Annotated in this window: 52 protein-coding genes, 1 tRNA gene and 2 pseudogenes (2 of these 55 running past the window's edge); 34 read left to right on the forward strand and 21 right to left on the reverse strand. The window is 63.8% G+C overall.

Annotated elements, in window-relative coordinates:
- The 3 genes from NHH73_28850 to gloA form a co-directional block, all read left to right on the forward strand.
- On the forward strand, window positions 1-814 hold the 3' portion of the coding sequence (locus NHH73_28850; GenBank protein ID USX26516.1) for a sorbosone dehydrogenase family protein. The gene continues 521 nt to the left of window position 1, outside the view; 814 of the gene's 1,335 nt are visible here — the last part of the coding sequence; its start codon lies off the left edge, out of view; the stop codon is at window positions 812-814.
- Window positions 815-909: 95 nt separating this feature from the next.
- A complete protein-coding gene (locus tag NHH73_28855; GenBank protein ID USX26517.1) occupies window positions 910-1,341 on the forward strand; it encodes an OsmC family protein in 432 nt (143 codons plus the stop codon).
- Between the two features lie 71 nt (window positions 1,342-1,412).
- Entirely contained in the window at window positions 1,413-1,820 is a 408-nt protein-coding gene (gene gloA / locus NHH73_28860; protein USX26518.1) for a lactoylglutathione lyase, read from the forward strand.
- 13 nt (window positions 1,821-1,833) lie between these two features.
- Here gloA and NHH73_28865 read toward each other — a convergent pair whose 3' ends face one another.
- The 9 genes from NHH73_28865 to NHH73_28905 all read right to left on the reverse strand — a co-directional run bounded on the left by NHH73_28865 (window position 1,834) and on the right by NHH73_28905 (window position 12,746).
- Window positions 1,834-3,177 carry a TolC family outer membrane protein gene (locus tag NHH73_28865; protein USX26519.1) on the reverse strand — a complete coding sequence of 448 codons (1,344 nt, stop codon included), beginning with the start codon at window positions 3,175-3,177 and terminating at the stop codon, window positions 1,834-1,836.
- A gap of 85 nt (window positions 3,178-3,262) precedes the next feature.
- The gene (locus NHH73_28870) at window positions 3,263-3,586 is read right to left on the reverse strand and encodes a rhodanese-like domain-containing protein (GenBank protein ID USX26520.1); all 324 of its coding nucleotides are present in this window, start codon (window positions 3,584-3,586) and stop codon (window positions 3,263-3,265) included.
- A gap of 14 nt (window positions 3,587-3,600) precedes the next feature.
- Window positions 3,601-4,254, reverse strand: coding sequence for a protein-L-isoaspartate O-methyltransferase (locus NHH73_28875; protein ID USX26521.1), 654 nt, complete (start codon window positions 4,252-4,254; stop codon window positions 3,601-3,603).
- Between the two features lie 168 nt (window positions 4,255-4,422).
- Window positions 4,423-5,067: a TetR/AcrR family transcriptional regulator gene (locus NHH73_28880; protein USX26522.1), complete on the reverse strand. Its 645-nt coding sequence runs from the start codon at window positions 5,065-5,067 to the stop codon at window positions 4,423-4,425.
- 60 nt (window positions 5,068-5,127) lie between these two features.
- Window positions 5,128-5,532 (reverse strand): RidA family protein, encoded by a 405-nt coding sequence (locus NHH73_28885; protein USX26523.1) that lies wholly within the window; start codon window positions 5,530-5,532, stop codon window positions 5,128-5,130.
- 43 nt (window positions 5,533-5,575) lie between these two features.
- Complete coding sequence (locus NHH73_28890) at window positions 5,576-6,979, reverse strand: serine hydrolase (protein ID USX26524.1); 1,404 nt, start codon at window positions 6,977-6,979, stop codon at window positions 5,576-5,578.
- An 88-nt stretch (window positions 6,980-7,067) separates the two neighbouring features.
- Window positions 7,068-8,009: a helix-turn-helix domain-containing protein gene (locus NHH73_28895; protein ID USX26525.1), complete on the reverse strand. Its 942-nt coding sequence runs from the start codon at window positions 8,007-8,009 to the stop codon at window positions 7,068-7,070.
- 224 nt (window positions 8,010-8,233) lie between these two features.
- Entirely contained in the window at window positions 8,234-10,717 is a 2,484-nt protein-coding gene (locus NHH73_28900; protein ID USX26526.1) for a glycoside hydrolase family 95 protein, read from the reverse strand.
- A 61-nt stretch (window positions 10,718-10,778) separates the two neighbouring features.
- Window positions 10,779-12,746 carry a beta galactosidase jelly roll domain-containing protein gene (locus NHH73_28905; protein USX26527.1) on the reverse strand — a complete coding sequence of 656 codons (1,968 nt, stop codon included), beginning with the start codon at window positions 12,744-12,746 and terminating at the stop codon, window positions 10,779-10,781.
- Window positions 12,747-13,032: 286 nt separating this feature from the next.
- Between NHH73_28905 and NHH73_28910 the strand changes: the two genes are divergently transcribed.
- Together NHH73_28910 and NHH73_28915 are read left to right on the forward strand one after the other, a co-directional pair.
- Complete coding sequence (locus tag NHH73_28910) at window positions 13,033-13,401, forward strand: helix-turn-helix domain-containing protein (protein USX26528.1); 369 nt, start codon at window positions 13,033-13,035, stop codon at window positions 13,399-13,401.
- 3 nt (window positions 13,402-13,404) lie between these two features.
- Window positions 13,405-14,751, forward strand: a complete 1,347-nt coding sequence (locus NHH73_28915) for a type II toxin-antitoxin system HipA family toxin (GenBank protein ID USX26529.1) — start codon at window positions 13,405-13,407, stop codon at window positions 14,749-14,751.
- Between the two features lie 43 nt (window positions 14,752-14,794).
- On the opposite strand, the gene NHH73_28920 is transcribed toward NHH73_28915, so the two are convergent.
- The gene (locus NHH73_28920) at window positions 14,795-15,451 is read right to left on the reverse strand and encodes a lysozyme inhibitor LprI family protein (protein ID USX26530.1); all 657 of its coding nucleotides are present in this window, start codon (window positions 15,449-15,451) and stop codon (window positions 14,795-14,797) included.
- A 112-nt stretch (window positions 15,452-15,563) separates the two neighbouring features.
- Window positions 15,564-16,436: pseudogene (locus tag NHH73_28925) on the reverse strand (methyl-accepting chemotaxis protein).
- Between the two features lie 172 nt (window positions 16,437-16,608).
- On the opposite strand from NHH73_28925, the gene NHH73_28930 reads away from it, so the two are divergent.
- A complete protein-coding gene (locus NHH73_28930) occupies window positions 16,609-16,941 on the forward strand; it encodes a CzcE family metal-binding protein (GenBank protein ID USX26531.1) in 333 nt (110 codons plus the stop codon).
- 48 nt (window positions 16,942-16,989) lie between these two features.
- On the opposite strand, the gene NHH73_28935 is transcribed toward NHH73_28930, so the two are convergent.
- Complete coding sequence (locus NHH73_28935; GenBank protein USX26532.1) at window positions 16,990-18,390, reverse strand: glycoside hydrolase family 88 protein; 1,401 nt, start codon at window positions 18,388-18,390, stop codon at window positions 16,990-16,992.
- A 115-nt stretch (window positions 18,391-18,505) separates the two neighbouring features.
- The gene (locus NHH73_28940) at window positions 18,506-18,946 is read right to left on the reverse strand and encodes an ester cyclase (protein ID USX26533.1); all 441 of its coding nucleotides are present in this window, start codon (window positions 18,944-18,946) and stop codon (window positions 18,506-18,508) included.
- A 93-nt stretch (window positions 18,947-19,039) separates the two neighbouring features.
- Here NHH73_28940 and NHH73_28945 point away from each other — a divergent pair, with 93 nt between their 5' ends.
- From NHH73_28945 to NHH73_29010, 14 genes and pseudogenes are all read left to right on the forward strand, one after another.
- Window positions 19,040-19,963, forward strand: coding sequence for a LysR family transcriptional regulator (locus NHH73_28945; GenBank protein USX26534.1), 924 nt, complete (start codon window positions 19,040-19,042; stop codon window positions 19,961-19,963).
- 78 nt (window positions 19,964-20,041) lie between these two features.
- A complete protein-coding gene (locus NHH73_28950) occupies window positions 20,042-21,058 on the forward strand; it encodes a zinc carboxypeptidase (GenBank protein USX26535.1) in 1,017 nt (338 codons plus the stop codon).
- Window positions 21,055-21,831 (forward strand): alpha/beta hydrolase, encoded by a 777-nt coding sequence (locus tag NHH73_28955; GenBank protein ID USX26536.1) that lies wholly within the window; start codon window positions 21,055-21,057, stop codon window positions 21,829-21,831. Before NHH73_28950 ends, NHH73_28955 begins: the two co-directional genes overlap by 4 nt.
- A 12-nt stretch (window positions 21,832-21,843) precedes the next feature.
- Entirely contained in the window at window positions 21,844-22,122 is a 279-nt protein-coding gene (locus NHH73_28960; GenBank protein ID USX26537.1) for a YkgJ family cysteine cluster protein, read from the forward strand.
- Window positions 22,123-22,223: 101 nt separating this feature from the next.
- On the forward strand, window positions 22,224-22,502 hold the full coding sequence (locus NHH73_28965; protein ID USX26538.1) for a hypothetical protein: 279 nt from the start codon (window positions 22,224-22,226) through the stop codon (window positions 22,500-22,502).
- Window positions 22,503-22,878: 376 nt separating this feature from the next.
- On the forward strand, window positions 22,879-23,787 hold the full coding sequence (locus NHH73_28970; GenBank protein ID USX26539.1) for a LysR substrate-binding domain-containing protein: 909 nt from the start codon (window positions 22,879-22,881) through the stop codon (window positions 23,785-23,787).
- Between the two features lie 55 nt (window positions 23,788-23,842).
- Window positions 23,843-24,592 (forward strand): transporter substrate-binding domain-containing protein, encoded by a 750-nt coding sequence (locus tag NHH73_28975; GenBank protein USX26540.1) that lies wholly within the window; start codon window positions 23,843-23,845, stop codon window positions 24,590-24,592.
- Between the two features lie 251 nt (window positions 24,593-24,843).
- The gene (locus NHH73_28980) at window positions 24,844-25,683 is read left to right on the forward strand and encodes an undecaprenyl-diphosphate phosphatase (GenBank protein ID USX26541.1); all 840 of its coding nucleotides are present in this window, start codon (window positions 24,844-24,846) and stop codon (window positions 25,681-25,683) included.
- A 25-nt stretch (window positions 25,684-25,708) separates the two neighbouring features.
- Window positions 25,709-27,532 (forward strand): DNA helicase RecQ, encoded by a 1,824-nt coding sequence (gene recQ, locus NHH73_28985; protein USX26542.1) that lies wholly within the window; start codon window positions 25,709-25,711, stop codon window positions 27,530-27,532.
- Window positions 27,533-27,535: 3 nt separating this feature from the next.
- Window positions 27,536-28,057, forward strand: a complete 522-nt coding sequence (locus tag NHH73_28990; protein ID USX26543.1) for a DUF1993 domain-containing protein — start codon at window positions 27,536-27,538, stop codon at window positions 28,055-28,057.
- Between the two features lie 34 nt (window positions 28,058-28,091).
- A pseudogene (locus NHH73_28995) lies at window positions 28,092-28,420 on the forward strand (EamA family transporter).
- A 12-nt stretch (window positions 28,421-28,432) separates the two neighbouring features.
- Entirely contained in the window at window positions 28,433-30,241 is a 1,809-nt protein-coding gene (locus tag NHH73_29000) for an amidohydrolase (GenBank protein ID USX26544.1), read from the forward strand.
- 39 nt (window positions 30,242-30,280) lie between these two features.
- Entirely contained in the window at window positions 30,281-30,790 is a 510-nt protein-coding gene (locus tag NHH73_29005; protein ID USX26545.1) for a hypothetical protein, read from the forward strand.
- On the forward strand, window positions 30,790-31,200 hold the full coding sequence (locus NHH73_29010; protein ID USX26546.1) for a hypothetical protein: 411 nt from the start codon (window positions 30,790-30,792) through the stop codon (window positions 31,198-31,200). Before NHH73_29005 ends, NHH73_29010 begins: the two co-directional genes overlap by 1 nt.
- Here NHH73_29010 and trmB read toward each other — a convergent pair whose 3' ends face one another.
- A complete protein-coding gene (trmB, locus tag NHH73_29015; protein ID USX29743.1) occupies window positions 31,201-31,881 on the reverse strand; it encodes a tRNA (guanosine(46)-N7)-methyltransferase TrmB in 681 nt (226 codons plus the stop codon).
- 235 nt (window positions 31,882-32,116) lie between these two features.
- Here trmB and NHH73_29020 point away from each other — a divergent pair, with 235 nt between their 5' ends.
- The 7 genes from NHH73_29020 to NHH73_29050 all read left to right on the forward strand — a co-directional run bounded on the left by NHH73_29020 (window position 32,117) and on the right by NHH73_29050 (window position 41,000).
- The gene (locus NHH73_29020) at window positions 32,117-33,457 is read left to right on the forward strand and encodes a GH1 family beta-glucosidase (protein USX26547.1); all 1,341 of its coding nucleotides are present in this window, start codon (window positions 32,117-32,119) and stop codon (window positions 33,455-33,457) included.
- Between the two features lie 71 nt (window positions 33,458-33,528).
- Entirely contained in the window at window positions 33,529-34,938 is a 1,410-nt protein-coding gene (locus NHH73_29025; protein USX26548.1) for an MFS transporter, read from the forward strand.
- Between the two features lie 135 nt (window positions 34,939-35,073).
- Window positions 35,074-36,018 carry a polyprenyl synthetase family protein gene (locus tag NHH73_29030; GenBank protein ID USX26549.1) on the forward strand — a complete coding sequence of 315 codons (945 nt, stop codon included), beginning with the start codon at window positions 35,074-35,076 and terminating at the stop codon, window positions 36,016-36,018.
- Window positions 36,019-36,041: 23 nt separating this feature from the next.
- Entirely contained in the window at window positions 36,042-37,373 is a 1,332-nt protein-coding gene (locus NHH73_29035) for a glycosyltransferase (protein USX26550.1), read from the forward strand.
- Window positions 37,370-38,545 carry a lycopene beta-cyclase CrtY gene (gene crtY, locus NHH73_29040; protein ID USX26551.1) on the forward strand — a complete coding sequence of 392 codons (1,176 nt, stop codon included), beginning with the start codon at window positions 37,370-37,372 and terminating at the stop codon, window positions 38,543-38,545. Before NHH73_29035 ends, crtY begins: the two co-directional genes overlap by 4 nt.
- Window positions 38,542-40,032, forward strand: a complete 1,491-nt coding sequence (locus NHH73_29045) for a phytoene desaturase (protein ID USX26552.1) — start codon at window positions 38,542-38,544, stop codon at window positions 40,030-40,032. The genes crtY and NHH73_29045 overlap by 4 nt, the downstream gene beginning before the upstream one ends.
- Window positions 40,029-41,000: a phytoene/squalene synthase family protein gene (locus tag NHH73_29050; protein USX26553.1), complete on the forward strand. Its 972-nt coding sequence runs from the start codon at window positions 40,029-40,031 to the stop codon at window positions 40,998-41,000. The genes NHH73_29045 and NHH73_29050 overlap by 4 nt, the downstream gene beginning before the upstream one ends.
- Here the strand turns inward: NHH73_29050 and NHH73_29055 are convergent.
- Window positions 40,894-41,430: a sterol desaturase family protein gene (locus NHH73_29055; GenBank protein ID USX26554.1), complete on the reverse strand. Its 537-nt coding sequence runs from the start codon at window positions 41,428-41,430 to the stop codon at window positions 40,894-40,896. The two genes, NHH73_29050 and NHH73_29055, sit on opposite strands and share 107 nt — an antisense overlap.
- Window positions 41,431-41,573: 143 nt before the next feature.
- On the opposite strand from NHH73_29055, the gene NHH73_29060 reads away from it, so the two are divergent.
- Window positions 41,574-41,990, forward strand: coding sequence for a DUF2141 domain-containing protein (locus tag NHH73_29060; protein ID USX26555.1), 417 nt, complete (start codon window positions 41,574-41,576; stop codon window positions 41,988-41,990).
- A 102-nt stretch (window positions 41,991-42,092) separates the two neighbouring features.
- On the opposite strand, the gene NHH73_29065 is transcribed toward NHH73_29060, so the two are convergent.
- The gene (locus NHH73_29065; protein ID USX26556.1) at window positions 42,093-44,546 is read right to left on the reverse strand and encodes a TonB-dependent receptor; all 2,454 of its coding nucleotides are present in this window, start codon (window positions 44,544-44,546) and stop codon (window positions 42,093-42,095) included.
- Window positions 44,547-44,790: 244 nt separating this feature from the next.
- Between NHH73_29065 and NHH73_29070 the strand changes: the two genes are divergently transcribed.
- Window positions 44,791-46,413 carry a tryptophan 7-halogenase gene (locus tag NHH73_29070; protein ID USX26557.1) on the forward strand — a complete coding sequence of 541 codons (1,623 nt, stop codon included), beginning with the start codon at window positions 44,791-44,793 and terminating at the stop codon, window positions 46,411-46,413.
- An 18-nt stretch (window positions 46,414-46,431) separates the two neighbouring features.
- Here the strand turns inward: NHH73_29070 and NHH73_29075 are convergent, their stop codons facing one another.
- Window positions 46,432-47,571, reverse strand: a complete 1,140-nt coding sequence (locus tag NHH73_29075; protein ID USX26558.1) for an MFS transporter — start codon at window positions 47,569-47,571, stop codon at window positions 46,432-46,434.
- 183 nt (window positions 47,572-47,754) lie between these two features.
- Here NHH73_29075 and NHH73_29080 point away from each other — a divergent pair, with 183 nt between their 5' ends.
- Window positions 47,755-48,642 (forward strand): hypothetical protein, encoded by an 888-nt coding sequence (locus NHH73_29080; GenBank protein ID USX26559.1) that lies wholly within the window; start codon window positions 47,755-47,757, stop codon window positions 48,640-48,642.
- A 407-nt stretch (window positions 48,643-49,049) separates the two neighbouring features.
- Here NHH73_29080 and NHH73_29085 read toward each other — a convergent pair.
- A tRNA-Gly gene (locus tag NHH73_29085) sits at window positions 49,050-49,123 on the reverse strand.
- Window positions 49,124-49,164: 41 nt separating this feature from the next.
- A complete protein-coding gene (locus NHH73_29090) occupies window positions 49,165-50,112 on the reverse strand; it encodes a LysR substrate-binding domain-containing protein (GenBank protein ID USX26560.1) in 948 nt (315 codons plus the stop codon).
- A 164-nt stretch (window positions 50,113-50,276) separates the two neighbouring features.
- On the opposite strand from NHH73_29090, the gene NHH73_29095 reads away from it, so the two are divergent.
- On the forward strand, window positions 50,277-50,975 hold the full coding sequence (locus NHH73_29095; protein ID USX26561.1) for a glutathione S-transferase N-terminal domain-containing protein: 699 nt from the start codon (window positions 50,277-50,279) through the stop codon (window positions 50,973-50,975).
- A gap of 103 nt (window positions 50,976-51,078) precedes the next feature.
- Window positions 51,079-51,831, forward strand: coding sequence for an AAA family ATPase (locus NHH73_29100; GenBank protein USX26562.1), 753 nt, complete (start codon window positions 51,079-51,081; stop codon window positions 51,829-51,831).
- Window positions 51,832-51,848: 17 nt separating this feature from the next.
- Here the strand turns inward: NHH73_29100 and NHH73_29105 are convergent, their stop codons facing one another.
- On the reverse strand, window positions 51,849-52,901 hold the full coding sequence (locus tag NHH73_29105; GenBank protein USX26563.1) for a TraB/GumN family protein: 1,053 nt from the start codon (window positions 52,899-52,901) through the stop codon (window positions 51,849-51,851).
- Between the two features lie 236 nt (window positions 52,902-53,137).
- Here NHH73_29105 and NHH73_29110 point away from each other — a divergent pair, with 236 nt between their 5' ends.
- Together NHH73_29110 and NHH73_29115 are read left to right on the forward strand one after the other, a co-directional pair.
- Window positions 53,138-54,391, forward strand: coding sequence for a glycoside hydrolase family 26 protein (locus tag NHH73_29110; GenBank protein USX26564.1), 1,254 nt, complete (start codon window positions 53,138-53,140; stop codon window positions 54,389-54,391).
- A 74-nt stretch (window positions 54,392-54,465) separates the two neighbouring features.
- Window positions 54,466-55,740 (forward strand): M28 family metallopeptidase, encoded by a 1,275-nt coding sequence (locus NHH73_29115; protein ID USX26565.1) that lies wholly within the window; start codon window positions 54,466-54,468, stop codon window positions 55,738-55,740.
- A 178-nt stretch (window positions 55,741-55,918) separates the two neighbouring features.
- Here the strand turns inward: NHH73_29115 and NHH73_29120 are convergent, their stop codons facing one another.
- A protein-coding gene (locus NHH73_29120; GenBank protein USX26566.1) for a LysR substrate-binding domain-containing protein crosses the window boundary here: on the reverse strand, window positions 55,919-56,770 show its 3' portion. Its footprint extends 24 nt past the window's final position; 852 of the gene's 876 nt are visible here — the last part of the coding sequence; its start codon lies beyond the right edge, outside the window; it ends in the stop codon at window positions 55,919-55,921.

Below are 56,770 nucleotides of genomic sequence, written 5' to 3' on the forward strand. Positions count from 1 at the left end.
CGTGCGCTTCCCGTACAAGGAAGGCGAGACCAGCATCACCGCGCCCGGCGTCAAGGTCATGGACCTGCCGGCCGGCACCATCAACCACCACTGGACCAAGAACATCATCGCCAGTCCGGACGGCAAATTCCTGTACGCGACGGTCGGCTCGAACAGCAACGTCGCCGAGAACGGCATGGAGGCCGAGGAAGGCCGCGCGGCGATCTGGGAGCTGGACCTGGCCACCAACAAGTCGCGCCTGTTCGCCACCGGGCTGCGCAACCCCAACGGCATGGGCTGGGAGCCGCAAACCAAAGCCCTGTGGACCGCCGTCAACGAGCGCGACGAACTGGGCAACGACCTGGTGCCCGACTATATGACGTCGGTCAAGGACGGCGGCTTCTACGGTTGGCCGTACAGCTACTTCGGCCAGAAGGTCGACGCCCGCGTCAAGCCGCCCAAGCCGGACCTGGTGGCCAAGGCCATCGCGCCCGACTACGCGCTGGGCGGCCACACCGCCTCGCTGGGGCTGGCGTTCTACGAGGGCAAGCTGTTCCCGCAGAACTACCAAGGCGGCGTGTTCATCGGCCAGCACGGCTCGTGGAACCGCAAGCCGCACAGCGGGTACAAAGTAGTGTTCGTTCCGTTCAGCGGCGGCAAGCCGTCGGGGCCGCCGCAGGACTTCCTGTCCGGCTTCCTCGACAAGGACGGCAAGGCGCAGGGCCGGCCGGTGGGCGTGGCGGTCGACAAGGCCGGCGCGCTGCTGGTGGCCGACGATGTCGGCAACATCATCTGGCGCGTGGCGCCGGCCGCCGCCAGGACGGCCGCGCGCTAACGGCCCGGCGCAGTGTGCGGAAGCGAACGGACTGGGCCGCACACTGCCGCCATGATGAGACTCCCGATCGACAGATCCACCACACGGAGAACATCATGAGCAACGAACGCGCAGGATCGGCAGTATGGAGCGGCGCCCTGAAGGACGGCGCCGGCAAGATCTCCACCGAGAGCGGCGCAATGGACGGCGTGCAGTACGGTTTCCACACCCGCTTCGAAGACGGTCCCGGCACCAATCCGGAGGAATTAATTGGCGCGGCCCACGCCGGCTGCTTCACGATGGCGCTGTCCGGCATCCTGGCCGAAGCCGGCATGACGGCCAAGCATCTCGCCACCACGGCCACCGTGACCCTGGACAAGGTCGACGGCGCCTTCGCCATCACCAAGGTGCACCTGAACCTGGTGGCCACGATCCCCGGCGCCGACCAGAAGAAATTCGACGAGGCGGCGTTGAAGGCCAAGCTCAATTGTCCGGTCTCGAAGCTGCTCAACGCCGAGATCACGCTCGACGCCCAGTTGCAGGGCTGATGCCGGGACAAGCACGGATGCGGCAAAACGCATAAAATCCCGGTTTCTCATTTTACGAACGAAAGACCACGATGCGTATTTTGCACACCATGCTGCGAGTCGGCGACCTCCAGCGCTCGATCGATTTTTACACCAAAGTGCTGGGCATGAAGCTGCTGCGCACCAGTGACAACCCGGAGTACAAGTACACGCTGGCGTTCCTGGGCTACGGTTCCAACCCCGACCATGCCGAGCTGGAGCTGACCTACAACTACGGCACCACCAGCTACGACATGGGCAACGCCTATGGCCACATCGCCGTCTCGGCCGACGACATCTACGCGGCGGCCGCGGCGGTGCGCGCCAACGGCGGCACCGTCACCCGCGAACCGGGCCCCGTCAAGGGCGGCTCGACGGTGATCGCCTTCGTCACCGATCCGGACGGCTACAAGATCGAGTTGATCGAGCGCAGCTTCGACGGCCAGGGCGCGGGGCTGTAACCAGGCTTGAGGTTTAACGCGCCAACAGCGCGTTGACCGGCGCCAAATCCTCTTCCTTCAACGTGCCGGCGGCCGACTTCAGGCGCAGGCCATTCATGATGGTGTCGTAGCGCGCGCGCGACAGGTCGCGCTGGGTCGAGTACAACTGGCGCTGCGCGTTGAGCACGTCGATGTTGATCCGCACGCCGACCTGGTAGCCCAGCTTGTTCGAATCGAGCGACGACTTGCTCGACACTTCGGCCGCTTCCAGCGCCTTGACCTGGGCCAGGCCGCTGTTCATGCCGAGGAAGGCCTGGCGCGCGGCTTGCGACGCCTGCCGCTTGGTCGCTTCGAGGTCGTTGCGTGCGCGGTCTTCCAGGGCGATGGTTTCGCGCACCTTGCTGGTGATGGCGAAGCCGTTGAAGATCGGAATATTCCAGGTCACGCCGATGGCGTTGCTCTTCTGCGTGCCGAACGCGGTCTGGCTGCTGTGCTGGGTTGCCGCCGTCAGATTGGCCGTGGGCAGGTGGTTGGCGCGGTTGCGCGAGATTTCGCGCTTGGCGATCTCCAGCGACAATTGGGCCGAAATCACGGCGAAGTTCTGGCCTTCTGCCGAGCTGATCCACGGATCGACGGCGGCCGGCTCCGGCGCGGCGATGGTCACGCCCGCGCGCAGCGGCGCCAGTTCGCCCGGCGCCTGGCCGATGATGACCTGCAGCGCGGTGCGCTTGTTGTCCAGATCGTTAATCGCGGCAAATTCCTGCGCCACCACCAGATCGTAGGCCGCCTGCGCCTCGTGGGTATCGGTGATGGTCTGGGTGCCAACCTCGAAGTTGCGCTTGGCCGAGGCCAGCTGCTCGGTGGTCGCCACCTTCTGCGCCTGGGTCGAGGTCAGGTTGTCCTGCGCCGTGAGCACGTCGAAATAGGCTTGCGCCACGCGGGTGATCAAGTCCAGCCGCGCCTGGGCGAAGGCGGCCTCGGCCTGCGCCTGCGCCAGCTTGCTCTGCTCATAGCTCTGCCACAGGCCCCAGTTGAACAGCGGCTGCGTTAGCGAAACGGTGTAGACGTTGGTGTGGTAATCCGTATTGCGCTTGTTTGAGACGACCGGCACGCCGCCGACGACATCGACGGCGCCGACGTTGAACGGCGTGAAATCGCCCGTGTTGCGGGTGTTCGACCCGCTGGCGGCGATGACCGGCAGCAGCCCGGAGCGCCCTTGCGTGATCCGCTCGCGACCAGCTTCAACCGAAGAGCGGGCGCTGGCGTACGTGGCGTCGTTCGCGAGCGCTTGCTGATAGACTTGAAGAAGATCGGCCGCCTGTGCGTTGAGCGTCAAAAAGGCGCTGGTGATCAGCACGGCGATAAGGGGTCTCTGCATTGCATTCTCCGTTGGAGTCATCAAAAAAGTTGATCAAATCAAAAACACTGCCACCTTGGCGCCGCGCCGACTGCGTCGGCCGCGGCTAGTACTTCGGCATCGCCGGGTCCACCTGCAACGCCCAGGCGTGGATGCCGCCGGTCAGGTTGACCGTCTTGCCGAAGCCGTTACGCTCCAGGAAGGCGGCCACCTGCAGGCTGCGCGCGCCGTGGTGGCAGATGCAAACGATCTCGGCGTCCTCATCGAGGTCGTCGATGCGCGCCGGGATCGTGTTCATCGGGATCTGCACCGCGCCGTCGATGCGGCAGGTCTCGAATTCCCAATTCTCGCGCACGTCCAGCAACACCGGCTTGGGACGCGCCTCGTCGGCCAGCCACGCGGCCAGTTCCGGAGCGGTAATATGCTGCATAGGCCGCCCGCCGCTTAGAACTGGAAGGCCGACGGCGTCGTGGCCGAGGCCAGCGGCTTGACGCTGGTTTCGAACAAGGTGCGCGTGTCGTAGCCGGCTTCGCCGGTACGGGTAATCAGTTGCGCCTTCATCGCCGGCGCCTGGCCGATGATGACGGCCAGGCGGCCGCCCACTTTCAACTGCTGCAACAGCGACTCGGGCAACACCGGCAGCGAGCCCGACACGACGATCACGTCGTACGGCGCGCCGCCCGGCCAGCCCTGCGCGCCGTTGCCCAGCTCGACCTTCACATTGGTCACGTCGTTGTCGGCCAAATTCTTTTCCGCCAGCGCCTTCAGCTCCGGCGAGATTTCCACCGTCGTCACGTGGCGGCCCTTGTGCGCCAGCAGCGCGGCCATGTAGCCGGAACCGGTGCCGATCTCGAGCACGTTTTCGTGCTTTTTCAGGTTCACGTCCTGCAGCAGGCGCGCCTCGATCTTCGGCATCAGCATCGATTCGCCGCCCGGCAGCGGGATCTCGGCGTCGACGAAGGCCAGCGCCTTGTGCGCGGCGGGGACGAAATTCTCACGTTTAACCACGTGCAACAGCTCCAGAACGTCCGGGTCGAGGACGTCCCACGGACGGATTTGCTGTTCGATCATGTTGAAACGGGCTTGTTCGATATTCATCTTATGACTCGGTCGGGATTAAATAATCCGTCATTTTATCGTTGAACTGGCATGGAGGCACATATTAACGAGTTGACGGCCGTATCGCGGGAAATTGCGACAGTCTGCAGTTTAAGGGGGATGAACCTACCAAATTGGCAACTTGGACGGAAAACGCCCTGGGGCCGCTCACGGCGCGGCCACCTCCAGGCCGCCCAGGGTGGTGCCGATGAAGGTGTCCATGAAGGCGCGCGGGTCGATCGCCGGCATCTCGCAGGCCGGCATGAAGGAATTGGTCCACATCATCAGCATCATCACCGGCGCGATCAAGACCGGCGTCATGACGGCCGGATCGACTGGCCGAAACTCGCCCCGGCCGATGCCGCGCACCAGCACGCTGGTGATCAGGTCGCTGCCGCGCTTGACCACCTCCTCGTTGTAAAACTTGGCAAGTTCGGGGAAATTATGGCCTTCGGAGAGCATCAGCTTCGTAATGCCCGCCAAGTGGGTGGTGCAGATCTCGTCCCACCAGGCCATCAGGATGGTGCGCAGCAACTCGCCGCTATGGCCTTCGAACACGGCCGCGTCCTGCTCGGCTTCGCCGATCGCTTGCACGATGGTCTCGCGCACGACGGCTTTGAACAGCTCTTCCTTGTTGGTGAAATACAGGTATAGCGTGCCCTTGGACACGCCGGCGCGCTTGGCTACGTCTTCAAGACGGGTGGCCGCATAGCCACGTTCGACGAACTGCTCCAGTGCGGCGGCCAGCAACTCCTGCGGCCGCGCGTCCTTGCGCCGCTCCCAGCGTGGCTTGGTGTCTTGAGAAGCTTGCATGGGTGGTTTTCATATTAACTTACTTGTAAGTCATTAATATAAGCGCAAGGGTCGTCAGCGTCAAGCGGCCACGATGTCGCGCGACGTGCGCACCGCCGTACCGGCGACCTTGATGCGGGCGTCGTAAGGCAACCGGCCCGCTTGGTAGATGGTGCGGGCCGGACGGCGCCCAGGGGGGAACAGTTCGGTAAACAGCGCATTAACCTCTGGCAGGTCGGCCAGGTCGATGAAGGCGATATCAACGAACACCATGTCCTGCAGCGTGAAGCCTGACGCTTCCAAAACGTACGCAACATTCTGGAATGCGCGCCGCGCCTCCTCTAGGGCGCTCCCCGGTACGTAGTTCCCATCGACGCCAATGGCCAGTTGCCCGCTCAGATAGCATGTGTCGCCGACGACCACCGCATGGCTGATCGGCGCCGCCCAGGCCGGCAGGTTCTCGCCTTCAGTAATGTACTGCTTCATGCTCACTCCAATCCGCTGAGTTGATGCGTGTGGCCTGACAGCGCTAATCGAGGCGTTTGGCGCTGGTTTTGCCACCGTCCTGCTCCACCGTAACGGCGGTGATTTTCCCGGCAGCGTCTTTCTCGAAGTTCAGCACCACATCGACGGCCTTGTAGAAGTAGCGGTATTCGTTTTCAGGAAATATCTCCAATTCCCGTTGTCCTGTCAGTTGCGCAAACAGACGCTCGCCTTTCGATCTGATAACAAAGGTCGCCGATCCCAGCGCATATCGCCCTTCCAGGCGCGAATAAAGACGAGGATCGACCTTGACCTGGCGGTGCGCCGGGGCCAAGCCCATTGACAGGCGCGCCAGTGCATCGGTGATCCTGTCGACAACCTCCTCACCATAATTGCTCAAGACAATGACCGTGACCTTATCGTCCGGGTAATAAGCCAGCATGGAACTGTACGCGCCGACGCTGCCACCGTGCTCATACAACCTGCGCGAGAGGTTTTCGCGGATGAACCAGCCCAGCCCGTAATGATGGCCGCCGTCGGTGAACATCGCCTTCAGTGCGGCCGGGCTCAGCAGATTCCCATTGATCAGCCTCTGCTGCCAGGCGAGAAGATCATCCACGGTGGAATACATTGCGCCCGCCGCATACGCGTTGCTCATGTTGACCAGCCTGCCTTTCACCACCTGATCCGGACCATCCGTGTAGTCCTGCGCCAGCTGGCCCACCACTACGCGTCCGTCGTCATAGCCCGAATTGTGCAGTTTGAGTGGCTTCAGCAGCTTTTGCGCAAGATAGTTCTGGTAGCTCATGCCGCTTACGGTCTCGATGATATTGCCCAACAGGACGTAACCCATGTTGTTGTACATGAATTTGGTGCCATGCTCATAATTCAGCGGCACATCCTTGACCAAGTCGATCAGCTCCTGCGGGGTATGTTTCACGGGCATCACTTTGGCGTCGGAATCGTCCGGCGACGTATAGCTCGGAATGCCCGAAGTGTGCGACAGCAGCTGGCGGATGGTCGCCGCTCCCCAACTGGCCGGCAGGTCCGGCAAATATCGGTTGATCGGATCATCCAGGCCAAGCTTGCTCTCATCGGCCAACTGCAAGATTGCGGCGGCAGTAAATTGTTTGGTAATGGAACCAATGCGATACCTGGTCTTGACGGTATTCGGGATCATCCACTCGCGGTTGGCCGCGCCGTAGGCCCGGCGGAAAATCGGTTTGCCATTGCGCACGACCAGCACCGTGCCGGTAAATAGCTCGCCCTGAACATAGTCCTTCATCAGCGCCTCGGCCTGCTCAGTGAACTTGCTGTCCGCTTGGGCCCGCGCTGCCGTTGGAGCAAGGCAGAACATCACCAGCGCCGACAGCAGTGTCAGCTGCGATAACGCAGGTTTGAAGAAAATTTTAAAAATAGTGAGGACGATAGACGTCAAAATTGATTTCATGTGGTTCCCGAAAAAGTGAACCAAGTGTAGGCGGATACTTATCCGGCCACAATGACACCCATACCAAAAATCCTGCCATAGCCGGAAGTTACGGTGCGGCGCATTCGACACTCTGGAACCGGTCGCGAAAATCGGACGGCGACGTCTTTAGACTTCGCTGAAAGGCAATGCGCATAGTCTCGACCGATCGGAACCCGCAACGGTCCGCGATCTGTTTGACGGACAAGGTACTTTCCGTCAGCAAGCGGCGCGCGGCCTCGAGCCGCAGCATTTGCACATATTTTCCTGGTGCGATTTTTAGCGCCAGATTGAAACGGCGGGCAAAGTTTCGTGGACTCATCGCCACCCGCGCCGCAAGAACGTCCACCGACAGCGGATCGTTGAGGTGTTCTGCCATCCAACCGACCAGCTCATCAAACGGAGCCTTATCTGCGCCGCTGGCATCGTGCATTAACAATGTGCTGAACTGGGATTGACCGCCTGGCCGCTTCATGAAGACCACCAATTCCCGAGCCACCAGCAGCGCCAATGCACGACCGAGATCGCGCTCGACGAGCGATAGGCAAAAATCGATGCCTGCGGTAATTCCAGCGGACGTGTGGCATTTTCCGGCACTTAGAAACAATGCATCCCGATCAATTTCAACTTGAGGAAATTGCTGAGAGAATTCATCGAAATGGGCCCAATGCGTGGTGACGCGGTGGCCGTCAAGCGCGCCTGTAGCGGCCAGCGGGAAAGCACCCGTACAAATCGAACCGACCCGGTTTGCGCGGTCGCAAAGCGTTGCAAGCGCGCCGACCAGTCTTGCATCGCGCGATGAAATTCGCGCGCCCCGCCCGCCACAGATGAGCAAGGTATCCGGCCTCAGCGTCGTATCGAACAGGCTGAATGCGGCCTGCAAAGGGGTACCGGAAGTGGTCATCAGCGCGCCAACGCTGGGACCCGCGAGGTCGATATGGTAAGGAGCACGTCGGCCCGCGGCTTCGCTCAGCTCATTGGCGATCGTGAAGACGTCGAGTGGGCCACTCATGTCGAGCATCTGTGCAGGAGGAAAGCCTACAAGAAGAATGTGATGGGGACGCTCTGATGTTGCGGCTCGGCTCATGTTTTATACGGACGCGGTCTACATTGTGACTTCTTGCCAGTTCAGTGAACGACAGCCTGGCCGAAAGCGGAAGTCGCCTGGCGATTGTATTGTACAGCTACACCCAGCCGGGACAATGTGAAAACTCGTTCCAGCCAGCGCGCGGGCGGCTAAGCCACCGCACCGGCTCCTTTCTTATCCAACACAACCTGTATCGTGCGGTCGCGGTAGCGCACCCGAAGTCTGTCGTGCGGCTTTCCGCGCAGGCGCAATCGCGTCATCCGGCCGTCCGCCCAGTCAAGGTCGATTTCGACGCCGCCCTTGGCGCGCACGCCACGCAACGACCCTTCCGGCCATGCCTGGGGCAGCGCCGCGAGGATGTGGATCTCGCCGCCCCAGGACTGCACCAGCATCTCCAGGATCGCCGCCGCGCCGCCGAAGTTACCGTCGATTTGGAAAGGCGGATGGGAATCGAACATGTTCGGATACGTGCGCTCCGGCCCCAGTAGTCCTTGCAGGATCGAATAGGCGCGCTCGCCCTCGCCCATGCGCGTCCACAGCGCCAGCCGCCACGCCGTCGCCCAGCCGGTCGATTTGTCGCCGCGCGTGTTGAGCGTCACCTTTGCCGCCGCGATCAGCTCCGGCGTGTCGCGCACGTTGATTTGCTCGCTCGGGTACACCGCGTACAGGTGCGAGACATGGCGGTGCTGCTGCTCCGGCGCGCCGGCGTCCCAATCCTCCAGCCATTCCTGCAACTGCCCCTGCGCGCCGACGCGGTCCGCCGGCAGGCGCGCACGCATGCTCGCCAGGGTGGTGGCGAAGGCGCCGTCGCCGTCCTTGAGCAGCGCATGGGCCTTGAGCGTCCAGCCAAACAGGTCGCGCACGATCTGGCGGTCCATGGCCGGGCCGGCGCAGGTGGCCACGCCTTTGTGATGCTCGTTCTCGGGCGAGATCGACGGCGACGTGACCAGCCCCCTGCCCTGCGGATCCTCCACCAGCGTATCGACGAAGAACAACGCAGCGCCTTTCATTAGCGGGTAGATGCGGCGCAGGTACGCCGGGTCCGGAGTGTATTCGTAGTGGTCCCACAACGCCTGGCACAACCACGCGCCGCCGCACGGCCACATGCCCCATTTCGGGCCGTCGATGGGCGCGGCGGCGCGCCACAAATCGGTGTTGTGGTGCGCCATCCAGCCGCGCGCCCCGTAGCCCTCGCGCGCGGTGACGGCGCCGGTGACCGACAAATCCTCCACCATGCGCACCAGCGGCTCGACGCACTCGCCCAGGTTGGCCGATTCGGCCGGCCAGTAATTCATCTCGGTGTTGATGTTGATGGTGTACTTGGAACCCCACGGCGGATTGGTCCCCTCGTTCCACAGGCCTTGCAGGTTGGCCGGCTGGCTGCCGGGGCGCGACGACGACATCAGCAGATAGCGGCCGTACTGCACGTACAGCGCCGCCAGCGCGGCATCCGGACGCGTCTCGACGGCGGCGATGCGTTCGTTGGTCGGCGTGGCCGCGGCGGCATTGGAACCGGCGCTGGAACCGATGCGCAGCGACAGCCGCCGGAACAGCTTCTGGTGCGCGGCCAAGTGCGCGGCGCGCAAGCGCGCGTACGGTTTGGCGGCGGCGGCCTCGGTCTGCGCCCGCACGGTCTTGAGCGGGTCGCCGCCGACGTCGGCGTAGTTGATGTAGCTGGTCGCCACCGCCACCAGCAGCGTCACCGTGCGCGCGCCGCGCACCTCGATGCGGTCGCCGCGCGGCGTGACCGTGCCGTCGCCAAGAGCCTTCACGCGCACCGCGTAGCGCAGCGCCGCCGGAATGCCGGACGATTCGATGTTGCGCCCTTCGATCAGCAGCGCGTCGGCGCCGTCGGCGCGCACGGCCAACGTCGACGGGCGCTCCCCGGCGCGCGGCGGTTCCCGATAGTCCCAAGGGGCGCCGATCGACCCCGCCGCCTCGTTCCGCTGGCCGTCGTAGTCGGTGACACCGTACCTGGCGTCCGCCGGATGACGATAGCCAAGATCGAAATCAAGCGTGCCGCCCTGGGCGGTCAGGCGGATCACCAGCACCTGGTCGGGCGCGCTGGCAAACACTTCGCGCACATGCCGCGCCTTGCCGTCATTGAAGCGCGTGGCGGCGATGGCGGTGTCCAGTTCGAGCGAACGCCGGTAACTGTCGGCGCCCGCCACGCCCACGAAGTCGAGCAGCAGGTCGCCGGCCGCCCCGTACGGCATCTGCTTCATCGGCGTGGCCATCATCGAGGAGGAGATCAGGTCCGCCGCCTCGGCGAACTTGCCTTCATCGACCAGTTTCCTGACCTTGGGCAGCGCCTCCAGCGAGCGCGGATTGTTCGAGTCATACGGCCCGCCGGCGAACAGCGTGTCCTCGTTCAGCTGGATGCGCTCCTGGGCGACCCGTCCGAAGCACATCGCACCGAGGCGGCCATTCCCCACCGGTAGCGCTTCGACCCACGCGCCGGCTGGGCGCTGGTACCACAATTCCAGGTCTTCGCGACCGCCGGCCGCCGGGGTGGCGACCATCGTGGCGCCGGCCAGTCCGGGAAACGCCATCGCCAGGCCGGCCGATACCAGCAACTGGCGCCGGCCTTCCGAGATACCCTTGTCCACACCGTTCGTATTTTTTTTGTTCAAGTCATCCTCCAGATGGATCTGATTACCCATTCAATATGACGCGGACGAAGCCCGTCGCCGCTTACTTAATCTCCAGTTCGAACGGCGCGGCCGGCAAGTCCTCGGCGCTATACAGATTCACGGAGGGCGCGTCGGCCCAGGCATAGCGGACGTGCGTCGTGCCCGGCAGATTGGCCCCCTTCAAGATCACGGTGTCGCCTTGCGGCGCCGCCAGCACATACCGGCAATCGGCGCCGGCGCACGCCTCGAAACCGATCGCGTGGGCCGCGCTGTAGGTGCGCAGGCCGGCGCCGGCGTTTTTGAATTTGACCAGCAGATCCTCGCCCGCCCGCGTCACGCCAACCGCCTCCGGTCCGCCCGGCGCGATCGTCTCGCCGTAGGCCAGCGCGCGCGCCGCCAGGGCTAGCCGCTCGCCCACCAGCGCTTTTTGCGGCGGATGAATATCGGTGCGGTCGCCGGTGTCGATGGTGACGGCCAGGCCGGCATGCGGGTCGTTGCGAACGGTGTTGGCCTGGGCCTCGCGCAACCGCGCCCAATCCGAATCGCCCGGCTTGGTCGCGGCCGCGCCGAACGACGACAGCTGGGCGACCAGGAAGGGCAATTGCGGCTGGCCGAAAGTCTTGCGCCAATCGGCGATCAGCAGCGCCAGCAAAGTCTCGTATTCCTTCGCTTCGCCGGTGTTGGACTCGCCCTGGTACCACGCCGCCAGCTTGAACTTGTAGCCGGCCAGCGGCGCGATCATCGCGTTGTGCAAAGTCGACAGGCTGGTCGGAATATCCCACGGCGCCGGGGGTATCGACAGCCCCTTCAAGCGTGTGCCCACCTGGTATTTCCACGGCGCCGACAGGGCGATGAACTTGCCGTCGCCGGTCTTGACGCCGCGATGTTCCGGCTGCCCGGTCAACCCGCCGCCGGTGCCGCCGCTGAGCACGTGAACGGCGATCACGTTGCGGCCCGGCTTGAACACGCCGGCCGGCACCGGATACTCGCGCCACACCCAGGCGGTGCTGCCGCCGCCCACCCGCACGCCGTTGACCCAGGTGCTGTCGTAGGTATCGATGGGGCCGAGCTGCAGCATGTTCGCCGCCCGCGCCTGCGCCGCATCCAGAGTCACGGTGGTGCGGAACCACGCGGCGCCATCGAAGTCCGTCAGCGACGGGATGCCGGCTTCCTTCCACGATCCCTGGGGCGTCAGGATCGGCCAGGCGGAATCGTCGAAGTCCGGCGCACTCCACCCGCGCTGGGCCCTGGCCTGCGGGTCGTGCGCCTCCCACCATTGCTGGTGCCGGCGCGCCTCGCCGGCCATCGCCTTGGGCGGATTCGACGCCATGTCGGCCAGCGCGTCGAGCCGCTGGGCGTAGGCCGGCAAGGTCTTCAGCGACGACGCGCCGATCCAGCCCTGGATGGTGGTGCCGCCCCAGCTCGAATTGATGAAGCCGACCGGCACCTTTTGGCGCTGTTGCAGCGTGCGTGCCATGTAGTAGCACACCGCCGAAGCCTCGCCCGCCGTCTTGGGCGACGCCACCTCCCATGCCAGCGGCCGTTTTAAATCGTCCTGGACGGCGGCTTCGCTGACGAGTTGAACATTGACGAAGCGCAGGTTCGGATTGTCGGGAAAGTTTGGCCAGGCGCCGGTGGACAGCCGCGCCGGGAACGCCATGTTCGACTGGCCGCCGCACAGGTAGACGTCGCCGATCATGATGTCCTGGAGCGTGGTGCCGGCACCGTCGGCGGTGACCGACAGGGTGTGCGGTCCGCCGGCCGCCATCGCCGGCAGGCTCGAGCGCCATCGTCCGTTCGCTCCCGCCTGCGCCTCGGCGGTCTTGCTGCCCAGGCTCACCGTCACGCGTTGGCCAGGGCTTGCCGTGCCCCACACGGTCAAGGGCTCACCGCGCTGCAACACGGCATGGTCGCCGAAAATGGCCGCGAACGCCGGTGGCGTTGTCTGCGCCATCACCGGGGCGGCAATCGAGGACGCAAGCATCAGCAGGAGCATGCCGGCAACGCGGCGGCGGGGTGGATTTTTCATGTTGGCGCCGGAACAGGGCAAAAGTTTTCGCAGCATGAAGTGTGGCCGTATTTCCGTCCTAGCAATAGGCCATTCCAATAACGAAAACCGCCATATGCAGTTATATTTTTCACCATTACGTCGCCCCTCCCGGTGTCGAAGGACTTAACAGTGCTTAGGCTGTATTTTTATATTACAGCTTTTGAACTGTATTCTATCTAATGCCAACACAAAATAACAGGTTCTATGTTGTTTTTACAGCTAACAGGCCATATACTGTAAGAATCGCTTATCAACGCACCTGTTTATGCCATTTCCCCTCCAAACCATCGATCAGTTAAAGCCGCTTATCCAAGGCTTCCGAAAGCGGGCCGGTCTTACCCAAGCGGCGATGGCTGAAAAGCTGGGAATCACCCAGCAAAGCTACGCGCAAATCGAATCGAACCTGGGCTCGACCAGTGTGGAACGCCTATACACCATTCTGCGCTTGCTTAATGTCGAACTCAATTTCTCGCCGCCCGATTCGCCCGCAGGGGAAGGTCACGGTCGCGCGCCGGCGGCGGCACAAAACCCTGCGGCCTACATCGCTAAGAAACCAGAGCTCAACACGCCCACCGGGAGGACGGCAAAGCTTCCGCCACAGGCTATCCAGCAGTCCGACAAGACCAAATGGTGAACCATGGCGCGCGCACGTAACCGGGGAAGTTTGAATGTCTGGCTGAATGGCATTCCAGTAGGGAAGTGGACCAACGCAGCCAACACATCGACTTTCGAGTATTTCTACCAGTGGATCGAGCACGAGCAGGGACGTCCGTTATCCTTGTCCATGCCCTTCCGGGCGGACAACGCAGCCTACTCCGGCGACGTGGTGACGAATTATTTCGACAATCTGTTACCGGATAGCGAACCCATTCGGCGACGCCTGGCACAACGGCATCAAACCGGAGGAACCTCACCGTTCGAACTGCTCGCCGCCATCGGCCGCGACTGCGTTGGCGCGGCCCAGCTGTTGCCGGTCGATCAAGTCCCGGAAGATCTGTTCAGCATTCGTGGCGATCCGCTCGATGAGCAGCGCGTCGCGAAACTGTTGCGGTCGACCACCGCGCCCGCCGGGGGATTGGCCCGCGCGGAGTCCAACGCCGATCTGCGGCTCTCGATCGCCGGCGCGCAAGAGAAGACCGCCCTGCTCTGGCGCGAAGGCCAATGGCTGCTGCCGCAAGGGAGCACGCCCACCACACACATATTGAAACTTCCGCTCGGCATGGTCGGCGACATGCAGGCGGACTTTCGAACATCGGTGGAAAACGAATGGCTCTGTTCTCAAATTATGGCGCTGTTCGGCTTGCCCGTCGCGCGCTCTGCCATCCTTCAATTTGACGACCAAAAGGTATTGGCCGTCGAACGGTTCGACCGCAAGAATTCCGACGACGGCACCTGGATAGCGCGTCTGCCACAAGAAGACATGTGCCAGGCGGTCGGCTGCTCTCCGCTCGAAAAGTACCAGCGCGAAGGCGGCCCGGGCATCGAGCGGATCATGCAGCTGCTCTTCGGCTCTGAAGCGGCCGAACTCGACCGCCTAAACTTTTACAAGACGCAACTCTTATTCTGGCTACTGATCGCAACGGATGGGCACGCGAAAAACTTCAGCCTTGCGATACTGCCGGGCGGCCGCTACCGCGCTACGCCCTTGTACGACGTGCTGTCCGCACACCCGATCATCGGTACGGGAAGAAACCAGATCCAGCCGCGTGACGCCAAGCTTGCGATGGCGGTCCGGAGCAGCACCAATTACTACGAGGTCTACCGAATCCAGCGCCGACACTGGTCCGCCATGGCGCGACGGGTGAATCTGGGCGCCCTGGCAGCCGAACGCATCATCGAGGAATTGATTGTGCAGACGCCGCAGGTCATACAAGCCGCTTATCGAAACATTCCCGCAGGGTTTCCGCAAGACTTGGCGGACAGTATTCTGCACGGGATGCTGCGACAACTCGAGGTGTTACGAGGACAGCCGGCAGCCATATAGAAGCGCACGGACCGGAAGGGCGAACCTGCTCGAAACGACTCGCTCAACCGCCAAAGCAATTCTTGATGGTGAAATCCGCTAACTGGTATCTGGTCGTGCCGCTCGCGGCCGGCATGACTTTGAAATTGCCAAGCATCTCATCATTGCAGACCATGAAGAAGCTCGCCGCCCTCTCACTGCCTAGCCGGCAAAGGCCACCAAAGCTGTGGTTGCCGTGAGCCGTGCCCACGGCGATATCAACCAGCGTTTCGCAGCCGGATACGGCGCCGAGCTTTCTACGCGACAGGTCTTTGCTGAATGACTGGTTACGGGCGTTCGCATCCCGCAGCGTCATGAGGAAGTGATTTTCTCCGTTGGAGGCGTACTCCTCCGACAAGTCGAGGCAAACGCCGTGGCATTCCTGCAGCAACCTGGCTCGTGTTTCATATGAACGGCGCAGGCAGGCGACGTCGTCGCACAGGCTGCGGGAGGATTTCAGCCAGGACTTTTGTTCCGCCACCAGTCGCCTCCTGTTGACGTCGTCCAGCGAGGCCAGCGTTTTCTTATAGCTGGCGGCCAATTCCTCGTCCATCTTCGACAAATCGGCATCGGAACAAACAAGTCGTTCCGTTGCGGTGGCGGCGGCACCGCAGTCAAAGCTGGCGGAAAAAGCGCCGCCCGAGAACAAGCCGCAAAACAAGAATGCAAGAAGTGCTTTCATCGACAGATCCCGTGGTTGCGAGCCAAGCCAAAAGCTTCGCTTGTCGTATGCCCGAACGGCAAGGCATCGTAAATTATTATTCTTAACCCGGGGTGAAAGCCATGCCAATCGATTAAAACTCTTCCCAGTCGCCGCCGGCGGGGGAGCTGCCCGTCGACGCAAGTTTCAGCGGCTTGGCGCCGGCCCGCGCAGGGGCCGCAACGACCGCGCGACTGGTCGCGGGCGCCGCCTTCGCGGTCAGCACGGGACGGCGTAACGGCGCCGATTCCAGCGCCGGCGTGTTGGCGCTTTCGCTGGTCTTGAAGACGCTGACCAGCTCCGCCAGCCTGGCCGCCTGGTCCTGCAGCGCCTGCGAGGCCGCCGCCGCCTCCTCCACCAGCGCGGCGTTCTGCTGGGTGGTATTGTCCATCTGGACGATCGCCTGGTTGATCTGCTCGATGCCTTGCGTTTGCTCCTGGTTGGCCGCGCTGATCTCGCTCATGATGTCGGTCACGCTGCGGATGCTGTCGACGATCCCTTGCATCGTCGAGCCGGCTTGATCGACCAGGGTCGCGCCAGCCTCGACCTGTTCGACCGACGCACCGATCAAGGCCTTGATCTCCTTGGCGGCGGCGGCCGAGCGCTGCGCCAGATTGCGCACCTCGCTGGCGACGACGGCGAATCCCCGGCCCTGCTCGCCGGCGCGGGCCGCCTCGACCGCCGCGTTCAGGGCCAGGATATTGGTCTGGAAGGCGATACCGTCGATCACGCCGATGATGTCGACGATCTTGCTGGACGACGCGTTGATCGAGCCCATGGTTTCGACCACTTGCGCCACCACCGCGCCGCCCTTGGTGGCGATGTCGGAGGCCGTGATCGCCAGTTGGTTGGCCTGCCGGGCGTTGTCGGCGTTCTGCTTGACGGTCGAGGTCATCTCCTCCATCGACGACGCGGTTTCCTCCAGCGAGCTGGCCTGCTCCTCGGTGCGCGACGACAAAAGCGAGCTCATGCACTACTGCCTTCATATGCCGCCCGGCATACGCCCTCCCCCCCGGTCGGCAGATTTTAGGTGTCGACAACATCCCCATACTGTGTTCATCGGCAGCAAATCGAATGCTGCCGGCAAACCTGTCCGCACGAATGGACTCAACCGCCGCACAATTTGAAGGAACACCACCATGTTTAAATCGATCCGCACCGCAGCCCTGGTCGCCGCCCTGTTCGCAACGACCGCCACCGCTTTCGCGACCACCGCCGGCACGGCCAAATACGGCACCAGCGCGCCGGCGGCCGGCGCCCACCGCCAAATCGTGATCTCGGAAATGACCAAGCACGTGCGCGTGGAAAATGGCGAAACCGTGGAATTCAAGGTCAACGGCGCCAGCTTCACCTGGCACTTCCAGACCTTGCATCAAGAGACGTCGTTCGACCTGGGCAAGATTGCGCCGGCCGGCACCTTCAATAAAAAGGTCACCGTCTACGTCGCCTCCAACCCGCTGTACCGCAGCTAAGCGATAGTGGTAGCGTGGACCAGGCCGGGCCACGCTACATCTAACAGATCAGTGCTCGCTGATCTTGGCGCCGCTCTCGCGCGGCATGTAGTGGTAGGTGCGCAGCTTGTGCTGGATGTCGATGGCGGGGTTTTTCAGCAGCTTGACCATCTCGGCGCCGGCCAGCAGCACCGGACCGTAGCCGTGCATCGCGTCGACGCTGACGGGGCGGTTGTAGTAATACACCTGGTCGCTGGCGAACGTGGTGCCGACGCAGGTGCCTTCCACTTGTCCCTTGGCGTTGATGCGCGTGCTCAGGCCGACCCATCCGGCCTGGGCGATCGAGCCGTAGGTCGTCGGGCTGATCCAGCCTTGGTTGATCGCGTGCGCGTAGACGTAGACGAAGATCGCGGTGGCCGAGGTTTCCAGGTAGGAGTCGTTACGGTCGAGCATCTGGTGCCAAAGGCCGGTGCCCGACTGCAGCTCGGCGATGCCGCGCAGGCTGGCGCGCAGTTGGGCCAGCACCTTCGGATAGGCCGGATGGTCCTTCGGCAGCACGTCGAGCAGGTCGCTCATCGACAACACCGCCCAGCCGTTGGCGCGCGCCCAGTAGAAGCGCGGCGCGTCCGGGTTGTTGGCGTTCCAGCCGTGCGTGAACAAGCCGTTGCGCTCGTTGAACAGGTGCTGGGCCATCGTCAGCACATTGGAGGCGGCGTCGTCGAACCAGGCCTTGTCGCCGGTGAGGTGGCCCATCTCGGCCAGCGCCGGAATGCCCATGTACATGTCGTCGGCCCACAGCGACGAGGCCTGCGGACGCTGGCGCGCGAAGGTGCCGTCGTCGAGGCGGTACTGCTTCTTCTGCACATAGCCGCTGCAGGTGTCGATCATGCCCTTCAGGTCCGGGCCGACCTTGGCGAAGCGCGCGCGCACCAGCGCAGCGCACATCGAGCCGCTGTCGTCGAGCGAGCGCGGTTCCAGGAAGCGGGTGAAGCTGTTGGCGCGGCCCAGCTTGAACTGGTTTTCCTGCGCCTGGAAATACGGCTGCGTGTCCTTGAAGAATTGCAGGTGACGGCGCGTGACGTCGCTGTAGCGCTTGTCGCCGGTGACCTCGGCCGCCTTCAGCAGGCCCGAGTGGATCACGCCCATCTCGTACACCATCAGGCCGAAGTCGCCGGGCGAGTTCTCGAACACGGCGCCGGCCACCGGCTTCTTGAGGTCGGTGATCGGCTTGCCGGTCGCCTTGTCGACGATGCGGGTCGGCGTGATGCTGTCGATGTAGCCGCGCACGCGGTCGAGCGCGCCGACGATCTCGGCCTCGGTCGGCTTTTTGTACGGAACCGGATAGGTGCCCTCGCCGGCGTCGTTGGCGCTTTTATTGTCGGGATTGCGGAACGGGCCGTCCGCGTGAACGGCGCCGGCGGCCAGGACAGCGGCTACCAGCAGGGTCAATCGGCTGGATAAATGCTTCATTGTCAACCTTTCTATTTATATCGGTAATGAGTCTCCGATACGAAGGCTAGGCAAGGTCGACGATTACGTCAAGCACTAATTAAACGTTTACCTATCAGACCACAATTTCAAGTGGTCAGACCGCCTTGGACGGCCACGCCCCCACCTGATTGAGCATGCCGAACCAGTCTTCCAGGTGCCAGGTGCGGGTGATGCGGTCGGCCGACAGGTGGTGAAATTCGTGGATGGCGATGGCGATCGGCTTGCCCGTCGGCGCGATGCCGAAGAACTCGCCGCTATGCGTGCCGGTGATTTGCGCGCGCACGGCGGCGTGGCCATCGCGGCCGAAAATGTCGAGGATGGTGATCTTCACGTCCGGGAAAGCGGTGGTGAACAGAGCGATCACCGGTTTCATCCCAGCCAGGCCGGGCTGCTGGTCCGGTCCCAGCGGAATGTCTTCCCAATCGACCGCCAGCGCCTGGTCGAGCAGGTCGGGATGCTTGTCGTTGAAGGCGCCGTAAAGGTTTTCGATGGCTTGCTGTTGAGCAAGGGTGAGGCCGTTGTCTTGCATGGTCATGGTGTGCTTTGCGTTTGGTGATGGAGACCTTCACTGTAGCGGCGCCGCGCGCGCAATTCCAATCGATAATGGATATACAGTAATATCCATGCCATGGATTTACATGGAATCGACCTCAACCTCCTCGTTGCCTTCGACGCGCTGATGTGCGAGCGCAATGTCACGCGCGCCGGCGTGCGCATCGGCCGCACGCAGCCGGCCATGAGCGCGGCGCTGGCCCGCCTGCGGCTGCTGCTGAAGGACGAACTATTCGTGCGCAGCGCGGCCGGACTGCAGCCGACGCCGCGCGCGCTGGAACTGGCCGCGCCGCTGGGCGAGGCGCTGGCCAGCATCCAGCGCACGCTGGACTTCACCCAGGCCTTCGACCCGACGACATCGACCTTGCGCCTGACCCTGGGGCTGTCGGACCATCCGGCCTTCGTCGTGCTGCCCCCGCTACTGCGGCATTTGGCGCGCGTGGCGCCGGGCGTGACGCTGCGGGTGCGCGCCTTCACCGCGCGCGAGGACGCGCTGGCCCTGCTCGACGCCGGCGAGGTCGACGCCGCCATCGGCGTGCCGGGCGGCAGCACGCCGCGCATTCCGACCACGCCCCTGTTCGAGGAGCGCTTCGTCTGCGTGGCGCGCAAGGATCATCCGCTGGCGAACGACAAGACCGTCCCGCTCGAGGCCTTCCTGGCGCACCGGCACCTGCTGGTGTCGCCGGAGGGGGACGGTGTCGGCCACGTGGACGTGCGGCTGGCGCAGCTGGGCCGCACGCGCGACGTCGCCATCACGCTGCCGCAGATGTACGCCGCGCCGGCGATCGTCGCCGCCAGCGACGTGCTGGCCACCATGATGGCGGGCGTGGTGCGGGCCAGCGGCTTGCGCGCGGCGCTGGCCGTGCTGCCGCTGCCGGCCGAACTGGACCTGGCGCCGGTGCCGTTCGTGCTGCACTGGCACCGCCGCAACGACGCCCATCCAGCCCAGCGCTGGCTGCGCGCGCAGCTGGTGGCGGTGTGCGCGCCCTTACGCGACTGAAAATATCGTTCCGTGCGGGCACGGCGAAACCGGGCACATCGGCTACACTAGCTGCCATATTCCCACCTGCGTCCGCCCATGCCAGAGAAGAACCTGCCCGAACTGATCACCCTGAAACGTCTGATCGACGAAGGCGGGCGCCATCTGGAAGTGAACGCCCCTTGCACGGTGGCCATGGACGGCCGCCAGTTCCCCGTCTACACGATCGCGCTGGGCAACCCGAGTCCGGACGTGCCGGCGCTGGGCTTTTTCGGCGGCATCCACGGCTTGGAGCGGATCGGCACGCAAGTGATCCTGTCGTTCCTGGAGAGCCTGCTGGCGCGGCTGCGCTGGGACAGCACCCTGCACCAGCAACTCGAATCGATGCGGCTGGTGTTCATGCCGCTGGTCAATCCCGGCGGCATGTGGCAGGCCACGCGCTGCAACCCGCAGGGCGTCGACCTGATGCGCAACGCGCCGCTGAGCGCAGTGGAAAAAGTCCCGTTCATGCTCGGTGGCCAGCGCTACAGCCACCATTTGCCGTGGTATCGCGGCGTCGACGGCGCGCCGATGGAGCCGGAAAGCCAGGCCGTCTGCGACCTGGTCTCGCGCGAGCTGCTCACGCGCCAGTTCAGCATGGCGCTCGACTGCCACTCGGGCTTCGGTCTGCGCGACCGCATCTGGTTTCCGCACGCCCACACGGCCACGCCGATTCCGCACCTGGCCGACATCGGCGCGCTGGAACAGTTGTTCACCCAGAGCTATCCCAATCATAACTACGTGTTCGAGCCGCAAAGCCGCCAGTACCGCACCCATGGCGACCTGTGGGATTACCTGTACCTGAACGGCACCACCGGCAGCGACCGCGCGTTCCTGCCGCTGACCTTGGAGATGGGTTCGTGGCTGTGGGTGAAGAAAAATCCGCGCCAGATCTTCGACCGCGTCGCCTTCTTCAATCCGACGGCGGCGCACCGCTTGCAGCGGGTGCTGCGACGCCACCTGATCTGGTTCGATTTCCTTATGCGGGCCGCCAACAGCCATGGGCGCTGGATGCCGGAGGGCCTGGCGCGCAAGGTGCAGCACCGGCGCGCGCTGTCGCAGTGGTATCACACATGACCGAGGACGCGGGCACCTGGGTGCTGTTGCGCGGGCTGATGCGCGAGCAGCGCCATTGGGGCCGCTTTCCCAACCAGTTGGCCGAGACGGTGGTGGGCGTGGACGTCGTCACGCCCGACCTGCCGGGCAACGGCACACGGCACGCGCTGCGCAGTCCGACCACGGTGGCGGAGATGGTGGCGTTCTGCCGCCAGGATCTGCTGGCGCGCGGCCTGCCGCCGCCCTACTCGCTGCTGGCGCTGTCGCTGGGCGGCATGGTGGCGGTGGAATGGGCCAGCCGCCATCCGGGCGAGCTGACCCGCTGCGTACTGATCAACACCAGCATGCGTCCCTACAGCCGCTTCCACGAGCGGCTGCGCTGGCAAAACTATGGCGCCATCGTCCGCCAGTTGCTCGACGGCGGCGTCGAGGATCAGGAGCGGCTGATCCTGCGCCTGACCAGCCGCCACGGCGACGCCGCCGAAGGCGCCGGCCTGCTAAACCGCTGGCTGGGCTACCAGCGCGAGTTTCCCGTCACGCGCGCCAACGCGCTGCGCCAGCTGTGGTCGGCCGCGCGCTTCCGCGCCCCGGCCGCGCGGCCCGCCGTGCCGCTGCTGGTACTGAGCAGCGCCGGCGACCAGCTGGTCGATCCGCGCTGCTCGCGCCGGCTGGCAGAGGCTTGGCAAGCCGAGCATCGCGAGCATCCCGACGCCGGCCACGACCTGCCGCTGGACGACGGCGCCTGGGTCGCCGGCCAGGTCGGAAAATGGCTGGCCGCCGGCAAAGCCGGGTAAAATACCGGCCCTATGACCTCGACCACATCGGCGATGGCATGCCGTCCGAACTGTGGCGCCTGCTGTACCGCCCCCTCCATCTCCAGCGCCATCCCCGGTATGCCCAACGGCAAGCCGGCCGGTGTGCGCTGCATCCAGCTTCAGGACGACAACCGCTGCGGCATCTTCGGCAAGCCCGAGCGCCCGGCCTGCTGTGGCGGCTTGCAGCCGTCGGAGGAAATGTGCGGCACCAGCCGCGAGCAGGCGATGCTGTGGCTGGATGAGTTGGAGCGCGCCACCGCGCCGGCCTAGCGCGGTGACACTGTCGACCCGAAGAAGTTATTTGGTCACGGCAGTTACGGCAAAGCTGCGCGGGAATTGCGTCGCTCTTTTCACTGTGGGAGAATCAGATCATGACTACTCCAAAGACCAGAACGAAGTCGAGCGACCGGCGGCAGGTTTTTCCCAAAGCGGAATTGCTGCGGGATAATGGCGTGCGCTCAACGCCAACGCAGCAGGATAAGTTTTCCGCTGTCGTCAAGTCCGTTGCGAAGCGATACGGCGTGAAGGTGGCGTCGGTTGCAGCCCCAGCAAAAAATCCGTACGCGATGACGGCAAACCAGGCGGCGGAGATAGCCATAAAAGCTGGCATAGTCACCCGGGATGGCAAACTCACGCCTCGTTTTAGATAAGCGTCACGCGGCGATCACGTACAAAAAACCGCGAATTCGTCCAATTAGCCGGACCACAAGCAAGTAACGTTCGAGCATCCTGCGCAAGCCTCAGCGCCGCGCCATCTGCGCCAATATCTTCATCAGTTGCGCAACAAACCGCGCGCGAAACTCGGGCGTGAGTACTTCGAACGAGGCGTGATCGACGGCTTGGTGCTTGGGTATCGTGGACGTGGACATGGCTGACTCCTGAATGGTCGTGAACGCCCTCCCCCATCAACAAAACTTAGTCATGGCGACGTTTCGGCGTATGGGGTATATTTTCATCCCGCATGCCCGCTCGATCAAACGAGTTATTTTCGATTGATGCATAAGAAAAACTTAGCCTCAGGATCTCATGAACAAACCGTTGCGCTCCTTGTCCGGGCTCGTCGACTTCGACTGCGCCGCCCGCTGGGGCAGCTTCAAACTGGCTGCGGAGGAACTGCACAAGACGCCGGCGGCGATCAGCCTGCAGGTCAAGCAGCTCGAGGCCGCGCTCGGCTTTGAGCTCTTCATCCGCCACCCGCGCCACATCACGCTGACGGAAAAGGGGCAGGAGCTGGCGGTGACGGTGCGCCGTGTGCTGGGCGAGCTGCGCGCCAAGGTGGAGGCGCTGCGCGGCGGCGACGAAGAAAAAATCCTGCGCATCTCGACCACCCACTCGCTGGCGATCAAATGGCTGGTGCAACGCATCGACCGCTTCACCAAGTTGTATCCCGAGCTCGACATCCGCATCGACTCGACCGACCGGCTGGTCGATCTCAACGACGACAACACCGACGTCGCGCTGCGCATCATGGACGTCGACAAGGAAGATCCGGATTTCCTGTTCCACGTGCGGCTGGTGGCCGTCTACAGCCCGTCGCTGCGGGCGCCCGGCCAGGCGGAACTGACCCCGGCCGACCTGCGGCGTTTTCCGCTGCTGTACGAGGATTCGACCGACAACTGGATCATGCTGCTGCGCGATCACGGCCTGCTCAAGGGCAAGCACGACTTCTCGCGCTCCTACACCAACGCGGCTGTGCTGGTGCAGGCGGCGCTGGCCGGCCATGGCGTCGGCCTGACCCACTACACGATCGCCTACGAGGACATCCGCAGCGGCGCGCTGAAGATGATTCCCGGCTTCACCGCCACCTACGGGCGCGGCTACCGGCTGCTGGTCAACCCCGGAAAGCGCGGAATGAGCAAGGTTGCCCATTTCAGCGCCTGGCTGCGCGAAGAGATCGACGAGATGGAGCGCTCATTCGCGCCTGCATTCGATTGACTGGGCGCCGGGAATGGGCTACCTTTTGGCAAGTCGACATCTCAGGGCACGCCGCATGACCGCACCACTCCGTGCACTACTTCCCCTCCTTCCCCTGCTCGCCGCCGCGCTGCTGGCGGCGCAGCCATCGATGACGATTGCGGCGACGGCGGCGCCGGCCAAAGGCACGCTGCGCTTCGTGCAAAAGATCGAGGACGCGCCCGCCCAGTCCGGTCCGCGCAAGGGCGGCTTCCAGGAGGCACTGGGCAACGCGCTGGGCAAGCAGCTGGGCATGCCGGTGCAATTCGTCGGCTTGCCGCGCAAGCGCATGACCAGCGCGCTCGAATCGGGCGACGGCGACGTCGTCTGCGGTTATCTGCCGGCCTGGTTCAAGGGCGACTTCAACTGGAGCCGCACCTTCATTCCCACCTCCGAAGTACTGATCGCCTCGAAGCGGGTGCCGGCCCCGGCGTCGATCGAGGCGGTGCGCGGCAAAACCGTCGGCACCGTGCTTGGCTTCCACTATCCGGACATCGAACAAAAGCTCGGCGCCGACTTCGTGCGCGACGACGCGCCGTCGCTCAACCTGACGGTGCGCAAGTGGCAGGCCGGGCGCTTCGACTATTTCCTGACCACGGGCCAGTCGATCGACAAGCAGTTCCCCCACGGCGAGCTGGCGGCCGGCTACAACCTGCTCGTCGTCAGCGAGGTCAAGAGCGGTTGCGCGGTCTCGCGCAAGGGCCGCGTCACCGTGGAACAGGTCAGCGCCGCCCTCGACGCGCTCGAGAGAAGCGGCGAAATGACCCGCCTGCTGCGGCTGCGCTGACGCCAAACGTTATCTCACGGGCATCTTCGCGATGCGCTGCAACACGCCCCAGGCTGCCCCACAACGGCCTCACGCAGAGCGCGCGTCCGCCAAACGGGCGTCCGGCGGGATTTTTTATGCCGCATCGCACAAATCGGATTACGGTTGAGTTAGATTACGAAAAGACAACGCCGAACATGGTAAGCTTCGACCCCGGCGGTAAGCACTTCGCAGTAACTCCCTCAAACTCCCTCGCGTAACTACTTAATTACATGGACATTGTTCTCGCACTAAAAGCCATCATCATGGGCCTCGTGGAAGGTTTCACGGAATTCCTGCCGATCTCCTCCACCGGCCACCTGATCCTCACCGAGCACCTTCTGGGCTTTCAGGGCATGGAAGAACAGATGAATGTTTTTGAAATCGTGATCCAGGCCGGCGCCATCTTTGCCGTCTGCTGGGAATACCGCGCCCGCATCGCAAAAGCCTTCGCCGGCGTGACCTCGGACCGCGCCCAGCAGCGCTTCGTCCTCAACATCGGCATCGCCTTCCTGCCGCTGGCCGTGCTGGGCCTGATCTTCGGCAACCTGCTCAAGACCTATTTGTTCAAGCCGGTGCCGGTGGCCATCGCGCTGATCGTCGGCGGCGTCATCATCCTGCTCGTCGAGCGCCATGCGGCCGCCAACCCGGTCAGCGTGCGCGTGCACTCGGTCGAGGACATGACGCCGCTCGATGCCTTAAAAATGGGCATCGCCCAGGCGTTCGCGCTGATTCCAGGCACCAGCCGCTCCGGCGCGACCATTATCGGCGGCATGATGTTCGGCCTGTCGCGCCAGGTGGCCACCGAGTTTTCCTTCCTGCTCGGCATTCCGACCTTGCTGATCGCCTCGGCCTACTCGCTGTACAAGGCGCGCGCGCTGCTGTCGGTGTCGGACCTGCCGATGTTTACCCTCGGCACCGTGGCAGCCTTTATTTCGGCGTTCTTCTGCGTGCGCTGGCTGCTGCGCTATATCGCCACCCATACTTTCACGATATTTGCGTGGTATCGCATCGCTTTTGGCCTGCTGGTGCTCATCACAGGTTACACTGGCGTGATCGTCTGGAAGGACTAACTTTTTGAGTAGTTGCAGTGGCATCATGAATCACCAGGAAAATAACGAACGCGCCCTCGACCTGCTGCAAACCGTGTTCGGTTATCCGGCGTTCCGCGGCCAGCAGGCGGAAATTGTCGGCCACGTCAGCGGCGGCGGCGACGCGCTGGTCTTGATGCCCACCGGCGGCGGCAAGTCGCTGTGCTACCAAATTCCCGCCCTGGTGCGCGACGGCGTCGGCGTGGTCATCTCGCCGCTGATCGCGCTGATGCAGGACCAGGTCGACGCGCTGGCCGAGGTCGGCGTGCGCGCCGCCTTCCTGAACTCCACCCAGACCTACGAGGAAGCCCAGCGCATCGAGCGCCTGGTGCGCACCGGCGAGATCGACCTGGTCTACGTCGCCCCCGAGCGGCTGATGACGGACCGCTGCCTCAACCTGTTCCAGGCATCGAAGATCGCGCTGTTCGCCATCGACGAGGCGCATTGCGTCTCGCAATGGGGCCACGACTTCCGGCCCGAGTACATCAAGCTGTCAGTGCTGCACGAGCAATTCCCCAACGTGCCGCGCATCGCGCTCACGGCCACCGCCGACCCGCAAACCCGCGCCGAGATCGTCCACCGCCTGCAACTGGGCGACGCGATGCAGTTCGTGTCGTCGTTCGACCGCCCCAACATCCGTTACCAGATCGTTGAAAAGGCCAACGGCCGCAAGCAACTGCTCGACTTCATCACCACCGAACACGGCGGCGATTGCGGCATCGTCTATTGCCTGTCGCGCAAGAAGGTCGAGGAGACCGCCGAGTTCCTCAACGAAAACGGCGTGCGCGCGATGGCGTACCACGCCGGCATGGACCACGCCAAGCGCGCGGCCAACCAGGCCAAGTTCCTGCGCGAAGAAAACATCGTCATGTGCGCCACGATCGCCTTCGGCATGGGCATCGACAAGCCGGACGTGCGCTTCGTCTGCCACCTGGATCTGCCGAAAAGCATCGAAGGCTACTATCAGGAGACCGGCCGCGCCGGCCGCGACGGCGCCCCCGCCAACGCCTGGATGGCCTACGGCTTGCAGGACGTGGTGCTGCAACGGCGCATGATCGACGAATCGGAGGCCGACGAAACCTTCAAACGCGTGCTGGGCAACAAGCTCGATGCGATGCTGGGACTGTGCGAAACGCTGAGCTGCCGGCGCGTGCGCCTGCTCGACTACTTCGGCGAGCGCTCCGGCCCGTGCGGCAACTGCGACACCTGTTTGATTCCGCCGGTGTCCTTCGACGGCACGGTGCCGGTGCAAAAGCTGCTGTCGGCGGTGTACCGCGTCGACCAGCGCTTCGCCGCCGGCCACGTGATCGAAGTGCTGCGCGGGGTCGAGACGGAACGCATCAAGACCTGGCACCACGATTCGCTGTCGGTGTTCGGCATCGGCGCCGACCGCAGCGAGCAGGAATGGCGCGCCATCCTGCGCCAGGCCATCGCGCTGGGACTGGTGACGGTCGACCACGAGTCATACAGCTCGCTCAAGCTGACCGACGCGGCGCGGCCGGTGCTCAAGGGCGGGCAAAAGGTGCAGCTGCGGCAGTACCAGAAACCGGTCAAGCAGAAAAGCGCCGGGCGCGCCTCCAAGGGTTATGTGGAGAGCGACCTGTCGACCGGCGAACAGGCCATCTTCGACAAGCTGCGCTGGTGGCGGGTCGAGACGGCGCGCGCGCACGACGTGGCGGCGTACATCATCTTCAACGACGCGACCTTGCGCGAAATCGCCAAGGCGCGGCCGACCACCCTGTCGGACCTGCGCGGCATCTCCGGCGTCGGCGAGAAAAAACTGGCATCCTACGGCGACGAGATCGTCGCCATGATCAGCGAAATGGAGTAACGCATGCATCCGTCCGCCGTGTTTCATCGTTCGCTCGCGCAGTTGTGCGGGATGTTGGGCAAGATCGAGGCGGCCGAGGGTGAAGTCGGTGGCGGTCTGCTGGAGGCGCGCCTGCACGAGGACATGCTGCCGTTCGCGCAGCATGTGCGGGCGACCGCTAATTTCGCGCTGCGCGGCTGCTGCCCGCTGGCCGGGGTGCCGGTGGTCAGCTTCAACGGCGACGAAATTTCGTTCGCCGGGCTGCAGTGGCAGGTGGTCGAGACGATGCGCTTTATCGCCGACATCCCGCCGTCGCAATTCAATGGACCCGCGGACCGCATCTGCCGCGATCGCGCGGGCTTCGCCGACCTGGCGCTGCCGGCCGACGAATATCTGAATTTGTATATCCTGCCAAATTTCTACTTCCACCTGAGCATGGTGTACGCGATCGCGCGCAGCCGTGGCGTGGCCATCGGCAAGGGCGACTTCGACGGCTATCACGTCTACGCGCCGGGCTTTTCGTGGGAAAAACCCGCAGCCGCCTGACCGTTCATGTGCCATCGACGGCGGCGCCGCCACTGCGGCAGTTTTGCCTGAACTTCCCTCGCGATGGGCATGCCGTTCGCGCTCGATCCGTCACCGCGTTACCTTGGCGCGCTGCTGTACCTCGCCATTCCCGGCTCGGTGATCGGGTTCACCGCGTATTTGCTGCTGGTCGGCCGCGTAGGACCGGACCGCGCGGCCTATTCCACGGTATTATTCCCCATCGTGGCTTTGACCATATCGACCATTTACGAAGGCTACCACTGGACGCCGCTGGCCTTGAGCGGGCTGGCGCTGGTGTTGGCGGGGAACCTGTTGGCGTTTCTGCCGCTGGCGCCGCGCACCAAACTGATGGAGGCCGCATAACCCGGGGGATGCATGACCAGCAGGGCTTATTTCGCAGGACTGACAATACTGGCGGCTGTTTCCGCGCAAAACTCGGCATACGCCGCCGAACCACCCGCCGATACCGTCTATCGCAACGGCTATGTTTACACAGTCGACGCCAAGGACAGCGTGCAAGAGGCGCTGGCCGTGCGCGCCGGCCGCATCGTCTACGTCGGCGACAACGCCGGCGTCCAGCCGCTGACCGGAAAGGCTACCAAAGTCGTCGATCTGAAAGGCCGCATGCTGATGCCAGGCCTGGTCGACGGCCATATGCATCCGCAATCGGGCGGCAGCCGCCTGCTCAATTGCAGCCTCGATTATCAGGCGCTGACCGTCGCCCAGTTCCAGTCGCGCATCCAGGCCTGCATCGACAACGACAAACGCAGCGCCAAACCCTCGGGGCCAGACCGCTGGCTGGTGGTGGTCAACTGGTTCCAGCAAGGGATGCTGCCCGATGGCGTGGAAACCACCGCCGCCACCCTGGACGCGCTGAAGACCGACCGCCCCGTGCTCGTTCGCTCGTCCTTCGGCCACTCCGTGCAGTTGAATTCCAAGGCGATCAAACTGGCCGGGATCACGCGCGACACCAAGGATCCGGCCGGCGGAAAAATCACCCGCGACGCTGGCGGCAACGCCACCGGCCTGCTGGAGGATGCCGCCCAGGACATGGCGATGAACCTGCTGCCGCCGCTGACCGTGGCCGAGAACCTGGCCGCGTCCACCGCCGCGCTGGCGGCGATGCGCCAGCAAGGCATCACCTCCTTCCTCGACGCCTACACCGATCCGGAGACGATGACCGCCTTCACCGACCTGCACAAACAGGGCAAGCTGACCGCGCGCGCGCACTTCGCGGTGCTGGTCGATCTGGACAAGGGCGCCACGCCGCAAAGCGCCGTCGCCGAGCTGCTCAAGCAGCAAAAACAATTCGACCAGGGCCCGGCCACGGTGGCGCCGTCGATGCAGGTGCGCCACGCCAAACTGTTCATGGACGGCGTGATCTCCGCGCCCGCCTTCACCGGCGCCATGCTGGAGCCTTACCTGGTCAACAAGGGCACGGCCGACCGGCCGGACTGGCAGCCCGGCGCCAGCAACGGCCCGCCAAGCTACTTCACCCAGGACGCGTTGCGGACCACGCTGACGGAACTGGCCAACGCGAAGATCGATCCGCACATCCACGTCGACGGCGACCGCGCCGTGCGCGAAACGCTGGACGCGATCGAATACCTGCGCTCCACGCCGGCCGGCAAGGACGTGCGTCCCGCGTTGGCGCACGACGAAATCGTCGACCCGGCGGACTATCCGCGCTTCGCCAAGCTCGATGTGACGCCGGTGCTGTCGTTCCAGTGGGCCAAACCGGCGCCGGACACCGTCGGCGCGCTGAAGGACTATATGGGGCCGGCGCGCTACGCCACCGTGCAACCGCAGGCGCTGCTGCTCGACGCCGGCGCCCGCATCGCCTATGGCAGCGACTGGCCGGTCGATCCGCTGGACGAATGGTTCGCGCTCAAGGTGGGCGTGACCCGTACCGCCGCCCCGGACGCCGGCAAGGAATACGCCGGCCGGCTGGGCAAGCAACCCGGCATGCCGCGCGCCGCCGTGCTGCGCGCCATCACCATGAACGCGGCGTACACGCTGCGCCAGGAGGCGCTGACCGGTTCCCTGGAAGTGGGCAAGCTGGCCGACATGATTGTCCTCGACCGGAATTTCTTCACCATCCCGGCACAGGACATCGCCAACATCAAGGTGCTGCAGACCGTCGTGGGCGGCAAAATTGTGTATCAGGCCAAGGGCATGCGTTAAGATGTCGGCCTCACACGCCAGCACTTGAACAGACCCGCCATGCAATTCGCCATCTCCCTGTTGATCATCGTCGCCACCGCGCTGGTGGTCTACGCGATCATCAAGACCAATCCCGCCAAGCCGATGGTGCTGCCACCGCGCCCGGCGACGCCGTACGAGCCGGCACTGCCGAACGCGCCGGCGGCGCTGCACTGGTCCGACGACGGCCGCTTCCTGGTGGAAGTGGTCAACGAATCGCGCTACCAGAACACGCTGAAGGAATTGGCCGGCGACCATGGCGACCAGCCGGCCAGGGTGCCGTATCTGGCCACCCTGGTGCCCGACGACGCCAATCCGTATGAAAGCGCCGCCGTCGCCGTCTTCCTCGACGGCCGCATGGCCGGTTACCTGTCGCAGAAAGCCTCGCTGGCCTTCCGCGCCAACCTGAAACGCGAGGAAGTCGCCGACCGGATCACCACCTGCGACGCGCAGGTGCGCGGTGGCGGCGTGTGGAAGAACGGCCGCCTCTCGTATGTGGTGGTGCTGGATATGGAGACGCTGGAGGCGTGATGAAATCACTGGCCGCACTGGTGTCGATTGCATTGGCGATGGCGGGCGGCGCGGCCGCCGGCCAGACCTTGATCGTGCACTACAGCGAACGCGCGGGGGTGCACTACACCACGCCGCAAGGCCAGCTGGCCGGGGACGCGGCCAAGCCGGTGACCGAGGCGCTGGCCGCCGCAGGCATCGCCTACGAAATCCGCCAGACGCCGGCCAAGCAGCAGCTGGTGCTGCTAAAGGACAACCGCGAACCGGCCTGCATGCTGAGCTGGGTGGAGCTGCCCGGCCGCGACGACAAGGGCAAATTCTCGGACGTGATCTATCGGGATACGTCCGAGCGGCGGCTGTGGTGCAGCAAGATGGTGCCGGACGATGTGATCGAACGCTTCAACGCGGCGCTGGCCCGGCAGCCCAAATAACTACTTCCTCGTGAAGACCAGATCCCACACGCCATGGCCCAGTTTCAGGCCGCGGTTTTCAAACTTGGTCAGCGGACGGTAGGCCGGCTGCGGCGCGTAGCCGTCGGCGGTGTTTCGCAGGCCTTCTTCGGCGCCCAGCACTTCCAGCATCTGCACCGCATAGTCTTCCCAGTCGGTCGCGCAATGCAGGTAGCCGCCCACGGCCAGCTTTTGCACCAGCAGCTTGACGAACGGCGCCTGGATCAGGCGGCGCTTGTTGTGACGCGCCTTGTGCCACGGATCCGGGAAGAAGATATGCACGCCGTGCAGCGAGCCGTCCGGGATCATCTGGTTCAGCACCTCGACCGCGTCGTGCTGGATCGCCTTCAGATTGGTCAAGCCCTGTTCGTCGATCAGCTTGAGCAGGCTGCCCACGCCGGGCGTGTGCACCTCAACGCCGATGAAGTCCTTCTCCGGCATCGCGGCGGCGATGTGCGCGGTCGTGCCGCCCATGCCGAAGCCGATTTCCAGCACCACCGGCGCCTTGCGGCCGAACGCCTGTTCGTAGTCGAGCGGCGCCTTGGTGTAGCCGATCATGAACTTCGGCCCCTGCTCTTCCAGCGCGCGCGCCTGCGCGGTCGACAGGCGGCCGGCGCGGGTGACGAAGCTGCGGATGCGGTGTTCGGTCGGGTCGTAGAGCATCGGCCGCGCCGGGCCGTCTTTAGGGGTTTCGGAAGACATGATGGAAGCTGGTGGATAAGCTGATAAATAATGAGGCAGCATTATATCAGTGTCGAAACTCTGAACTGAGAGCTGCATCAGCAAATGATTGACACTCACAGGGACTTGAGGTCTAATCGTCAAAAGAGGCGTGAAATCGTTTTCAAACGTCGAAATGCCCTCCACGCTCCGTATTTAACCTGCTAGAACGACAAAAATGACCGATTTCACGCAATTCCCACCCTCGTTTACCTGGGGCATCGCCACCAGCGCTTTCCAGATTGAAGGCGGCGCCACCGCCGACGGCAAAGGCCCGTCGATGTGGGACACCTTCAGCCACACCCCCGGCAAGATCATCGACGGCACCAACGGCGACGTCGCCTGCGACCACTACAACCGCTATCCGGAAGACGTGGCCATCATGTCCAGCCTGGGCGTGGACGCCTACCGCTTCTCGATGGCCTGGTCGCGGGTGCAGCCGACCGGCAAGGGCGCTTGGAACGAGCCCGGCTTCGCCTTCTACGACCGTCTGCTGACCGAACTGGAAAGCAAGGGCATCGACGCCCACCTGACGTTGTACCACTGGGATTTGCCGCAAGGCCTGGAAGATGAAGGCGGCTGGCTCAATCGCGACACCGCCTACCGCTTTGCCGACTACGCGGCCGAAGTGGCGCGCCGTTTCGGCAACCGCCTGAAAACGATTGCGACGCACAACGAGCCATGGTGCACGGCCAACCTGGGCTACGGCAACTCGCAGTTCGCGCCCGGCGTGACAGACCTGAAAAAATCGGTGCAGGTCTCGCACCACCTGCTGCTGTCGCACGGACTGGCGATGCAGGCGATGCGCGCGGTCGGCAGCTCGGCCAAGCTGGGCATCGTGCTCAATCAGTGGACCGCCGACCCGGCCACCGACAGCGCGGCCGACATCGCGATGGCGGAATTCGAATACGCCCGTTCGGTGCAGTGGTTCATGGACCCCATCTTCAAGGGAAAATACCCGCAGCTGGCGCTCGACACCTACGGCGAGAACGGCCCGGATATCCATGCCAACGACTTCAAGGACATCCAGCACCGCATCGACTTCCTGGGCGTGAACTACTACTTCCGTTCCTACTGCAGCGCCGAAGTGCCGCCGCGCCAGCCGGAAGCGAAACTGGGCAAGACCGACATGGGCTGGGAAATCTACCCGGATGGCCTGACCGAACTGCTGCTCAAGCTCCACGACGAATACGAGCTGCCGCCGATCTACATCACCGAAAACGGCATGGCCAACCCGGACACCGTCGTCGACGGCGAAGTGCCGGACGAGGCGCGCATCGATTTCGTGCTGCGCCACCTGAAGGCGCTCAACGACGCCCGCCTGCAAGGCGTGAACGTGCAAGGCTACTTCCTTTGGAGTTTGCTGGATAACTTCGAATGGAACTCGGGCTACGCCAAGCGTTTCGGCATCGTCCATGTCGACTACGCGACGCAGAAGCGCACCTTGAAGCACAGCGCCCTGTGGTACCGCGACTACCTGGTGCAGCAGCGCGCACCGCAAGCCGCGCACGCGGCGTAAACCCACACCGAAGCCCCACCCCGCGCCGGCCCATGTGCCGGCGCGGCAGCATCCATTGGCCGCAGAGCCAAGTGCTACACTCCACAGAGAACAACGAGGACGACACCATGCAGACCGCACCTTCCGCCGCGCCGCAAGAGCATCCGAAGCCGCCGGCGCCCCCCGCCCCCGGCGAGCAGCAATCGCTGTTGCGCGCCATGTTCGCGCGCGGCACGCCGATGCTGTGGGTGCCGACCGGGTACTTCTCGATGGCGCTGACGTACATGATGCTCACCAGCGTCACGTCGATCATGTTCAAGAACCTTGGCATGAGCAACGGCGAGGCGGCGCAATACGCCAGCTATCTGATCCTGGCCTACACCATCAAGCCGCTGTTCGCCCCCTTCGTTGAAATGTACCGCACCAAGAAGTTCTTCGTGCTGTGCGCGCAGCTGATCGTCGGCATCGGTTTCGGCGCCGTCGCGCTGTCGATGTCGCTGCCGAACTACCTGCACATCATGGTGTTACTGTTCGGGATACTGTCGCTGGTCGGCGCCACCCAGGACATCGCCTCCGACGGCGTGTATGTCACTTCGCTCGACTCAAAGACGCAGTCGCTGTTCTGCGGCATCCAGAGCCTGAGCTGGAACGTCGGTCCCATCGTCGCCTCGGGCGGCATGGTGTACCTGAGCGGCTGGCTGCACACCCACTACTTCCACCACGAGGCCGGCGTGTTCGGCCCGGCGTGGATCGATTCGTGGCGCATCATCTTCTTCATCGCCGCCGCCATCACCGTGGTCACCGCGCTGTGGCACCTGCGCGTGATGCCGGACGGCGCCAAGGCCGAAAACGCACCAAAGTCGGTGGCCGACGCGGCGTTCATCCTGCGCGACTCCTTCGTCACATTCTTCCAGAAGCGCGACGTCTGGCTAATGGTCGGCTTCGCGTTCGTGTTCCGCCTCAGTATCGGCCTGCTGGAAAAAATCGGCCCCTTCTTCATGGTCGATCCGGTGGCCAAGGGCGGTCTGGGCCTGTCGAACGAAATGCTGGGCCTGATCTACGGCACCTACGGCCTGATCGCCGTGCTGCTGGGTTCATTGCTCGGTGGCATCTTCGTCGCGCGGCGGGGCCTGCCGGCCACCTTGTTCATCCTGTGCTGCGCGGTCAACATCCCAAACGTCACGTTCTTGTTGATGGGCATTTATCAGCCGGAAAGCCTGTGGATTATCAGCGCCGGCGTGGCGATCGAGAAGTTCTTCTTCGGCTTCGGCTCGGTCGGCTTCATGATTTACCTGATGCAGCAATTGGCGCCGGGCAAATACACGACCACCCACTACGCCTTCGGCACCGGCCTGATGGGCCTGTGCATGCTGGTCACCGGCGTGATCAGCGGTCATTTGCAGCAGGCGCTCGGTTATGTACACTACTTCTGGCTGGTGATGGCGGCGACGATTCCATCTTTCCTGGTCACGTGGTTTGCGCCCTTCCACAATAAGGAGTAGGCTGTCCAAAAAATGAACCGCTTTTAAGCGTGCGTTGGCACGCGCACGATTGACTCAAGTCCTGTCTGTTGAAGTTTGCATCGGTATGATGGCCCGCAAGGGAATTCATTAGTCAATCGGCACAAGGACTTGCGCATGGTTACGGAAACACTGCGGTTCAACGGCATCAAACGGGAGCTGCTCGGCGATCCATCGGAAACCGAGATCGATGACCTGCGCCGCGAGCTCGAGGAGCGTATCCATTACTTTTTGCCCGACGATGGCGGGGACACGCTGACCGCGGCCATGCGCGCGGCGGCGCTGAGCACCGGCAAGCGCATGCGACCTTTGCTGCTGATGCTGGTCGCGCGCGACCTCGGCTGCTCGTCGCCGGCCCTGCTCGACGCCGCCTGCGCGGTCGAACTGGTGCACGCCGCCTCCCTGATCCTCGACGACATGCCGTGCATGGACGACGCCAAATTGCGGCGCGGCAAGCCCACCGTGCATATCCAGTTCGGCGAAAACGTCGCCATCCTGGCGTCGGTCGCCCTGCTCAGCCGGGCCTTCCATATTCTTTCCCAGACGCAGGACATCTCGCCGCTGATCCGTACGCGGCTGGTCAGCGCGCTGGCCGAGACGGTCGGTACGCAGGGCCTGGTGCGGGGGCAATTCGAGGATTTGCACGGCGGCCATAAACGCTCGGTCGACGACATCGCCACCACCAACGAACTCAAAACCGGCGTGCTGCTCGGCCTCTCGGTGGAAATGGCCGGCATCATCGCCCAGGCCGACGAGCGCGTGCTGCAATCGCTGCGCTCCTTCGCCATGGCCGCCGGCCACGCGTTCCAGATCAAGGACGACCTGCTGGACGTCCCGGGCAACGACTGCGCGCTGACCGGCAAGGATGTCGGCAAGGACGCCGGCAAGGCGACCATCACCGCCACCCTCGGCATGGAAAAAACCCAGCGCCGCCTAGCCGCGCACCTGCGCGACGCCGACGACTACCTGACGGACGCCATCGGCAGCAAACAACGCACGCGCCTCCTGGTCGGGAATCTGTTCCGCAAGGCCGGCCCGGTCGCCGATCTGCACGCGCCGTAACGCGCGGGTCGAGAGGATATCGCATGGCCCACTTCGGCGTGGTCGCCCCGGCCTTCTATAGCCATTTCAACGCCTTGTCGGCGCTGGCGCTGGCGTTGATTGAGCGCGGACACCGGGTCACCTTCCTGCACCGGCCCGACGCCGCCGGTTGGATACCTGACGCTCGCATCGGCTTCCACGCGCTCGGCGCCGACCGCTATCCGCCAGGGTCGCTGGACGCCTCGCTGCGGCTGGCGGCCAATCCGGGCAGTCCGCTGGGACTGCGCAAGGTCATCGTCGACATGGCCGACACCACCGACATGCTGTGCCGCGAACTGCCCGCCGCCATCGCGACGCTGTGCATCGACGCCCTGATCGGCGACCAGATGGAGGCGGCGGCCGGACTGGTGGCCGAGGCGCTGCAACTGCCGTTCGTCTCGGTGGCCTGCGCGCTGCCGGTCAATCGCGAACCGGGCATCCCGCTGCCGGTGATGCCGTTCCAATTCGGCGCCGACGAGCGCTCGTTGAAAATGTATGAAGGCAGCACCCGGGTGTACGACTGGCTTATGTCCCCGCACCGCAAGGTGATCGAGCGGCAATCGCGCGCCCTGGGCATCCCGGTGCGCGGCATGCTGCACGAGTGCCTGTCGCCGCTGGCGCAAATCAGCCAGACCATTGCCGCCTTCGATTTTCCGCGCGAGCGGCTGCCTGCGAATTTCCATCATGTCGGACCGCTGCGGCATGCTCCCGGTGGCGCGTCGCATGCCGGCCCGCGCATCGATCCCATGCCGGCCATCGCCGGGGACCGCCCGTTCATCTTCGCCTCGCTGGGCACATTGCAGGGCCAGCGCTTTGCGCTGTTCAAGCGCATCGCGCAGGCATGTCGGGGGATAGACGTTCAACTGCTGGTCGCCCACTGCGGAGGCTTAAACCCGCAACAGGCGCAGGCCATCGAGCGGGCCGGCCCCGCCGGCGCTACGACGGTGTGCGCGTTCGCGCCGCAGCAGGCGGTGCTGGCCCGCGCCGACGCCGTGATTTCGCACGCGGGGCTGAACACCGCGATGGACGCCATCGCCGCGCGCACGCCGATACTGGCGCTGCCGATCGCCTTCGACCAGCCGGGCGTGGCATCGCGGATCTGCCATGCCGGCATCGGCTTGCGGGCGTCGCCGCGCTTTACCGGCGCGGCGCAACTGGGCAAGCACTTGCGGCGGCTGCTCGCTGAACCGGAATACGGACAGCGTCTGGCGGGATTATCGGAACAGCTGGGGCAAGCCGGCGGCACGCCGCGCGCCGCCGACATCGTCGAAACAGCGCTGAACCTGAACCAGCGAAATGACAGCGACGCCCGCCGGACCGCGAGCGGCCTCGCATGAGCGCCGCGCCGTATGACGTGATCCTGGCCGGCGGCGGCCTGGCCAACGCGCTGATCGCGTGGCGGCTGCGGACCGCGCGTCCATCGCTGCGCATCCTGCTGCTCGAACAGGGCGACCGGATAGGCGGCAACCATACCTGGTCGTTCCACGACAGCGATCTCGATGCGGCGCAGCGGCAGTGGCTCGCGCCGCTGGTCTCGGCCCGCTGGCCGGACTACGACGTCATCTTCCCCGAACACGCCAGAAAGCTCGACGGCGGCTACGCCAGCATCGCCTCCGACGATTTCGCGCGCGTCATCGAAGCCGCGCTGGGCGACACGCTGCGGCTCGCGGCCCGGATAGAAAGCCTGACCCCCACCTCCGTGCGCCTTGCCGGGGGCGAGGTGCTGCACGCCGGCGCCGTCATCGACGGCCGGGGTCCGCGTCCGTCCGAGCGGCTGGCGCTGGGCTACCAAACCTTCCTCGGACAGGAAGTACGCCTGGCCGCGCCGCACGGACTGACCTCGCCCATCATCATGGACGCCAGCGTCGCGCAGCAAGGCGGCTACCGTTTCGTCTACGTGTTGCCCTTCGCGCCCGACCGCCTGCTGATCGAAGACACGCATTACGTCGACACCGGCGTGTGGGAACCGGAACGGCTGCGCGCCAACATCGCCGCCTATGCCGCGTCGCGCAACTGGCGCATCGAAGAGATTATCCGCGAGGAGCACGGCTCGCTGCCCATCGTGCTGGCCGGCGATATCGATCACTTCTGGTTGGACCTGGACGGGCAACCGACATCCGGCCTGCGGGCCGGCCTGTTCCACCCGACCACCGGCTATTCGCTGCCGCACGCCGTGCGGCTGGCCGAGCGGATCGCGGCGCTCGACGACTTGAGCGCGCCCGCACTATTCGACGCCATCCGCCAAACCGCGCTGCACGAATGGCGCGGTCAGCGCTTTTTCCGGCTGCTCAACCGCATGCTGTTCCTGGCCGGCGATGCCGACAGCCGCTGGCGCGTGATGCAGCGTTTTTACCATTTACCGGCGCCGCTGATCGCGCGCTTTTACGCCGGCCGTCCAACGTTCGGCGACAAAGCCCGCCTGCTGTCGGGAAAACCGCCGGTGCCGGTCGGCCAGGCCATATCGGCCGCACGCAAAATCCATCCCCACCAAATCAGGAAACCCGAATGAACGAAACAAAACAGGCAGTGGTTGTCGGCGCCGGCTTCGGCGGCCTGGCGCTGGCCATCCGTCTGCAAGCGAGCGGGATTCAAACCACCCTGCTCGAAAAACGCGACAAGCCGGGCGGCCGCGCCTATGTCTACGAAGACCAGGGCTTCACCTTTGATGCCGGCCCCACCGTCATCACCGATCCGTCGGCGATCGAGGAGCTGTTCACCGTCGCCGGCAAGCGCCTGTCGGATTACGTCGAGATGCTGCCGGTCGCGCCGTTCTACCGCCTGTGCTGGGAGGACGGCAGCCACTTCGACTACGCCAACGACCAGGAATCGCTGGACCGGCAAATCCACGCGCTCAACCCGGCCGACGTGCAGGGCTACCAGCGCTTCCTGGCGTACTCCAAGGCGGTGTTCGACGAAGGCTACCTGAAACTGGGCGCCGTGCCTTTCCTGTCGTTCCGCGACATGATCGCGGCCGGGCCTCAGCTGGCGAAGCTGCAGGCATGGCGCAGCGTCTACAGCATCGTCTCCAAATTCATCCAGAACGAACATCTGCGGCAGGCGTTTTCCTTCCACTCGCTGCTGGTTGGCGGCAACCCGTTCGCCACGTCGTCGATCTACACCCTGATTCACGCGCTGGAACGGCGCTGGGGCGTGTGGTTCCCGCGCGGCGGCACCGGCGCGCTGGTCAACGGCATGGTGCGCATGTTCCAGGACATCGGCGGCCGCATCGAGCTCAATGCCGACGTGGCGGCGATCGAGGCCAGCGGCGCGCGCGTCAACGGCGTGCGCCTGGCCGACGGACGCCACTTCCCCGCGCAGGCGGTGGCGTCCAACGCCGACGTCGTGCACACCTATGCGGATTTGCTCTCGCAGCATCCGCGCGGCCCGTCGGAAGCCGGCTCGCTGCGCAAAAAACGCTTCAGCAACTCGCTGTTCGTGCTGTACTTCGGGCTCAATCACCATCACAGCCAGCTGCAGCACCACACCGTCTGCTTCGGACCGCGCTATAAGGAATTGATCACCGAAATCTTCGGCGGCAAAACGCTGGCCGACGACTTCTCGCTGTACCTGCACGCGCCTTGCATCACCGATCCGTCCTTGGCGCCGCCGGGCTGCGGCAGCCACTACGTACTGGCGCCGGTGCCGCACCTCGGCAACGCGGACATCGACTGGACGGTGGAAGGCCCGCGCTACCGCGACCGCATCTTCGAATACCTGGAGCGCCGCTACATGCCCGGCCTGCGCGATCAATTGGTCACCAGCCGCATCTTCACGCCGCTCGACTTCCGCGACCAGCTCAATGCGCACGTCGGCTCGGCGTTCTCGCTCGAACCGATCCTGACGCAGAGTGCCTGGTTCCGGCCCCACAACCGCGATAGCGAGCTGGCGAATCTGTACCTGGTGGGCGCCGGCACCCATCCCGGCGCCGGCGTGCCGGGCGTGATCGGCTCGGCCAAGGCGACGGCCGGTTTGATGATCGAGGAGTTCGGGCGATGAGCGAGGCCTTGCTGGACCACGCGACGCAGACCATCAAGGTCGGCTCGAAAAGCTTCGCGGCGGCGGCCAAGCTGTTTCCGGCCGATGTGCGGCGCAGCGTGTTGATGCTGTATGCCTGGTGCCGCCATTGCGACGACGTGGTCGACGGCCAGGAGCTGGGCTTCGGCGCGGTGGAGCTGGCGCCGGACGACGCCGCCGAAAAACTGGCGGAACTCGAAGACCAGACCCGGCGCGCCTACGCGGGTGAGAAGATGTCCGATCCCGCCTTCGCCGCCTTCCAGGAGGTGGCGCTGCGCCACAAGATCGAACCGCGCTTCGCCTTCGACCACCTGGCCGGTTTCGCCATGGACGTCGAACAGGCAAGATATGAGACCATCGACGACACGCTGCGCTACTGCTATCACGTGGCCGGCGTGGTCGGCCTGATGATGTCCTCCATCATGGGCGCCAGCAAAGCGACGGTGCTGGACCGCGCCTGCGACCTCGGCCTGGCTTTCCAACTGACCAATATCGCCCGCGACATCGTCGAGGATGCGCGCATGGGGCGCTGCTACGTGCCGGCCGCATGGCTGCGCGAAGCCGGCATTCCGCTGGACGAAGTGGGATTGCCGAAGCACCGCGCGGACCTGGCGAAGGTGGCCTCAAGGCTGGTCGATTACGCCGAACCCTATTACGCGTCCGCCAACCAGGGCATCATCGCGCTGCCGCTGCGCAGCGCGTGGGCCATCGCCACGGCGCGCAATGTCTACCGGCAGATCGGTATCAACGTGAAAGCGCGCGGCGCGCACGCCTGGGATGAACGGGTCGGGACGTCGAAGGCAACCAAACTGTGGCTGCTGGCGAAGGGCGGCGCCAGCGCGCTTACTTCGCGTCTTCGGCGGATGTCGCCGCGTCCGCAGGGCTTGTGGCAGCGTCCCGACCACGTTGGCGCAGCGGACCGTCGTGCAGCACGCGCAGTTGACGCTTGAGTTCATCGACCGGCGGCGCGTACAGGAATCCGAACGAGACCGCGCCCTCTTTCCCCTCGACGGCGTGGTGCATGCGGTGCGCCTGGTAGAGCCGCTTCAGGTAGCCGCCGCGGGGCGTGTATTGAAACGGCCAGCGGCGGTGTACCAGGCCGTCGTGCGCGACGAAGTACAGGAAACCGTAGGCGGTCATGCCGGCGCCTATCCATTCGAGGGGATGATGGCCTTCCGTACCGAAATAAATCAGCGCGATCGCCACGCCTGCGAAAACGACGGCGTACAGATCGTTCTTTTCGAACCAGCCGGTGCGCGGTTCGTGGTGCGATCGGTGCCAGCCCCAACCGAAACCATGCATCACATATTTGTGCGCGACAATAGAAAACAATTCCATCAATACAATGGTGATCAGGACGATGAGCGTATTCAGTATCATGGGTCGTATCGGTCCGTCGGTGTGGGCGACGCTGAGCAAAGCAGCGATGGACACAGCCTACCATAGCCGCTCTTTCCGCAGCGCCAGCAACCCGCTTTTGCCATTCAACGCACAAGAAAAGTAAACCCATGAAAAGGAAACCCATGCAATCACTGATCAAGCCATCGTTGCTCATCTCCACCGTCCTGCTGGCCGCCACGGCATCGGCCGCCACCATCGAGGTGAAGGTCTCGTCGGTCGTCGGCGGCAAGGGCAAGGTGAATGTCGCCGTATGCGACAAGGAACGCTTTCTGAAGGATTGCCTGTACAGCGGCTCGGCGCCGGCGCAGGCCAACGAGACCGTCGTCACGATCCAGAACGTGCCGAAAGGCACCTGGGCGGTACTGGCCTACCAGGACGAAAACCAGAACGACAAGCTGGACCGCAACTTTATCGGCGTCCCCAGCGAAAACTACGGCTTCAGCCGCGACGCGCGCGGCAAGTTCGGCCCGCCGGATTTCAGCGACGCCGCCATCGACGTGCGCGACGACACGATGGCCGTCGCGATCAAGCTGCGCTAACGACCGGGAATAAAAAAAAAGCCCCTCGACCTTGGTAGGAAGAGGAGCCATAAGACCACAGACAACACTGGACTACATGAAACGCTTTACTACTGCTATTCCTTAGAACGTCTTGCCGACGTTGATGCCGAAGGTACGTGGCGGCAGATACTGTGCCTGCCATGGACCGTTGGCGTTCATGGCGCTGGTCTTGATGTTCTTGTCCTCGGCGTTGCGGACGAAGGCATCGAAGTACCATTTCGAATCGGCGTCGAAGCGCAGACCCAGATCGGTGCGGGTGTACGACTTCTGACGATCCGGCTCACCCAGGTTGAACACGCTCAGCCAGCTGGCGGTTTCGTAGTGGGCGCTGATGCGCGGGATCAGCGTGCCGCTCGCCAGCTGGAAGCTGTGCTGGTACATCACTTGCGCGCTGAACTTCGGCGAGTGCGGCATGGTGTTGCCGGTCACGTCCAAGCAGGTGCTGATGCCTGGCACCGCGCACGCCGGCAGCACGTAATCGTTACTGCCGCCGATCAGCTTTTTCAACTTGGCGTGGGTGTAGGCGGCGGTGAACTGCACGCGGTCGACCGGGGTGATCTTGGCGGCGATCTCGGTTTCCAGACCCCAGATATTGGCGCCTTCTGCATTGCTCGTAGCCAGGCCACGGGTGCCGTCCGGATTGGTGATCGGCGCGCTGAACTGGAAGTCCTTGAACTTCGAGAAGTAAGCCGCGTTGTTCATGCGTACCGCGCCACCGAGGAAGGTGCTCTTCGAGCCGACTTCGTAGTTGGTCAGCGATTCCGAACCGTAAGGCACGCCGCCGTCCTGCAGGCCGCCCGACTTGTAGCCGGTGGCGACGCTGGCGTAGACCATGTTGTTCTTGTCGAGATCGTAGTTGACGCGCAGCAGGCCGGTCAGCTTGTTATCCTCGAATTTGCCGTCGTTACGCTGGTAGGTGCTGAAGCCCGAGCCGGGCGCCAGCGGATTGAGCGACGAGCTCACCGGCACTTGCGGGGCGGTGAAGTCGGTCCAGCCATTGTTGGTGCCGCCGACGTTGCGGCGCTTGTCCGACGTGTAGCGCAGGCCGCCGGTCACGTGCAGCGCATCGCTGACGTTCCAGGTGGTCTGGCCGAAGACGGCTTTGGAATCGACCGTTTCCTTCGGCTGGATGAACGAACCCTGCCAGTCGACCGTGCCCTGCTCGGTGCCGTTCATGATCGGGATGTCGAAGCGGATGCCGTTGTTCTCGTTCGCGTAGTACAGGCCCAGCAGCCAATCGACGTCGCGTTTGCCGGTCGACTGGATTTCCACCTCGTGGCTGTAGCTCTTGTACTTGGAATTGACGGTATTGTTGGCCTGGTACTTGCCGCCGCTGGTGAAGCTGGTCGGCAGGCGCGCGCCGGCGTCCTGGTCGTAGGTCGACGAACCGTTGAAGCGGGAGTAACCGGCGATGTAGGCCAGGCTGATGTCCTTGTTGATCTCGTAGTCGACGCGGCTGCGCACGGCGTTCGAATCGCGCTCGACGTTCGGCGCCACGTCCACCAGGCCCGACCAGAACTTCTCGCCGGGACGCTGTTCCTGCAACAGGTTCAGGCTCGGCGTACCGCGATCCATGTAGTGCTCGTAGGAGATGTTCCACTTCAGTTCGCGGGTCGGCTGCCACAGGAAGCTCAGGCGCGCGGCGCTCTGGTCCTGGGCACTGTACTTGTTGCCGCCGGTGACGTAGTTATTCGGGTTGATCGGCTGGAAGGCGATCGGGTTGCCCGGGTGGGCGGCGTTCCAGGCGGCGATCACCGGCGCGGCGGCGGCTTGCTGCTGCGCCAGCGGGATGTTCGGCGCCTTCTGGTAATCGACGTAACCGTCGTGCTGCTCGTGCACGAACGACACGCGCATGGCCATCGTATCGCTGATCGGGATGTTGATGCCGCCGCGCGCGCCCATGCGGGCGTAGTTGCCATAGCCGCCCTCGAAGAAGCCGGCGCTGCTGCCGATTTCCGGTTTCACGGTCTGCATGTTGACGGCGCCGACGGTGGAATTGCGGCCCCACAGCGTGCCTTGCGGGCCGCGCAGCACTTCGATCGCTTCCAGGTCGAACAGCAGCGCGGTCGCGCCTTCCGGACGCGGCGAGTAGATGCCGTCGACGAAGGTGGCCACTTCCGGGTCGGCGTATTCGGTCTTGGCGCTATCGTTGCCGATGCCGCGCAAGGTCATGGTGATGACGCCGTGGTCGCCCTGGCCGGTGGCCGAGAAGCCAGGCACCAGGTTGACGACGTCCTGGATGGTTTGCACGTGGTTGTCGTCGAGCGCGGCGGCGTTCAGCGCGGTAACCGCGACCGGCGTCTTTTGCAGCGAGGTCGAGCGCTTGGTAGCGGTAACATAAACTTCGGTGATCGTGTTGCTGGTTTTGTCATTGGCGGCCGGGGTGGCGGCCGCCACGGGTGCCGGGGCCGGTGCCGGCGCTGCCTGGTCGGTCTGGCCAGCGGCGTGGGCGACATTGGCGCCGGCCAGCAAAGCGAGGACGGCCAACTGGATCGGCGAAAGCAGGCGCTTGCCGGTGTGCGGTACGTGGTTCATAAGTCTCCTTGGGTGCGGTGCCGCCTGTGAGAAGCGCCATCGCCATTTATCGTGAAAAACACTGCTGTGCTTCGTGAAATCGTTTTCAGTTGGTCTGAAATCGTTTTCTTTATTTGTGAAATCGATTTCATGGTACATAATTCCAAATACTGATGTCAAACGAAAAATTGTATCGGCGCGTCGTTTGCTTGATATTTCCTGAGGGAATCAGCGAAACGGCGTGCTCGACGCGGAGGCGGAAAAGATGAACACGGCAGCGGGTGGCGGGACGGAAGACGGCGCAACGGCGGGCATGCGCCAAGGCTTGAAACGCGTATTGATCGTCGGCGGCGGCACCGCCGGCTGGCTCACGGCGGCCTTCCTGGCGCGCACCGTCGGCTGCGGCGCGGACGCCGACAGCGTGCAGGTCACCCTGGTCGAGTCGAAGGAAATCGGCATCATCGGCGTCGGCGAAGGCACCTTCCCGTCGATCCGCGGCACGCTGGCGGCCATCGGCATCGACGAGGGCCGCTTCATCCGCGAATGCGACGCCACCTTCAAGCAGGGCATCAAATTCACCGACTGGGTGCGGCCGCCCGGCATGTCAGCTACAGTCGGCAACGACCACTACTTCCACCCTTTCAGCCTGCCCAGCCAGCGTCCCGGCGGACCGGAACTGCTGCCCTACTGGCTGCAGGGCGCGGCGGCGCCGGGTGCCGGTTTCGCCGCCGCCGCGACGATGCAAAAGCGCGTTGCCGACGCCTCGCACGCGCCCAAGCGTCCCAACGACGCCGACTTCATGGGGCCGCTGAACTACGCCTACCATTTCGACGCCGGTAAATTCGCCGCGCTGCTCTGCACCCACGCGCAATCGCTGGGCGTCAAGCATGTGCAGGCCACGGTGGACCGCGTCGAACTCGATGCGCAGGGCGCGATCGGCGCGGTCCACACGAAGGAGGCCGGCGTGCTCACGGCCGACCTGTACATCGACTGCACCGGCTTCCGCGCGGCGCTGATCGGCGAAGCATTGGGCACGCCGTTCCGCAACATCAACGACGTGCTGTTCGTCGACCGCGCGCTGGCGATGCAGGTGCCGTATGACCGTCCGGACGCGCCCATCCCCTCGTACACGATATCGACCGCGCACGAAGCCGGATGGACCTGGGACATCGGCCTGCACCAGCGGCGCGGCATCGGCTATGTCTATTCGAGCCGGCACACCGACGACGCCAGCGCCGAGCGGGTGCTGCGCCGCTACATCGGCCCCGCCGGCGACGCGCTCAATCCGCGCCAGCTCAAACTCAACGTCGGCTATCGCGAACTGCACTGGGTGAAGAACTGCGCGGCGGTCGGCTTGTCCGGCGGCTTCCTGGAGCCGCTCGAATCGTCCGGCATCGGCCTGATTGAAACGGCGGCATACCTGGTCAGCTATCTGTTCCCGCACAGCGGCGACATGGAACCGGTGGCCAAGGTCTACAACGACATGATGAAGGCGCGCTACGAGCGCATCGTCGATTTCGTCAAGATGCACTACTGCCTCACGCAGCGCACCGACAGCCGCTTCTGGATCGACAACACCGACCCGGCCAGCATCCCCGAAACGCTGCGCGACAAGCTGGCGATGTGGCGCAGCCGGCCGCCGCACCGGATGGACTTCGTGGTGGACCTGGAGATGTATCCGCCGTCGAGCTGGCAGTACGTCCTGTACGGCATGGAGTTCCCGACCAGGCAATACGCCAACGCCCGCACCATGCCGCGCTTCGACGAAGCGCGCAAGGAGTTCCAGATGATCGAGCAAATGTCGCAACGCGCGGTGGCGGACCTGCCGACGCACCGCGCGCTGGTGGACCACTTTATCCGCCAGGGCCAACGAAAAACCGGCACCTGACCACGGAGCCGGAAAAATCTAGGCCTTGGCCGCACCCAATCTGGCGCTGGCGGCAATGATCAACATCGCGCAACCCAGGCCCGCAAAGGCCAGGTTCAAACTAGCGGCGTGCGCCACAAAGCCGATCACCGCCGGCCCGGCCAGGATGCCCGCATACCCCAGCGTGGTAATCGCGCCAATCGCCAACCCCGCCGGCATCGCACTCTGATTTCCGGCGGCGGTAAACAAAATCGGCACCACATTCGACGCCCCCAGGCCCACCAGCAAAAAGCCCACCAGCGCCAGCGGCGCGGAAGGCGCCAGCACCGCGGCAAAGAATCCCACCGCGCCACACAACCCGCCCAGCAACAGCACACGCTTGCCACCGAGCCTGCGCACCACGCGATCGCCGGTCAAGCGCCCCACCGTCATCGCGATCGCGAACGCCGCATACCCCAAACCGGCGCGGGTCGCATCCATCCCCTGCTCGGACGTCAGCAGCAAAGCGCTCCAGTCGAGGATCGCGCCCTCGGCCAGGAAGCACAGGAAGCACAACACGCCGATGAAGATCACCGCGCCATGCGGCACCACGAACATCGAACCGTGCCCCTCGCCCGCATCCGGCTCGCGCAGCAGATACGGCGCCGCCGAGATCAGCGACAGCGCCACCAGCAGCGACACCACCGCGCTGGCAGCGGCGGGACTCAAACCGGCCCACAACATCAACGCCATCAACCCCGCACCGATAAAACCACCGACGCTGAACAACCCATGAAAGCCCGACATCAGCGAACCACCGCTCTCGCGTTCGACGATCACCGCCTGCACGTTCATCGCCACATCGAGCGTGCCGAGCGCCGCGCCGAACGCGAACAGCGTGGCCCCCAGCAGCATCGGCGTGGGCGCAACCGCCAACCCGGGCAGCACCAGGCACACGAAAGCACCCGACACCAGCACCACCACCCGGCAGCCGAAGCGCGACGCCAGCAAGCCTGTAACGGGCATCGCCATCAGCGAGCCGGCGCCAAGGCACAGCAGCAGCAGGCCCAGGTCCGCCTCGCCCAGCGCCAGGCGCTGCTTGGCGAACGGCACCAGCGGCGCCCAGGCCGACATGGCCAGGCCGGCGGCAAGAAAGGCAAGACGAGTGGACAGGCGCTGTTTGGGACCGACTGAATTCATAAGGGATTTTCCGGAGGGGCTGAAAACGATATCAACCTTTAAGTATACGGCAAGTTACAAACCGGTAAACCCTCGTAACAAAAACCGCACGAAAACAGTGCATCAGTGCGAGCGCTCACATTGTGCTTGAGCCCCTTGGCGCATGATCGATCCCGTGTTGTTTAACAATCATAAGGAAAAATCATGCAGACTCAACCATTCACACCCGGCGCGGTCGTCAGCCGCGATGGCGACGACGGCTACGCCTCCGGCGTCTCCTGGGGCGCCATCTTCGCCGGCGCGGCCGCCGCCGCCGCACTCTCGTTCCTGCTGCTGATGCTCGGCATGGGCCTCGGCCTGTCGTCGGTCTCGCCATACGAATACAACGCGGCGCCGCTGGGCGTGGCCGCGATCGTCTGGATCGCCTTTACGCAATTGGCGGCATCCGGCATCGGTGGCTACGTGGCCGGCCGGCTGCGCGTCAAATGGGCCAGCATCCATGGTGACGAAGTCCACTTCCGCGACACCGCGCACGGCCTGTTGGCATGGGCGGTGGCGACCTTGATCACGGTGGCGGTACTGGCCGGCGGCGCGCGCGCTGTCCTCAGCGGCACCATCGACGCCGGCGCAGCTGCCGCACCGGCAATCACCGCTGGCGCATCGGCAGTCGCCGACAATCCGCGCTCGAACGACTACTTCGCCGACATGCTGCTGCGTTCGCCGAACGGCCAGGGCGCAACGGCATCGGAGCGTGAAGAAATCACCCGCATCCTGGTCGCCGATCTGGCGGCCGGCAAAATCAGTGCCGACGACCGCAACTATATGGCGCAACTGGTCGCCAAGCGCAGCGGCCTGTCGCAAGCGGAGGCAGAACAGCGTGTCGACGCAATTTACGCCCAAGCCAAGCAGGCGGCGGCAGAAGTGAAAGCCAAGGCCATGGCGGCGGCTGAAGCGGCCCGCAAAGCGGCTGCCCGCTCGGCACTGTGGATGACCTTCGCACTGCTGCTGGGCGCCTTCGTCGCCAGCCTGTGCGCCACCATCGGCGGCCGCAACCGCGATCACGCGCGTGTCGTTACGCGCACCGTCATCTAATTCAAGGAGAATACTATGCGCTCGATACTGTTACTGCTGCTCGGCATCCCACTGCCCATCATCATCCTGATCGCGATCCTGACGTAATATCGTTGGCGTGATTTGACAGCAAGGCCGGTCCCCATGACCGGCCTTGCTTCGTTTTGGCGAGCGTCTCTGCAGGGCATCACCATCCCAATTAAAGCTTTTTTAATGCGAGACAGGCGGCTTTAGCGTTCATCTTTTACGCCTGTTCACATTACGTGAAAAGACAAAAATTATGAACATTGTGGCGGATTACGGCCTTGGGCGAACCGAAGCGACAGTCATTGGGGATGCCTTGGACGGCTTGCTAGCGTTTACGGGCATAAGGAGCCGTAGGACTTCAGCAGGAGCCGTTGCGGAGCAATCGCTAATCTTTTGCTGATTGGAGCGGGTGAAGGGAATCGAACCCTCGTCGTAAGCTTGGGAAGCTTCTGCTCTACCATTGAGCTACACCCGCGACACAAGCATTCTACGCGGAATTGCACGTTGTTGACAACGTCACAGCCTGGCCGGTGTGATGACCTGTTTAACTGCCGTTGAATCGACCGTCGAGCGCAAAAAATCAACAAAGGCGCGTACCTTTGCTGACAGATGGCGGTTCTGCGGATAGAGAATGGAGAAAGGCCGTGAACGCCCGCTGTGTTCTTGAAGCACTTCCACCAGGTCGCCGCGCTTTACGGCGCCCGCGGCCGCGAACTGGTAGGTCTGGTACAGACCTCCACCTGCATTCACCCACGCTACGCAGCCTAGCGCATCATTGAGAATACGCATGCGACTCCGCACTGGATAATCTATTTCTTCCCCATCCGCCCCGCTGAACAACCAAGTCAAAGGTCTTCCTGTGTTCGGGGAAATGTATTGTATGCAATCGTGCGACTCCAGATCAGCAACAGAATGAGGCGTACCCTTCCGCTTCAGGTATCCCGGCGTCGCAAACACGCCAAGGGGCGCGTCTTCCAGTTTGTACGCGACCAGACGGGAGTCCCGCTGAATGCCCAGCCTGATCGCCACATCGAAGCCCTCTTCGACAAAGTCGATGATCTTGTCCGAAATGCTGAGCTCAATCTCGATTTGGGGGTAAGCGTCAGTAAATCGCGGCATCAAGGGCAACAAGCGATGCGTGCCATAAGCGGCGCTGACGCTGATGCGCAGCAAACCACTGGGCACAGTCTGCGCTCCGGTAATCGCACGTTCCGCCTCAGCGATCTGTTCCAGCGCAGCCTGGCACTCCTCCCAAAAAAGCTTACCTTCGTTGGTGACTTTGATACTTCGCGTTGTGCGGGAAAAGAGCCGCACGCCCAGACGGTGCTCCAATCTGCTGATTGACCTGCTGACCGCAGCAGGCGTAAGACCGAAGAACTCCGCCGCCGCAGTGAAGCTGCCCAACTCTGCCGCCTTGCAAAATTGCTCGATGCTGCCGAGCTGCATGGTGTCCACGCTTGCCATGTTTTGTTCCAAAATGTAATGAATGAAGTGATTCTAGCCCCATTTATCCGCGCTGAACATATGAATACACTTCAGTCATTGCTTGTTCAGGAACGGTTCTGCAAGTAGCCCGGCGAGTGAAGACAGCTCGCTTCAATGTACGTTATCAATAAAAGGAAATGATCATGACTGCCAAACTGCACCTCTTTACCTCCCCTTCGGCGTTCCCCAACCCACAGCGCCTGCGCCTGTTCATGCACGAGAAAGGCATTGCCGATCAGTTCGAAGAGCGAATCTACGACATGAGCCCGGGCGGCGAGCAGCGCCAGTGGCCGCATCTGAAAATGAATCCGTGGGGCGAAACGCCAACCCTGCAGCTGGCCGATGGAAGTTTTATCTCTGAAACCGCCGCCATCGTCCGCTACCTCGATCAGGCTTACCCCGGCCGGCGCATCATGGGCGAAGATCCGTTGCAGCAGGGCCTCGACAATATGTGGGACAACCGCGTCTGGGTCCACATCCTGTACCGGATCGTGACCGCCTTCCACGTCCTGCACACCGGCTTGGGCTTCAAACTCGAACTGACGAAAAATGAAGCTTGGGGCGAGCACTGCCGCAAAGAAGCGCTGGCCCACGCCGCACTGGTCAACACGCATCTTTCGGACGGACGCCAATGGCTGCTGGGCGGCGAAGAACCGACTTTCGCCGACATCACGCTGGCAACCGCAATCGCGTTCTCGAAGTTTCCAGTGAATGCCACGCCGCTGGACGAGCGTTTCGAGTTCCTGGACGCCTATTGGAAGCGTTGGCAGCAGCGTCCGAGTTTCCAGGCTGCCTATGCGGACCGTAGCAGTGGCATCCCCGAGCTGGACAATAAAGAGTGATACGCGGCGGGGGTGGGAAGCTTCTGCTCTACCATTGAGCTAGACCCGCGTTGGGCGTATCCTACGCGGGTTTGCGCATTGTTGACCACGTCGGGAAGATCGCATGATTTCTAAACAGTATGTTTCCCAAGTCCGATTGAGAGTGAGCGACGTCCCGAGCTTCGAACGGTATCCGTTTTCCCTGCCGGCGGTACGCCATCTCGACGTGCTCGACCTGCATCCCAAAATCACCTTCATCGTCGGGGAAAACGGTTCCGGCAAATCCACCTTGATGGAGGCCATGGCTGTCTCGTTCGGCTTCAATCCTGAAGGGGGAACGAAAAACTTTGGCTTCGGAACGCGCGCGTCGCATTCGGAATTGCACGAGTACATACGGCTGTCGAAGGGAGTCAAGCGGCCCAAAGATGGTTTCTTCCTTCGCGCGGAGAGCTTTTTCAATGTCGCGACCGAAATCGAAAAACTGGATGAGGGCCCCGGTGGCCCGCCGATCATCGATTCGTACGGCGGCAAATCCCTGCACGAGCAATCGCACGGCGAGTCGTTCTGGTCGCTCGTGATGCATCGCTTCGGCGGAAACGGCTTTTATCTGCTGGACGAGCCGGAAGCGGCGCTATCGCCGCAACGCCAACTCGCCCTGATGAGCCGGATACATGAACTGGTCAACGACCATTCGCAGTTTGTGATCGCCACGCACTCGCCGATCCTGATGACCTATCCCGACGCCTATATCTACTCGTGCTCGGAATCCGGGATGCAACGGGTTAGCTACGAAGAAACGGAACACTTCCAGGTCATGCACGATTTCGTGGTGAATCCAAAGCGCATGCTGAATATCCTTTTAGATCGGAGTGGCTGACGGGGAATGACTTCGTACTACTCCGGCTTCTGCACCACATACCCCTTCGCCTCCAGCGCCGCGACAAACCCCTTCGGGTCGAGCAAATCCTTCACCGGCAACGTCGCGAACGTCGAAACATTGGCCGCCAGCGATTTCTCGGCGGCCGCCACCCAGCTATCCTGAATTTTCTGCTGCACCGAGTTCAGCCCCGGCCGGCTTTGCAGCAAAGCACTGTTGAGCACAGCCGAATCGCAGGCGCCGTCGCGGTCGGCGTAGCTGATCTTCTGGATCGCCTCCAGATCGCCTTTGGCCCAGGCGTTGGCGCGCACGCGCATGGCGTCGATGTCGTCCTCCAGCCGCGCCATCGTGTTGGAAAAACAGGCGACGTCGTCCAGCGAAGACTTCTTGAACTCCCTCAGCATCTTGACCGGATCGTCGATCTCCAGTTTGGCGACGGTCGACGTCATCTTGATCTTGCTTTGCTTGACGAGTTTTTCGATCGTCTCGCGCACCTCGCGTCCGCCCGAACCCAAACCGGCCTGCTCCAGGCCCTTGCGGAACAAGGTGTCGGCTGCAAAGATGGGCCGTTCGCGCTCGATGCCGTCGTCGTCGCCGATGTATTTTTTCTTCAGCACCAGCCAGCGCGCGTAGACCGGCTCCGGCAGCAAATCCTTGAGCTCGGCGCCATCCGGATTCTTCTTGAAGCCGATCGCAAACGGCAGCAACGTCATCTGGCGGAAAAATCCGACGTTCGATGTCGCGCCCGGCGGCTGCAGGTATTCCTGGGACTGCGCCAGGATGGCTTCCACTTCCTTCGAGCGCCACTCCATTTTCTTCGGCAGCGGCGAGTAGGTGCCGAACACCCACAGCACGTGATCGCCCTTCGATACCTTCCACAAGCCCGGACCGGGACGTTGCCCCGCCACCAGGATGGTTTCCGCGATGACGTCCTCCCCCGCCGCCACGGCCTGCTCCGCCGACGGTGGTGATGGCTCGGTCTGCGACCAGGCCGGCGCGGCGCTCAGCGCGCACAGCGACAACACGACCAGACTACGGCCTGCGGTAAACCGGAACGAAGGGCTGTTCATGAGTATCCTATGTGGGGAAATTGTTGTCGATTATATATATCGCATGTGGATGGCGGTGGGCCTCGAAGCGCCGGCAACGCAAGTATCGCGTCACGCCCCCACAGGCACAGCGGAACGCCCCGCGTTAAACATCTGCGTCATCGCGGCTAAACAAGCACCCGAAAACCTGTCCTGGTTGAAATGTCATCAGCGCACGGCTACATTGTGGGCTGACCACTCAACCATCAGGATCTCCGATGCCATCTTCCGCCACCGCAGCCTTCAAACTGCTCGCCCTGTCGGCGATGCTGACCTTGTCGGGCGCCATCGCCGCTGCGGAAAGCTGCACGATCAACGGCAAGTCCTGGCCCTTGTGCGGCAGCGACGACGGCGGTTGGTCGTTCGAGCAAGGCCAGTACTGCGTGGCGCGCAATTTCTGTCCGGACAACCGCACCGGCGCACCGGCCATCGCCACCCGCACAGCTCCCGTCGATCCGGACGCCAACGCCAAAACCCGCGCGACCTTCAACTGGCTGCGCGGCATCTGGGGCAAAAAGGTCATCGCCGGCCAGACGGACCTGTCCTGGAACGATTCCATCGACATGGCCGAACGCGTCCACGCCGACACCGGCAAGTACCCGGCGCTGATGGGGTTTGATTTCATGGACTATGGCATGACCGCCCCCCATGCGGGCCAGCGCCAGACCGAGGAGGCGATCGCCTTCGCCAGCAAGGGCGGCCTGGTGACGTTCCACTGGCACTGGCGCGATCCTTCGCTGTTGAAAACCGCGCAAGTCAACCAGGCGCGCTTCTACGTGCACGAGCCGGACGCCAGCAAGAACACCACATTCACGATTCCGGTCGCCAACGGCGCGCTGGACACCGCCAGCCCGGCCTACCAGCAGATCAACGACGGCATCGACCTGGTGGCGGTGCAGCTCAAGCGCCTGTCCGACGCCAACGTGACGGTGCTGTGGCGCCCGCTGCACGAAGCCTCCGGCAACAATGGCAGCGGCTGGTTCTGGTGGGGCCGCGCGCGCGCCGACGGCGTGCCGCAAGCCTACGCCAACATCCTGCTGTGGCGCCACATGTACGAGCGCCTGGTCAAGGTGCACGGCATCCACAATCTGATCTGGGTATGGAACGGCCAGGACCCGGCGTGGTACCCCGGCGACGACGTGGTCGACATCGCCAGCTTCGACATCTACGACGACACCGACAACAAGACCTACGGCTCGCAGATCGCCAAGTACCGGCAAACGGCGCAAGTCTCGGCCGAGAAAAAGCCGATCGCGCTGACCGAAAACAGCTACATCCCGGACCCGGACAAGATGCGGGCCGACGGCGCGGCGTGGCTGTGGTTCATGACGTGGAACGACGGCGACGGCCCCGCCGGCGTGAGCTCGTCCAACAATTTCTGGACCGGCGAACACTTCAACACCAACGCCCACAAGCGCAAAGTCTACAACCACCCGGACGTGATCACGCTGGACAAGCTGCCACGGTTCTAAAGAGAGATAACTTCTCAAATCCTGCGGTGTGATGCAGAATGGCAGAGCTTATTGACCCTGCCAAGAGGAAATCCATGAAACCAGTAGTAGCATTGAGCCTGGCGCTGGCCTGCGCCGGCTGCGCCGCCCAAGCCCAAGCGCCGGCCCCCGCTCCAACGGCTGCCGCCGCCGACCCGATCTCCTCGCTGGTGGGCCAGCTCGATCTGGAAAAATACAAGGCCACCATCAAGAGCCTGACCAAATTCGGCGACCGCCGCCAAGGGACGGAACGCAACCGCCAGGCGCTCGACTGGATCGAGGCGCAACTGAAGTCCTACGGCTGCACCAACACCGAACGCCTGCAATACCAGTACACGCAAGCGGCGCCGGGCGATCCGGCGCCCAGGCGCGCGCCCGGCATTCCGAGCGGCGGCGCCGGCGGCCCACCGGGCCAGGGTGGCAGCACCCTGTTCGGCAACCGCATCGCCACCGGCGTCAACACCGATCCGCTGGCCCAGCCCGACGAGAAGCTGCGCGCGCTGAACGCCGAGCAAACGCCGGTCGGCACCTCGCAGCGCGAGAACGTTTACTGCACCAAGATCGGCAGCAAACACCCGGAGGAAATGTACATCGTCAGCGCGCACATGGACGGCATCGGTTTCGGCGAGGCGGCCAACGACGACGGCTCCGGCACCGCGCTGGTGATGGAACTGGCGCGCATCTTCAGCGCGCCCGGGGTCGAGACCGACCGCTCGATCCGCTTCATTTTGTGGAACAACGAGGAAAGCGGCTTGAACGGCGCGACCGCGTATGTCAACCAGCGCAAGGATTTGCAGGGGATCGAATCGCCCAAGGGATCGGGCAACTATCCGGAACCGAAATGGCTGGGCATGATCCAGCACGACATGATGCTGTTCGATCACGGCATGCCGTTCCAGAAGATCGACGGCTACGGCAAGCCGGTGGTCGACGAACATGGCAAGCCGGTGTTCGTGGCGCCGCCAGAGCAGCGCCTGGAGGCCGACGTCAACATCGAATATCAGTCGGCGTCGAAGCAGTCGGAGGCCTCGGCCAAGCTGGCCTGGGCCTTCCGCGCCGCCAACGACAAGTACGCGACCCACTACCCGGCCGCCGTCGGCTTCCACATGACCAACACCGATTCGACGCCGTTCATGGATCTGGTGCCGTCGATTTCGCTGCGCGAGAACGAGCGTGGCCAGCAGATCGGCTCCGGCTGGGATCCGCACTGGCACCAGCCGACCGACCTGTACGCCAACTTCTCGGACAAGGACTTCCTGCTGGGCCTGAACGCGGCGCAGACCACCCTGGCAGGCGTGGGCAAGCTGGCCGGCCTGCGGATCAAGAAATAATTACTGGGCCGCGTAGTCCAATAAACACGCTAAGTAATCTCCGCTGGGAGGACACGTAGGTCGGATTAGCCGGGACGGCGTAATCCGACATGAGCCGCCGACGGAGCATGGCGGATTACGCTGCGCTAATCCGCCCTACGTGGTTCCTGAATTTATCATCGTTCCCGTACCTGGTTTATCAGCCCAGCGCCGGGGCCACTGCTTCCAGCACGATCTCGCGCAGTCTTTGCGCCGCCGGCTTGAGTTGCGCTTCCGATTGCAGCAGGCTCAGGCCGATGTGCGGCAACGGCGGCAGCGCCGACGCCTCCAACAGCCTCACCCCGGCCGGCACGCCGACCGATGTGCGCACCGTCACCCCCAGCCCCGCCGCGATGGCCGCCCAGACGCCCGACAAGCTGGTGCTGGTGAAAGCGATACGCCAGGCGATGCCGGCCCGGTCCAGCGCATCGATCGCCGCCGAGCGCATCAGGCAAGGCGCGTCGAGCATCACCAGCGGCAGCGGCGCATGGGCGTCATGCGCCGGTAGCACCGCCTGCGCGCCGGCCAGCCAGCGCATCGGCAGCTGCCCCAGGCGATGCGCGTACGGCCAGTCGCCGGTTTTATCCCACGCCAGCGCCAAGTCGAGCTGGCCATTGCCCACCTGTTCGATCAGTTGCGCGTTGCGCCCGACGCGCGCCTCGATGCTCACCTGCGCATGCGCGCGGGCAAAGCGGCCCAGCACCTCGGTCAGCAGATGTTCGCCGAAGTCCTGCTGCATGCCCAGCCGGACGGCGCCCGCCAGATCGGCGCCGCGCAATGCCGTCAGCGCCTCGTCGTTCAGATCCAGCAGGCGGCGCGCGTAGGCCAGCAGCGTCTCGCCCGCCGAGGTGAGCGCCATGCCGCGCCCGGCCTTGCGCAACACCGGCGCGTCGAGCTGGTCCTCCAGCTTTTTCAACTGCGCGCTGACGGCCGAGGTGGAGCGCCCCAAACGGTCGGCCGCCTTGGCGAAGCTGCCCAGCTCAACACCGGTGACGAAAGTGCGCAGCACATC

Source organism: Oxalobacteraceae bacterium OTU3CINTB1, assembly GCA_024123955.1.
Classification (GTDB): Bacteria; Pseudomonadota; Gammaproteobacteria; order Burkholderiales; family Burkholderiaceae_D; genus Rugamonas.

Excerpts from the sequence above, each read along its gene's own strand:
- NHH73_29075 (USX26558.1), bottom strand. The coding sequence starts at position 47,571 with ATGAATTCAGTCGGTCCCAAACAGCGCCTGTCCACTCGTCTTGCCTTT.
- NHH73_28875 (USX26521.1), bottom strand. The coding sequence starts at position 4,254 with ATGAATATCGAACAAGCCCGTTTCAACATGATCGAACAGCAAATCCGT.
- NHH73_28990 (USX26543.1), top strand. The coding sequence starts at position 27,536 with ATGCATCCGTCCGCCGTGTTTCATCGTTCGCTCGCGCAGTTGTGCGGG.
- crtY (USX26551.1), top strand. The coding sequence starts at position 37,370 with ATGAGCGCCGCGCCGTATGACGTGATCCTGGCCGGCGGCGGCCTGGCC.
- NHH73_29105 (USX26563.1), bottom strand. The coding sequence starts at position 52,901 with ATGAACAGCCCTTCGTTCCGGTTTACCGCAGGCCGTAGTCTGGTCGTG.
- NHH73_29005 (USX26545.1), top strand. The coding sequence starts at position 30,281 with ATGCAATTCGCCATCTCCCTGTTGATCATCGTCGCCACCGCGCTGGTG.
- NHH73_28915 (USX26529.1), top strand. The coding sequence starts at position 13,405 with ATGGCGCGCGCACGTAACCGGGGAAGTTTGAATGTCTGGCTGAATGGC.
- NHH73_28935 (USX26532.1), bottom strand. The coding sequence starts at position 18,390 with ATGAAGCATTTATCCAGCCGATTGACCCTGCTGGTAGCCGCTGTCCTG.
- NHH73_29115 (USX26565.1), top strand. The coding sequence starts at position 54,466 with ATGAAACCAGTAGTAGCATTGAGCCTGGCGCTGGCCTGCGCCGGCTGC.
- NHH73_29065 (USX26556.1), bottom strand. The coding sequence starts at position 44,546 with ATGAACCACGTACCGCACACCGGCAAGCGCCTGCTTTCGCCGATCCAG.
- NHH73_29110 (USX26564.1), top strand. The coding sequence starts at position 53,138 with ATGCCATCTTCCGCCACCGCAGCCTTCAAACTGCTCGCCCTGTCGGCG.
- NHH73_28865 (USX26519.1), bottom strand. The coding sequence starts at position 3,177 with ATGCAGAGACCCCTTATCGCCGTGCTGATCACCAGCGCCTTTTTGACG.
- NHH73_28960 (USX26537.1), top strand. The coding sequence starts at position 21,844 with ATGACCTCGACCACATCGGCGATGGCATGCCGTCCGAACTGTGGCGCC.
- NHH73_28980 (USX26541.1), top strand. The coding sequence starts at position 24,844 with ATGGACATTGTTCTCGCACTAAAAGCCATCATCATGGGCCTCGTGGAA.
- NHH73_28920 (USX26530.1), bottom strand. The coding sequence starts at position 15,451 with ATGAAAGCACTTCTTGCATTCTTGTTTTGCGGCTTGTTCTCGGGCGGC.
- recQ (USX26542.1), top strand. The coding sequence starts at position 25,709 with ATGAATCACCAGGAAAATAACGAACGCGCCCTCGACCTGCTGCAAACC.
- NHH73_29060 (USX26555.1), top strand. The coding sequence starts at position 41,574 with ATGCAATCACTGATCAAGCCATCGTTGCTCATCTCCACCGTCCTGCTG.
- NHH73_29035 (USX26550.1), top strand. The coding sequence starts at position 36,042 with ATGGCCCACTTCGGCGTGGTCGCCCCGGCCTTCTATAGCCATTTCAAC.
- NHH73_28955 (USX26536.1), top strand. The coding sequence starts at position 21,055 with ATGACCGAGGACGCGGGCACCTGGGTGCTGTTGCGCGGGCTGATGCGC.
- NHH73_29080 (USX26559.1), top strand. The coding sequence starts at position 47,755 with ATGCAGACTCAACCATTCACACCCGGCGCGGTCGTCAGCCGCGATGGC.
- NHH73_28945 (USX26534.1), top strand. The coding sequence starts at position 19,040 with ATGGATTTACATGGAATCGACCTCAACCTCCTCGTTGCCTTCGACGCG.
- NHH73_29000 (USX26544.1), top strand. The coding sequence starts at position 28,433 with ATGACCAGCAGGGCTTATTTCGCAGGACTGACAATACTGGCGGCTGTT.
- NHH73_28930 (USX26531.1), top strand. The coding sequence starts at position 16,609 with ATGTTTAAATCGATCCGCACCGCAGCCCTGGTCGCCGCCCTGTTCGCA.
- NHH73_28905 (USX26527.1), bottom strand. The coding sequence starts at position 12,746 with ATGAAAAATCCACCCCGCCGCCGCGTTGCCGGCATGCTCCTGCTGATG.
- NHH73_29030 (USX26549.1), top strand. The coding sequence starts at position 35,074 with ATGGTTACGGAAACACTGCGGTTCAACGGCATCAAACGGGAGCTGCTC.
- NHH73_29070 (USX26557.1), top strand. The coding sequence starts at position 44,791 with ATGAACACGGCAGCGGGTGGCGGGACGGAAGACGGCGCAACGGCGGGC.
- NHH73_28890 (USX26524.1), bottom strand. The coding sequence starts at position 6,979 with ATGAAATCAATTTTGACGTCTATCGTCCTCACTATTTTTAAAATTTTC.
- NHH73_29090 (USX26560.1), bottom strand. The coding sequence starts at position 50,112 with ATGGCAAGCGTGGACACCATGCAGCTCGGCAGCATCGAGCAATTTTGC.
- NHH73_28870 (USX26520.1), bottom strand. The coding sequence starts at position 3,586 with ATGCAGCATATTACCGCTCCGGAACTGGCCGCGTGGCTGGCCGACGAG.
- NHH73_29100 (USX26562.1), top strand. The coding sequence starts at position 51,079 with ATGATTTCTAAACAGTATGTTTCCCAAGTCCGATTGAGAGTGAGCGAC.
- NHH73_28910 (USX26528.1), top strand. The coding sequence starts at position 13,033 with ATGCCATTTCCCCTCCAAACCATCGATCAGTTAAAGCCGCTTATCCAA.
- NHH73_28940 (USX26533.1), bottom strand. The coding sequence starts at position 18,946 with ATGACCATGCAAGACAACGGCCTCACCCTTGCTCAACAGCAAGCCATC.
- NHH73_28975 (USX26540.1), top strand. The coding sequence starts at position 23,843 with ATGACCGCACCACTCCGTGCACTACTTCCCCTCCTTCCCCTGCTCGCC.
- NHH73_29045 (USX26552.1), top strand. The coding sequence starts at position 38,542 with ATGAACGAAACAAAACAGGCAGTGGTTGTCGGCGCCGGCTTCGGCGGC.
- NHH73_28855 (USX26517.1), top strand. The coding sequence starts at position 910 with ATGAGCAACGAACGCGCAGGATCGGCAGTATGGAGCGGCGCCCTGAAG.
- gloA (USX26518.1), top strand. The coding sequence starts at position 1,413 with ATGCGTATTTTGCACACCATGCTGCGAGTCGGCGACCTCCAGCGCTCG.
- NHH73_28880 (USX26522.1), bottom strand. The coding sequence starts at position 5,067 with ATGCAAGCTTCTCAAGACACCAAGCCACGCTGGGAGCGGCGCAAGGAC.
- NHH73_29055 (USX26554.1), bottom strand. The coding sequence starts at position 41,430 with ATGATACTGAATACGCTCATCGTCCTGATCACCATTGTATTGATGGAA.
- NHH73_29095 (USX26561.1), top strand. The coding sequence starts at position 50,277 with ATGACTGCCAAACTGCACCTCTTTACCTCCCCTTCGGCGTTCCCCAAC.
- NHH73_28965 (USX26538.1), top strand. The coding sequence starts at position 22,224 with ATGACTACTCCAAAGACCAGAACGAAGTCGAGCGACCGGCGGCAGGTT.
- NHH73_29050 (USX26553.1), top strand. The coding sequence starts at position 40,029 with ATGAGCGAGGCCTTGCTGGACCACGCGACGCAGACCATCAAGGTCGGC.
- NHH73_28970 (USX26539.1), top strand. The coding sequence starts at position 22,879 with ATGAACAAACCGTTGCGCTCCTTGTCCGGGCTCGTCGACTTCGACTGC.
- NHH73_29010 (USX26546.1), top strand. The coding sequence starts at position 30,790 with ATGAAATCACTGGCCGCACTGGTGTCGATTGCATTGGCGATGGCGGGC.
- NHH73_28895 (USX26525.1), bottom strand. The coding sequence starts at position 8,009 with ATGAGTGGCCCACTCGACGTCTTCACGATCGCCAATGAGCTGAGCGAA.
- NHH73_28885 (USX26523.1), bottom strand. The coding sequence starts at position 5,532 with ATGAAGCAGTACATTACTGAAGGCGAGAACCTGCCGGCCTGGGCGGCG.
- NHH73_28950 (USX26535.1), top strand. The coding sequence starts at position 20,042 with ATGCCAGAGAAGAACCTGCCCGAACTGATCACCCTGAAACGTCTGATC.
- trmB (USX29743.1), bottom strand. The coding sequence starts at position 31,881 with ATGCTCTACGACCCGACCGAACACCGCATCCGCAGCTTCGTCACCCGC.
- NHH73_29020 (USX26547.1), top strand. The coding sequence starts at position 32,117 with ATGACCGATTTCACGCAATTCCCACCCTCGTTTACCTGGGGCATCGCC.